Raw genomic sequence first — 55,600 nt, forward strand, 5'->3', positions numbered from 1 at the left:
GTCGAACGGGCGGGAGGCGCCGGCCGGGTCGTGGCGGCGGCGCGACAGCGCGCCGAGCCGGTCGAAGGCGGCGGCCGTCATCGCGGTGCGGGCGCTGTCGGTGCCGCCGGCGAGGACGAGGTCGCAGGTGCCGGAGCGGATGAGGTCGCAGGCGAGCGCGAGCGCGGTGGTGCCCGAGGCGCACGCGGTGCTGGTGACCAGGCTCGGGCCGAGCACGCCGAGGTCGAGGGCGACCTCCCCGGCGGCCATGTTGGGGATGCTGCGCGGCAGCATCAGCGGCGAGATCCGGTCGGCGCGGCCCTCGGCGAGGCGGGCGTACTCGACGGCGTACGTGTGCGAGCTGTTCGCGCTGACGCCGAGGACGGCGCCCACCCGCGTGCCGTCCCACTCCGCCGGGTCGAGTCCGGCGTCGGCCACCGCCTGCCGGGCGGCGACCACGGCCATCTGGCAGAAGCGGTCGAGCCGCCGGGCGAGCCGGCCGCCCAGCAGGGCCGGCGGGTCGAAGCCGTCCAGTCGGCAGGAGAAGTCGACGGCGAGGCCCGCGAGTTCGGGATCCGGCCGGGCGGTAGGTCCGGCGTCCAGGAAGCGCTCCCAGACCGCCGCCGCGCCGCTGCCGGCCGGGGTGACCAGCCCGAGCCCGGTGACGGCCACCGCACGGGTGCTCAACTGACGCCCTCCGCGGCGAGGGTGGCGTCCGCGTGGGCGGCGAGCTCGCCGAGGGTGCGGTCGGGGGTGATGTCGGCGACGGTGACGCCGATCCGCTCCTCGACGAGCAGCGAGAGCTCGACCAGGGCGAGGCTGTCGAGGTCGAGCGAGGCCAGGGTGGCGTCGGGGGCGACGCGGGCGGGCACGACGTCGAACTCGTCGACGAGGCAGGAGCGGAGGGTCTCGTAGGTCGAGGACATGGGTGGACTTCCCTTCAGGACATGGTTGTCGAAGAATCGAGGTCGCGGACGGCGGGCCGGTCGAGCCCCGGCAGGCGGCGCCAGGCGAGGACGGCGGCGAGCAGGGCGACGGCACCGCCGACCGCGGCCGCGGTGCCGAGGCCGTCGGTGAACGCCAGGGCGAAGGCGGCCGGATCCGCCGGGCGGGCCCGTTCGAGCGCGGTGGCCAGGACGGAGCCCAGCACGGCCACCCCGAGGGTCGAACCGACCTGCCGGGTGGCGTCGTTGAGGGCCGAGCCGACCCCGGCCGCGCCCTCCGGGACGGCGCTCATCACCAGCTCGGTCGCGACCGGCGCGAGCAACCCTGCGCCGACGCCGGCGAGGCCCTCGAACAGCAGCACCGGGGCGTCCCCGGAGCCGACGGTCAGCCCGCCCAGCTGGACGAACCCGGCCGCGATCAGCGCCAGGCCGCCGGCGCACGGCACCCGGGCACCCGACCGCCGTGCCAGCACGGGCCCGAGGAGCGCACCGGTGGCGAGTCCGAGGGAGAGCGGGACCATCCGCACCCCGGCCTGCCACGCGGACAGGCCGCGGACCTGCTGGAGGTGGAGCGTGAGCAGGAACATCGCGCCGAACATGGCGAAGGACATCAGCGCGAGCGACAGCGTGGCCGGCCAGACCGGCCCGCCGCGCAGCAGCCGGACCGGCACCATCGGTTCGGCGCACCGGAGTTGACGCCGGACGAAGGCGGCGATCAGCAGCACCGCGACGGCGAAGGCCGTCAGCACGCCGGCGCTGGTCCAGCCCCGGCCCGGGGCCTCGATCACGCCCCACACCAGCGCGAGCAGGCCGGCGCAGGACAGCAGCGCGCCGGGCCGGTCGAGCGGCCGCGCCTCGGGCGCGCGGGACTCGGGCAGGACGGCGAGCGCCGCCGCGCCGATCACGGCGATCACCGGGACGTTCAGCCAGAAGGCCGCCTGCCAGCCGTACCGCTGGACCAGCAGACCGCCCGCGACCGGGCCGAACACCGCGCCGACCCCGGCCACCGCCGCCCAGATGCCGATCGCCCGCCGCCGGGCGGCCGGTTCGGGCAGGACGTGCACGACGGTGGAGAGGGTGGCGGGCATGAACAGCGCCGCACCGAGCCCCATCCCGCACCGGGCGGCGACGAGTTGGGCCGCGCCGTGACCGGTGGCGCCGGCCACCGAGGCCAGCCCGCAGAGCGCGAGCCCGGCGAGGAAGGCCCGCCGCCTGCCGTACCGGTCGCCGAGCGCACCGGCGGCCAGGACGCAGCCGCCGAGCGCGAGCGCGTAGCCGTCGACGATCCACTGCGTCTCGGCGAGCGTGGGGCCGAGGTCGGCGCGCAGGCCGGGGATGGCGACGTTGAGCACGGTGAAGTCGAGGCCGAGCAGGAACAGCGCGGCGCAGACCACCGCGACCGCCGCCCAGGCCCTCCGTCCGGAAGTCACCCCGGCCTCAGACCGGGAGCCGCAGCGGCTCGTCACGCCGCCGGAGGCCGATCCGGTAGAGCGTGGCGGCGCCGCGCAGGAACGTCACTTCGCTGCCGCGCAGGTAGCGGCGGTAGCGGCGGTACCCGTCCGCCCCGACCAGCCGCTCGGCCGCCTCGCGCGCCTTCAGCAGCCGGGCCGACCAGGCGGCCAGCGTGCGCGCGTAGTCCTCGGCGGAGGCGGCGAGGACCACGACCGAGAAGTACGGGTCGCAGGCGGCGGCGATCTCGCTCAGCCGGGGCAGCGTGCAGTTCGGGAAGATGTCGCTGCCGACGAACTCGCCCAGCGGTCCGGTGCCGTCCGCCACGCCGTCGTAGCCGATCGACTGCAGCGACATCCGGCCGCCGGGGCGCAGCCAGCGGTGGCAGGACTCGAAGTAGCGGGCGTACACGCCGAGCCGCTCGGCGCGCGTCATGCCGGCGGTGGCGAAGTGCTCGAAAGCGCCCATCGAGACGATCGCGTCGTACGGGCGCTCCGGTGCGTGGTCCTCCCAGCTCTCCAGCCGGGCTTCGACGCCGGGCAGGGCGCGGGCGGCGAGGAACGCGTACTGGGCGGGCGAGATGGTGAGGCCGACGGCCTCGCCGACCCGGTCGCCGCGGCTCGCGTGCGCCAGCATCGCGCCCCAGCCGCAGCCGACGTCGAGGATCCGCAGGCCGTCACCCGGCCCGGCGCCGACCAGGTCGAGGTGGTGGTCGAGCTTGGCCCGCTGGGCGCGGGGCAGCGCGGTGGCGTAGGGCTCGTCGCGCGGGATGCCGTCCCACTTGGCGGCGGTGTAGGCGAGGGTCTCGTCGAGCCAGAGGGCGTAGAAGTCGTTGCCGAGGTCGTAGTGGAAGGCGATGTCCTCGGCGCTGGTGCCTGCGGTCGTGATGGCGGTGGTCATGCGGGTCCTGTCTGGTCGGCCGGGCTGGGCGGTCGGGCTCGTGGAGCGGTGGGGCTCGTGGAGCGGTGGGGTTCAGGCGCCCTCGGCCCGGCGGGCGCGGACGGCCAGGGCCTGGGCGCGGCGCTCGACGAAGCGGGCGGCCCGGGCGTCGAGGCCTTCGAGGTGCTCGGCGATGCGCTCGCGGGCCTGCTCGCCGGCGGGGCCGAGCCCGCCCCGGTCGAGGACCTTGAGCGCGCGCAGCAGCGGGACGAGCACCTCGTCGTGGTGCACCCGCGGGTCGTACACGCCGGCGACGGCGATCTCGGCGGCCATCCGGCCGAAGCCCGGCATGCCCTGGCCGGGCATCGCGAAGCCGCGGATCGTCTCGTCGAGCGTGACGAGCACCCGGTCGGCGTCGAGTTCGGCGGCGGCGCGCAGGAGCTCGCGGTAGAAGACCATGTGCAGGTTCTCGTCCTGGGCGATGCGGGCGAGCAGCCGGTCGCACACCGGGTCGCCGCTGAGCCGGCCGGTGTTGCGGTGGCTCACCCGGGTGGCGAGCTCCTGGACGGCGGCGTACGCGATCAGGCCGAGCGCGCCCTCGGGCTCCGGGAGGGTGCCGGTGCGCAGGTGCGCCATCCGGGCGCGCTCCAGGGCGACCGGGTCGACGGCGCGGGTGGCGTGCAGGTAGGCGCGGAGTGCGGCGGCGTGGCGGTCCTCCTCGGCCGTCCACTGGTGCAGCCACGCGCCCCAGGCGCCGTCCCTGGTGGTCCGGTCGCCGATGATCCAGTGGTAGCCGGGCAGGTTGTCCTCGGTGAGGAGGTTGACGACGAGGGCCGAGCGCACGGCGGGGCCGATCGCGGACTGCTCGGGGTGCCAGGGCTCCCCGCCGAGCGGGCCGTCGAAGTCCCGGCCGAGGCTCCACGGGACGTACTGGTGCGGGAACCACTCGCGCGCCGAGGAGAGATGGCGATTCATCAATTCCTCTGCGGTTGCTTCGAGTTCGACGAGCCAGCGAACGGGCCCCGCGGTAGCGATCTTCACGGGGCATGATCGTCGCGGACCCGCGCGGCGGGGTGCAAGCCGCGTTCACTCGGCCGAGTGACATGCCCACTCGGATTGACCAAGGCCTATGCCACGGGCAATGCGAAGGCCGTTCGGGGGAGGGTCCAACGGGAACGACAACGGTCACCAGTACAGCCTTTGGATCTTTGTCGATTCTGCGGTTCACTTCCGGTGCGGGGCGATCGCGCCGCGCCCCCTTCCCACCCGTGCGTCCAGAGAGGACTTCGATGGCCGGGCACGAGCACCCCCACGATGATCATGCGCATGACCACGACCACGGCGGCCGCGGACACGGCCACGGCGGGCACGCGCACGGCCACGGGCACGGCGGCCATTCGCACGGCGTCTCCGCCGACGCCGACCGCCGATGGCTGGTCAGCGCCCTCGCCCTGATCGTCGTCTTCATGGCCGGCGAGGTCGTGGTCGGCTTCGCCGCGCAGTCGCTGGCCCTGATCTCCGACGCCGCGCACATGCTCACCGACGCCGCCTCGATCGTCCTCGCGCTGATCGCGATGCGGCTCGCCGCCCGCCCGGCCCGCGGCGGCTACACCTACGGGCTCAAGCGCGCCGAGATCCTCTCCGCGCAGGCCAACGGCGTCACCCTGCTGGTCCTGTCCGCGTGGCTGGGCTACGAGGCGGTCACCCGGCTGATCGAACCCCCGGCCGTCACCGGCTCGCTGGTCCTGGTCACCGCGCTGATCGGCATCGTCGTCAACCTCGCGGCCGCCTGGTGCATGTCGAAGGCCAACCGCAGCTCGCTCAACGTCGAGGGCGCCTTCCAGCACGTCCTCACCGACCTGTACGCGTTCATCGCCACCGCCGTCGCCGGCCTCGTCGTCCTGACCACCGGCTTCGCCCGGGCCGACGCGATCGCCTCGCTGATCGTCGTCGTCCTGATGCTCAAGGCGGGCATCAGCCTGGTCCGGGACTCCGGACGGATCTTCCTGGAGGCCGCCCCGGCCGGCATCGACCCGGACGCCGTCGCCGACCGGCTGGTCACCGAGCCGCTGGTCGAGGAGATCCACGACCTGCACATCTGGGAGATCACCTCCGGCCAGCCCGCCCTGTCCGCGCACATCCTGGTCACCCCCGGCGGGGACTGCCACGCCGTGCGGCGCGAGCTCCAACGCCGGCTCGCCGGCGAGTACGGGATCACCCACAGCACGCTCCAGGTCGACCACGTCGGCGAGGACGAGGCGGGCGCGCTGCTGCAGATCGCCACCCCGGGCGACCGGTCCGCCGAGCACTGCGCCGACGCGCACGGCCCGGTGCACCGCGCCGGACCGCACGAGCACTGACGACCGGCGTACCGCCGGAACCGGCGGTCCGTCGGCCCCGTACGGCATGATCTGAGGCGTGACCGCACCGCGACTGATGCTGCTCGACTCCGCCAGCCTGTACTTCCGGGCCTACTTCGGCGTACCGGACACCCTGCGCTCGCCGCAGGGTGAGCCGGTCAACGCCGTCCGCGGCCTGCTGGACTTCATCGCCCGGCTGGTCCACGACCACCGCCCCGACCAGCTGGTCGCCTGCATGGACGCCGACTGGCGCCCGCAGTGGCGGGTGGACCTCGTGCCCTCGTACAAGACCCACCGCGTCGCCGAGGCCGCCGAGGACGGCGAGGAGGAGGTGCCCGACACCCTCGCCCCGCAGGTCCCGGTGATCGAGCAGGTGCTGGACGCGCTCGGCATCGCCCGCGTCGGCTCCCCCGGCTACGAGGCGGACGACGTCATCGGCACCCTCACCGCCCGGGCCACCGGCCCGGTGCAGATCGTCACCGGCGACCGCGACCTGTTCCAACTCGTCGACGACGCCCGCGAGATCACCGTCCTCTACCCCGTCAAGGGCATGGGCAACCTGCAGGTGACGGACGACGCGCTGCTCCTGGAGAAGTACGGCGTGCGCGGCGCCCAGTACGCCGACATGGCCGCCCTGCGCGGCGACCCGTCCGACGGCCTGCCGGGCGTCAAGGGCATCGGCGAGAAGACCGCCGCCCAGCTCATCAACGAGTACGGCGACCTCCCCGCCATCCGCGCCGCCGCCCTCGACGTCGCCTCCAGGCTCACCCCCGCCCGCCGCCGCAACATCGTCGAGGGCGCGGCCTACCTCGATGTCGCCCCGAAGGTCGTCCGCGTGGCCGACGACGCCCCCCTCCCCCTCTTCGACCCGGTCCGCCCCCACGAGCCCCTCGACCCCATGACCCTCGAAGAACTCTCCACCCGCTGGGGCCTCGGCACCTCCCTGGACCGCCTCCTGGAAGCCCTCGCCACGACCCGCTGAACCGCCGGGTCCCGGACATGGGAAAGCCGCACGGGCCGGAGCCCGTGCGGCTTTCCTGTTCGGCGCCTTGCGGGACCTCAGCCCACCGAGGAGTAGGCGATGATGCCGCGGCGGAGGCCGTCGACGGCCTTGCGGGCGGTCTTGCGCAGGTCGGCGTCCTCGCCGGCGGCGTCCTGGATCTGGCCGAGGACGTCGATCAGCTGCTTGGTCCAGCGGACGAAGTCGCCGGCCGGCATGTCGGCGTCGCGCAGCACCTGGTCGAGGTTGTGGCCGAGCGCCCAGCGGTAGGCGACCCAGGCGAAGCCCAGGTCGGGTTCGCGCTGGCCGACGCCCTCGGCGGTGTTGATCCGGTGCTGCTCCTCCAGGGCGTCGAGGTGGCCCCAGATGCGGACCATCTTGCCGAGCGCCTCCTTGGCCGCGCCCTCCGGCACCCGGGGGGCGCCGGCGTCGTCGGCCTGGCGCGACTCGTACACCAGCGCCGAGGCGCAGGCGGCGAGTTCGGCGGCGGCCAGGCCGCTCCAGACGCCCTCGCGGATGCACTCGGAGGCGAGCAGGTCGAGCTCGCCGTAGAGCCGGCCGAGCCGCTTGCCGTCGTCGGTGACGGTGTCGCCGCTCAGGTACCCGAGGTCGGTGAGCAGCGCGCAGACGCGGTCGAAGGTGCGGGCGATGGTGTGCGTGCGGGAGCGCATCTTGCGCTCCAGCAGCTCGGTGTCGCGGTGCAGCCGGTGGTAGCGCTCGGCCCAGCGCGCGTGGTCCTCGCGCTCGTCGCAGCCGTGGCAGGGGTGCTGGCGCAGGACGGTGCGCAGCCGGGTGATCTCGGGGTCGTCCGCGGCGGCGGCGCGCCCGCGCCGGAAGCGCTCGGGCTCCAGGTGGCCGGCCTTGGTGCGCAGCGCGGAGGCGAGGTCGCGCCGGGACTGCGGGCTGCGGGGGTTGAAGGACTTGGGGATGCGCACCCGCTCGATCGCGACGACCGGGTGCGGGAAGTCGATCATGGCGAGCCGCTTGACCTGCCGCTCGGCGGTGAGCACGACCGGGCGCGGCCCGTCCTGGAAGTCCGGGTGGCGCGACCCGCCGCGGCCGGAGCGGTCGACCGGCGGCAGGCCCGGGTCGAGGACCAGGGCGAGGCCGGCGAACTTGCCGGTGGGCACGTGGATGACGTCGCCCGGCTTGAGCTGCTCGATGGACTCGGCGGCGGCGGCGCGGCGCTGGCTGGTGCCCTCGCGGGCGAGCTCGTTCTCGCGGTCCTTGAGGCTGCGACGCAGCTCCATGTACTCGTCGAAGTCGCCGAGGTGGCAGGTCATCGACGCGCGGTAGCCGTCCAGCCCCTCCTCGTTGCGCTGCACCTGGCGGGCGATGCCGACGACCGAGCGGTCCGCCTGGAACTGCGCGAAGGACGTCTCCAGCAGCTCGCGCGAGCGGTGCCGGCCGAACTGGGAGACCAGGTTGACGGCCATGTTGTAGGACGGCCGGAACGAGGACTTGAGCGGGTAGGTGCGGGTGCCGGCCAGGCCGGCGAGCGCCTCCGGGTCGAGGCCGCGCTGCCAGAGCACGACGGCGTGGCCCTCGACGTCGATGCCGCGGCGCCCGGCGCGGCCGGTGAGCTGGGTGTACTCGCCGGGGGTGATGTCGGCGTGGGTCTCGCCGTTCCACTTGACGAGCTTCTCCATGACCACCGAGCGGGCGGGCATGTTGATGCCGAGCGCGAGGGTCTCGGTCGCGAAGACGGCCTTGACCAGGCCCTTCACGAACAGCTCCTCGACGACCTCCTTGAACCGGGGCAGCATCCCGGCGTGGTGGGCGGCGATGCCGCGCTCCAGCCCGTCCAGCCACTCGAAGTAGCCGAGGACGTGCAGGTCCTCGTCGGGGATGTCGGCGCAGCGCTCCTCGACGATGGATCGCACCAGGGCTCGGTCGGAGTCCTTGTTGAGCCGCAGCCCGGAGCTGAGGCACTGCTGGACGGCGGCCTCGCAGCCGGCCCGGCTGAAGATGAAGGTGATCGCGGGCAGCAGGCCCTCGGCGTCGAGCCGGTCGATGACGTCGACGCGGCCCGGCGTCCAGACCCGGCCGGGGCGGCCGTTGGGCATGGAGCGGCCCCGGCCGCGGCCGAAGCGGTCGCGCGGATTGCGGTCGAGCTCCGAGCGGGCGAGCCGGACGAGCTCGGGGTTGACCGCCTTGCCGGGGTTCTTGAGGCTGTGCTTGGGGCGCCCGTCGCGGTCCGGGCTGGCGAACAGGTCGTACATCCGGTTGCCGGCCATCACGTGCTGCCACAGCGGGACCGGCCGGTGCTCGGAGACGATCACCCGGGTGCCGCCGCGGACGGTGTCCAGCCAGTCGCCGAACTCCTCGGCGTTGGAGACGGTCGCGGAGAGCGAGACGAGGGTGACCGACTCGGGGAGGTGGATGATGACCTCCTCCCAGACGGCGCCGCGGAAGCGGTCGGCGAGGTAGTGGACCTCGTCCATGACGACGTAGCCGAGGCCGTCGAGGGTGCTGGAGCCCGCGTAGAGCATGTTGCGCAGCACCTCGGTGGTCATGACCACCACGGGGGCGTCGCCGTTGACGCTGTTGTCGCCGGTGAGCAGGCCGACCTTGGCGGCGCCGTAGCGCTTGACCAGGTCGCCGTACTTCTGGTTGGAGAGCGCCTTGATCGGCGTCGTGTAGAAGCACTTGCGGCCGCCGGCCAGGGCCAGGTGCACGGCGAACTCGCCGACGATCGTCTTCCCGGAGCCCGTGGGGGCGGCGACGAGGACGCCCTCGCCCGCCTCCAGGGCCCGGCAGGCCTCGACCTGGAAGTCGTCCAGCGGGAAGTCGTACAGCTGCTGGAAGCCGTGGAGGGCCGTCGCCTGCTCCACGGCCCGGCGACGGCTGGCCGCGTACGCCTCGGCGGGGCTGAGCTCCCGGTCGTCGTGGGGCTCGGGCTCAGGGGTGTTCATCGCCGTCCGGGTGGGGTTGGTGTGATCTCGCATCTCAGCGAGAGGTTACCCGGGTGGACTGACATCGATAGCACCGTTTTTTCCGGGACCGGATCAGTTCTCCCTCAGATCCATAGTTGCAAATGTCTTCAAGTGATCTGATCCGGGCCAGCTTCGGACGACTCCGGTCAATCCCGGTGGAGAGCGGCCCGTCCTCCCTACCTTCGACCGCACCGAACACACGCACCGGACGCACGGCCGGATCCGCGGCCGGGGAGACGGCCGGACACACGGGAGGACACCGAGATGGCGAACCTGGAGACGTCCCTCAAGGACGCGATGTCGATCGACGGGGCGATCGGCGTGGCCCTCGTCGACTACGGCAGCGGCATGGCGCTCGGCAGCCTCGGCGACGGCGGCGAGCTGGACCTCAACGTCGCCGCCGCCGGGAACACCGACGTCGTCCGCGCCAAGATGCGGGCGATGGAGATGCTCAACCTGCACGACAACGAGATCGAGGACATCCTGATCAGCCTCACGAACCAGTACCACATGGTCCGGCCGATCACGACGCCCACCGGCCGCGGGCTGTTCCTCTTCCTCGCGCTCAACCGCAACCGCTCCAACCTCGCGATGGCCCGCCACCAGCTCAAGCGGATCGAACTCGCCCTGGAGATCTGAGCGCACCGACACCAGGGAAGGGGGGATCTCGTGCCGGTAGCCCTCTACCAGGCCAAGGCCGAGTTCTTCCGGATGCTCGGCCACCCCGTGCGGATCCGGGTCCTCGAACTCCTCCAGGCCGGACCGACGCCCGTGCGCGACCTGCTCGCGGCGCTGGAGGTCGAACCCTCCAGCCTGTCGCAGCAGCTCGCCGTACTGCGCCGGTCCGGCATCGTCACCGCGACCCGGGAGGGCAGCACGGTGGTGTACGCGCTCGCCGGGGGCGACGTCGCCGACCTGCTCCGCTCGGCCCGGCGGATCCTCACCGGGCTGCTCGCCGACCAGAACCTGCTCCTCGCCGAGCTGCGCGCGAGCGCCGAATGACTCGGGCCCCGGACGGCTCCGCCCTTGAGCAGCGTCAGCCCTTGAGCAGCTCGGCCAGCCCGTCCGCCAGCCGCTCGTACTCGTGCGGCCGGTTGTACACCTGCGCGCTCACCCGCAGCACCCCGCCGCCGGCCCACGGGCGGACGGCGACCCGGGTCGCGAGGCGCTCCCGCACCGCCGCCATCACCGCCCGCGCGTCGGGTTCGGTCTCGGCCCACCCGGCGGGCAACCGGACGGTGCGCATCCACGCCCAGGGTGGCGCGGGCAGCGGCGTCAGCCCGGCCCGCTCGGCGAGCACCCGCAGGCCGTACGCGGCGAGCCCGGCGTTGTGCGCGGCGACGCGCCCGGTGCCGAGTTCCCGCAGCAGGTCGAACCCGGCCGGGGCGGCCAGCCAGGGCGTGTAGTCGCAGGTGCCGCGCCACTCGACGTTGGCCGGGAAGCCCCGGTCGTGCTCCCACGAGAGGGCGAGCGGGCGCACCCGGTCCGTCCACTCCGGGCGGACTGAGAGGACGGCGGTGGCGCGCGGGGCGAAGGCCCACTTGTGCAGGTTGCCGCACCAGAAGTCGGCGGCTCCGTCGACCGGCGCGGGCAGCATGCCGGGCGCGTGGGCGCCGTCCACGACGGTGGTCACGCCGCGCCGGCGCAGCTCGGCGAGCAGCTCGGGGCCGGCCACGACGCGGGCGGTGGGCGAGGTGACCAGGTCGAGGACGGCGAGGCGGGTGCGCCCGTCGACGGCCGCCAGCACCGCCTCCCGGACGGCGTGCTCGTCCGGGGCGTCGAGGGGCAGCTCGGCGGTGACGAGCTCGGCGCCGGCCTCGGCGGCCCGCCGGGCAGCCGCCCTGGTGACGGCGCCGTAGCCGTGGTCGGTGACGAGGACGCGGTCGCCGGGCGCGAGCGGGACGGTGTCCAGCGCGATCGCGACCGCCTCGGTGACGTTGGTGACCAGCGCGAGGCGGTCGGGGTCGGCGCCCAGCTCGGCGGCGATCCGGCGGCGGGCGGCGCCGATCCGGGCGGGCAGGTCGGCGAAGAAGTCGTCCGGGTCGAGCTCGTGCTCGGTGCGCAGCCGGTCCTGCACCCGCTGGACGGGCAGGGGCACCGCACCGTACGAGCCGTGGTTCAGGTGCGCGGCATCCGTCGAGAGGCCGAACAGCCCGTCGGTCCCGTCCAGGGGCTCGGGGGGTTCGACGGTCGGCAGGTCCTCGGTCACGGCACTCTCCTCCTGCTGGTGTTGTGTGACATTTCACATGACGTACCCCTGGTCCGGCAAGGCGCCGTCCGGCCACCATCGGGCGATGACCATCACGGACCCCTTCCTCACCCTCAGCGCCCGAACCGGCCGGTTCACCTTCGGTGCCCCGCGCGCGACCACGCTCAGCGAGGACGGCACCCGGCTGCTGCTGCTCCGCTCGACCGGTCCGGACGACCCGGTCGAGCGCCTCCACCTGCTCGACACCACACTCGACACCGGGTCCGGCGCCGCGGCCGGCACCGCGGCCGGCACCCCGCTCGGCACCGAGCGCCTCGTCGCCGATCCCGCCGCCCTCGCCCCCGGCCGCACCGGCCACCGCGACGACCTGCCCGCCGTCGAGCGCCGGCTGCGCGAACGGACCAGGCTGGCCGCCCCCGGCATCGGCACGTACGCGGCCACCGCCGACCTCGCCGTCGCCGTGTTCACCCTCGACGGCCGGCTCTTCCGCGTCGACACCGCCACCGGCGTGGGCACCGAACTCCCCACCGCATGGCCCGCGTTCGACCCCCGCCCGGACGCCACCGGCGAACGCGTCGCGTACGTCGCCGACGACGCCCTGTACGTCCACCCGGACCTCACTCCCCTCTCCCCCGCCGACGGCGCCCGCTGGGGCGTCGCCGAGTTCGCCGCCGCCGAGGAACTCGGCCGCCACCGCGGCCACTGGTGGCGCCCGGACGGCGGCGCCCTGCTCGCCGCCCGGGTGGACGAATCCGCCCTGCCCCGGCGGTACTTCGCCGACCCCGCCCAACCGGGCCTGCCCGCCGAGGACTTCGCCTACCCACAGGCAGGCGGCCCGAACGCCGACGTCCAGCTGTGGGTCCTCGGCACCCGGGAGGCCGACCGCAGTCGCGTCCGGCTCCGCTGGGACGCCGCCGCATTCCCGTACGTCTGCGACGCCTCCTGGGCCTCGGACGACGAGCTCCTGCTGACCGTCGCCGACCGGCTCCAGCAGAACGTCCTGCTGCTCACCGCCGACCCGGCCACCGGCGAGACCCGCGAACTCTCGCGCACCACCGACGAGTTCTGGGTCGACGACCTGCCCGGCACCCCGGCCCGGCTCCCCGGCGGCCGTCTCCTCACCGCCCACGACACCCCGGACGCCCGCGGCCTCGCCCTCGACGGCAAGCCGCTCGACACCACCGGCCTCCAGGTCCGCCGGGTGACCGGCACGCTGCACGGCCGGCTGCTCTGCGAGACCACCGACGGCGACCCGGCCGACCAGCACGTCCACCTCGTCGACCCCGACGGCGGCCCGCCCGAGCGGCTCAGCGACGGCCCCGGCGTCCACTCCGCCCTCGCCGCCGCCGGCACCCTGCTGCTCACCTCCGCCACCCCCGACGGCGTCCGCCGCACGCTGCGCCGGCCCGACGGCCGCGAGCTCCCGCTCGCCGACCTGAGCGCGGCCCTCCCGTTCCGCGTCCGCCCGCACTTCGCGCGCGTCACCGAACTCGCCCTGCCCACCGCCGTGGTGTACCCGCGCGACCACGTCCCCGGCCGCCGGCTGCCCGTCCTCCTCGACGTCTACGGCGGCCCCGGCTTCCAGGCCGTCGCGAGCGAGCCGCGCCGCTGGCAGCTCCGCCAGTGGTGGGCCGACCAGGGCTTCGCCGTCGTCACCACCGACAACCGGGGCACCCCGTTCGTCTCCCCCGCCTTCACCCGGGCGATCTTCCGCCGCTTCTCCCAGGTGGCGCTCGACGACCAGGTGGCCGCGCTGCACGCCCTCGCCGAGCGCCACCCCGACCTCGACCTCGGCCGGGTCGGCGTGCGCGGCTGGTCGTACGGCGGGTACTTCGCCGCACTCGCCGTCCTGCGCCGCCCCGACGTCTTCCACGCCGCCGCCGCGGGCGCCCCGCCCACCGACTTCCGGGAGTACGACACCGCGTACACCGAGCGCTACCTCGGCCTGCCGCAGGACAACCCGGAGGGCTACGCCGACGACTGCCTGATCGGCGACGCCCCCGCGCTGACCCGCCCGCTGCTGCTGGTCCACGGGCTGGCCGACGACAACGTCCACCCCTCGCACACCCTGCGGCTCTCCCGCGCGCTGACCAGGGCCGGCCGCCCGCACCGCGTCCTGCCGCTGCCCGGCGTCACGCACATGACGCCCGGCGGCGTGGGCGAGCAGGTCACCCAGGCCGAACTCGTCTTCCTCCGGGAGACCTTGGGGTGATCCGCGGCGTGATCCATTGAGCGTGATCCATTGAGCGTGATCCATTGAGTTGGCCCGGCCGTGCTGCCACACTCCGGCATGACCGGCACCCGGTTTGGGCGCCGGTCGTGCCGGACGGCGAAACGGGGAGAGTGGACGAGATGAAGATCCGGAGACCGGGCCCGGTCAACCAGCGCCAGTGGACGCCGCTGACCGCGGTCAACGGCGGAGTCGCCTTCGGGCTGGAGCTCGCGCTGCTCGCGGCGCTCTGCTACTGGGGCTTCAAGACCGGCGCCGCCCTGGGCACCAGGCTGCTCCTCGGGATCGGCGCGCCCGCCCTGGCGGCGACCGTCTGGGGCCTGTTCCTGGCCGCGGGCGGTCCGAAGTTCCGGCTGCCGCTCGCCGCCGAGATCGTCCTCAAGCTGGTGGTCCTCGGTGCCGGCGCGCTGGCCCTGTACGCCACCGGCCGGACCACGCTCGCGACGGTGTACGGCGTGCTCGCGGTGGTCACCACGGCCGTGGAGTACACCACCGGCTGACGGCTCGGGAAAGCCCGGGAAGCAGTTCACGCCGGCCCGCCGGGGGCCCGGACGGCAACCGTTCCGATGCGCAACCTCCCTGATCGGCACGGTCCGCGGCACGCTGCTCCGCGACCGGTTCGATCACGTCCGGTACGCTGGATCTTCAAGAGGACTTGAAGTCAACGAGCACCCGGAGGGCCGCCGTGGACACCGGACCGGTCGATCTGCTGAGCGTCGGGGAGGTGGCCCGGCGGGCCGGGATCGCCACCTCGGCGGTGCGCTTCTACGAGGAGCAGGGCCTGATCTCCTCCGAACGCACCACCGGCAACCAGCGCCGCTACCGCCGGCACGTGCTGCGCCGGCTCTCCCTCGTCCTGGTCGCCAAGCGGCTGGGCATCCCGCTGGCCGAGGTGGCCGAGGTCTTCGCCGCGCTGCCCGAGGACCGGATGCCCGGCAAGCGCGACTGGGAACGCATCTCGGCCAGGTGGGCCGAGCACCTGCGCGCCCGGCGCGCCGAGCTGGAACGGCTGGAGTCGGAGCTGACCGGCTGCATCGGCTGCGGCTGCGTGTCGCTGCGCCGCTGCCGGGTGCTCAACCCCGGCGACGAACTGGCCGCCGAGGGGCCGGGCCCGCGCCGGCTGCCGCCCCTGACCGAATGACCGGGTGAACGAACGGCTGGAACCCGGTCGGGCGCGGTCCTCGTGTGGTTCCCCACCGCGCCCGACCGGGGGTCTGGGGCCGGTCAGGCCTCCGGGAAGTGGCAGGCCGCCTCCCGGCCGCCCGGACCGGCGAGCTTCAGCAGCGGCCGCTCCGTGCGGCACACCTCCTGCGCCTTCGGGCAGCGCGGGTGGAACGTGCAGCCGGACGGCGGGTTCGCCGGGCTCGGCGGGTCGCCCGCCAGGACGATCCGCTCGCGCGCCCGCTCCGCCGCCGGATCGGGCAGCGGCACGGCCGACAGCAGCGCCTTCGTGTACGGGTGCGCCGGGTTGCCGTACACCTCGGCCTTGTCGCCGATCTCGACGATCCGGCCCAGGTACATCACCGCGACGCGGTCGCAGACCCGCTTGACCACCGAGAGGTCGTGCGCGATGAACACGTAGGCGAGGCCCAGCTCGCGCTGCAACTCCTCCATCAGGTTGACGACCTGCGCCTGGATCGACACGTCGAGCGCGGACACCGGCTCGTCGGCGATCACCAGCTTCGGTGAGGTGGCCAGCGACCGGGCGATGCCGATGCGCTGCGCCTGGCCGCCGGAGAACTCGTGCGGGTAGCGGTCGAGGTGCTCGGGGATCAGCCCGACCAGCTCCATCAGCTCGCCGGCCCGCTTCCGCGCCTCGGCTGCGCCCGACCCCTGGACCAGCAGCGGCTCGGAGATGATCCGGGCCACCGTCTGCCGGGGGTTGAGCGAGGAGTACGGGTCCTGGAAGACCATCTGCAAGTGCCGCCGGTGCGGGCGCAGTCGGGACTGGGACAGGCCGCCGATCTCGGTGCCGTCGAAGGTGACGGTGCCGGCGGTCGGGTCGAGCAGCCGGACGATCATCCGCCCGGTGGTGGACTTGCCGCAGCCGGACTCGCCGACCAGGCCCAGGGTCTCGCCCCGGCCGACGTCGAAGGACACCCCGTCGACGGCCCGGATCGGCGCGCCCGGACGCCCGGTGCGACTGCGGCGCCCCGGGAAGGTCTTCACCAGGTCCCGTACGGAGAGCAGGGTTTCACCCGTCGATCGAGCCATCACAGGACCCCTTCCGGCACCAGCGGCAGGTGGCAGGCGGCCTGGTGGCCGGGGCCGAGCGGGCCGAATTCGGGGCGCTCGGCCAGGCAGCGGGCGTGCTCCTCGACGGTCGCGGCGGTGGTGCGGGCGCAGCGCGGTGCGAAGGAGCAGCCGGGGGCGGGGGTGATCAGCGACGGCGGGCTGCCGGGGATGGCCCGCAGCGGGGCGTCGTCGGTGTCGTCGAGGCGGGGCAGCGAGTCGAGCAGGCCGCGGGTGTAGGGGTGCGCGGGGGCGCCGAACAGCCGGTCCACCGGGGCCTGTTCGGCGGCCCGTCCGCCGTACATGACGAGCACCTCGTGGGCGACCCGGGCGACGACGCCGAGGTCGTGGGTGATCATGACGACGCCGAGGCCGCGCTCCTGCTGGATCCGGGCGATCAGGTCGAGGATCTGCGCCTGCACGGTGACGTCGAGCGCGGTGGTGGGCTCGTCGGCGATCAGCAGGTCGGGTTCGCAGGCGAGCGCCATGGCGATCATGACGCGCTGGCGCATGCCGCCGGAGAACTGGTGCGGGTACTCGTCGACGCGGCGAGCCGGTTCGGGGATGCCGACCTCGGCGAGCATCTCGACGGCGCGCTGCCGGCCGGCCCGGCGGCCCGCCCGGAAGTGCACCCGGTAGTGCTCGGCGATCTGCTCGCCGACGGTGTAGAAGGGGTGCAGGCTGGACAGCGGGTCCTGGAAGATCATCGCGATCCGCCGGCCCCGGACGGTGCCCAGCTCCCGTTCGCCGAGCCCGTTCAGCTCCCTCCCCTCCAGCCGGATCGAGCCGGTGACGGCGGCGCCGCGGTGCAGGCCCATGACGGCGAGCGAGGTGACGGACTTGCCGCTGCCGGACTCGCCGACCAGGCCGAGCGTGCGCCCGGCGTCGACGGTGAAGGAGATGCCGTCGACGGCCCGGACGGTGCCGCGCGGGGTGTCGAACGAGACCCCGAGGTCGTCGACTTCCAGAAGAGCGGCCATCAGTACCTCACTCTCGGGTCGACGAACGCGTAGAGCAGGTCGACCAGCAGGTTCGCCGCGACGATGAAGGAGGCCGCGAGCAGGGTGACGCCGAGGATGACCGGCTGGTCGGAGCGGACCAGCGCGTCGTAGAAGAGCCGTCCGACGCCGGGCAGTCCGAAGATGGACTCGGTGATGACGGCGCCGGCCAGCAGCCCGCCGAGGTCCATGCCGAAGATGGTCAGGATCGGCGTCATCCCGGAGCGCAGCCCGTGCTTGACGGTGACGGTGCGTCCCGGTAGCCCCTTGGCGCGGGCGGTGCGGATGTACGGTTCCGCCATCGCCTCGATCATCGAGTTGCGGCTCTGCCGGGCGTACATGGCCGCGTACAGCAGGGCGAGCGCGATCCACGGCAGGAGCAGGTTGGAGGCCCACGACACCGGGCCGTCGGTGAACTTGTGGTACGCCGGGTAGGGCAGCAGCCCGGCCGTCCTGACGACACCCCAGATCAGCATGATCGAGGTGAAGTAGACCGGCAGCGACGCGGCGCCGACCGAGAACACCATCAGCGTGCGGTCGACGGCCGTGTCCTTGCGCAGCGCCGAGGTGACGCCCGTGCCGAGGCCGAGGGCCAGCCAGAGCACGGCCGCGCCGAGCGCCAGCGAGACGGAGACCGGCAGCCGGTCGGTGAGCAGGTCCCAGACCGGCAGCGAGTACTCGTAGGAGTAGCCGAGGCACGGGAAGCCGCAGTGCACGGCGCTGGGGCCGCTGCCGTAGTCGCGGCCGGCGAAGATGCCGGTCAGGTAGCCGGCGAACTGCTCCCAGACCGGCCGGTCCAGGCCCATCGCGGCCTTGACGTCGGCGAGCCGCTCGGGGCTGCAGGTCTTGCCGCAGGCCGCCGCGGCCGGGTCGCTGGGCAGCAGGTAGAAGATGGTGAAGGTGATGGCGGTGATGGCGAGCAGGATGCCGGCCGCGCCGAGCAGCCGGCGGCCGAGGTAGAGGATCACGACCGGCCTCCCCGGGGGTCCAGGATGTCGCGCAGCGCGTCGCCGAGCAGGGTGAAGGCGAGCACGGCGAGGAACAGGAAGGCCGTCGGGATCAGGAAGTACGTCGGGTCGGTCTCGTAGAAGTTGATGCTCTCGGCGATCATCTGGCCCCAGGAGGGGGTCGGCGGGCGCACGCCGACGCCGAGGTAGCTGAGCGCGGCCTCGGTCGCGATCATGCCGGGGACGAGCAGCGTCGTGTAGGCGATGACCGGGCCGGAGACGTTGGGCAGGATCTCGCGGGTGAGGATCCGCCAGGGGCGGGCGCCGCCGACCTTGGCCGCCTCGACGTACTCGCGGTGCTTGAGCGAGAGCGTCTGGCCGCGGACCACCCGGGCGATGCCGGGCCAGGTGAACAGGCCGATGACCAGGGTGATCAGCAGGATCCGGTTGACGTCCTTGGCCACCGACATCATCGCGATCATGAAGATCAGGGACGGGAAGGACATCGTGAGGTCCATCAGCCGGGAGAGCACCGAGTCCGTCCGGCCGCCGAAGTAGCCGGCGGCGATCCCGGCCAGGGTGCCGGTGGCCACGACCACGGCGGTGGCGGTGAAGGCGATCAGCAGCGAGACCTGGCCGCCGTGCAGGACCCGGGCGAGCAGGTCGCGCCCGGTCGACGGTTCGACTCCGAGCCAGTGCCGGGTGCCGATCCCGCCGAAGTCCCCGACCGGCTGGCCGCCGAGGTACGGGTCGATCGCGCGCTTGTCGAACTCGTCGGGGGACCAGCCGCCGAGCGCGCTCAGCGGGCCGGCCAGTGCGGCGAGCAGCACCAGGACGGCGACGGTGACCAGGCCGAACCGGGCCGAACCGCGGGCCCACAGCCGGTCCCGGACGAGCCGCCAGGGCCCGCGCCCGGCGGCCTTCGCGGGGCCCGCCGCCCCCGCCCGCGCGGTGGCGGGCTCGGTGGCGGCGGGCTCAGTGGTGGCAGTCATCGGACGATCCCTCAGCCCTGGCTCTTGGCGGGGTCCTTGAGGCCGATCGTGGCGAAGTCCCACTGACCGGTCCACACCGGGTGCCCGAAGGCGCCGGCCACGTTCGTCCCGGCCAGCAGCGGGCGGCGCTGCCAGAGCATCGGCACGGTCGGCGCCTTCTTCATCAGGTCGTCGCCCAGCTGGAGCCAGGCCTTGTTGGCCTCGGCGACGTCGGTCATCGCGCTGATCTGGTCGATCCGGTCCGAGGTGGCCTGGTCGCGGAACTGCTCGACGTTGCCCTGGTTGCCCTTCTCCTTGATGGTGCGGCCGTCGAAGACCATGGGCAGGAAGGTCGCGCCGGACGGGTAGTCCGGGCACCAGCCGAGGATGGCGAGGTCGGGCGCGTTCTTGGTGTCACCGATGGTGTCGTAGTAGACGGACGGGTCGGCGGTGGTGATGGTGACCTGGATCCCGGCCTTGGCCAGCGACTGCTGGAGCGCCTCGGCCCGGGTCTTGTCGCCGGAGGAGACGGTCAGCGAGACCTTGAGGTCGGTCTTGCCCGCGTCCTTGAGCAGCTGCTTGGCCTTCTCCGGGTCGCCGGTCGGGGCGATCTTCAGCGTGTCCACCTTGGTGCCGCCGGTCATCGCGGGCGGCAGGTAGGCGGTGGCCACGTCGCCCATCGCCGGGCCGCCGTTCGCGGTGACCTGGGCGTCCCGGTCCACCGCGTACATCAGCGCCTCGCGCACCTTCGGGTCGTCGAACGGCGCCTTGGAGGTGTTGGGGTAGAGCATGTCGGTGCAGCCCTGCTGCTCGGCGATCAGCCGGGACTTCACGTCCGGCTTGGGCAGCACCTTCGCGACCGACTCCGGGCGCAGGTTCATCCACTCGACCGCCGAGGCGTCGGCGCCCTCGCTCGCGATGATCCGGTCGTCGACCTGCCCGCCCTTGAGGCCCTGGACGACCACGATCTTGTCGGGGTAGGCCTTGCGGACCGGGTCGGTGGCCGGGTCCCAGCCGGTGTTGCGGACGAGTGTCAGCTGCTTGCCGCGGTCGTAGGTCTCGATCTTGTACGGGCCGGAGGAGAACGGGCGCAGGTCGTACTGCGTGCCCTTGTCCTGGGCCTGCGGCACGGGCGCGAACGTCGGCAGGGTCGCGGTGTAGGAGAACTCGGCCACCGGGCGCTTGAGGTGGAAGACGACGGTCCGGTCGTCCGGGGTCTCGATGCTCGCCAGGTGCTCGCCGTTCAGCGGGCCCTTGTAGTTCTCGCCGCCGGCCAGGTACTGCTGCGCGTAGTCGGGGCCGCCGGTGAGGTCCGGGGCGAAGGAGCGCTCGACGTTGTACTTGATGTCGGCGGACCTGATCGGCGTCCCGTCCTCGTACTTGACGCCCTCCTTGAGGGTGAAGCTCCAGGTCTTCCCGCCGTCCGAGGAGCGGCCGAGGTCGGTGGCGAGGTCGGGGACGATCTCGCTGCCGGCGGCGCCCGGCTCCGCCTTGAAGGTGACCAGGGTGCGGTAGAGCAGCCGGATGCCGAAGTCCATGTTCGGCATGGTCCAGTTGCGGGCCGGGTCGAGGTGGGCGAAGTCCTGGTTCGAGAGGACGGTCAGGGTGCCGCCCTTCACCGGGGTGCCGCCGACGATCGAGCCGGAGGCGGCGCCGGGGGCCCTGGTGCTCTCGGCCCGGCTGTCACCGCCGCTGTCGCTCTTGTCGTTCGTGCAGGCCCCGAGGCCGAGGGTGAGGGTCGCCGCGAGGGCTGCCGCGAGCGCGGCGTGGGTGCGCCTGGTCATGTTGCAACTCCGCTGTGGGGGCCGGGTCTGGCCGCTCCGCTGTGTGACCCGTAACATAGTAATGTGAAATTGCACTGCACAAGAGCCTGCGCCGCCCGTTACCGAGCTGTGTCCGGCTCCCTGCCGCCCGGCGCCCTACCGCCCGTGCCACGTCGAGGAGTTCACCGGTGACCCTCCGTCAAACCGACCTCAACACGGGGAGCCACGACCTCCCCGTCTCCCCCGCCCTCGACGCCTTCATGGCCACGCGGTGGGCCCCCAGCCCGCTGCCCGCCGACCGGCGCGCGCCCGGCCACGACCGCCTCCCCGGACGGCACGCCCGGCTCTCCGCCGCGTTCCCCGGCGAGCGGCTGGTCGTCCCCGCCGGCCGGCTCAAGGTCCGCTGCAACGACCTCGACCACCGCTTCCGCCCGCACAGCGCCTACGCCTGGCTCACCGGCCTCACCGGCGAGGACCAGGCCGACCACGTCCTCGTCCTCGAACCGGCCGGCCCCACCGGACACGAACCCGTGCTCCACCTGCGGCCCCGCTCCCCGCGCGACGGCGCCGAGTTCTACCGCGACCGCCGCTACGGCGAGTTCTGGGTCGGCCGCCGCCCCGACCTCGCCGAGGCCGCCGCGCTCACCGGCCTGCGCACCGAACACCTCGACGACCTCGCCAAGCTGTTCACCGGACCGCAGCCGCCGACCCGCGTCCTGGCCGGCACCGACCCGTTCGTCGACTCCCTGCGGACCGGCGCCGACGCCCTCCGCGACCGCGAACTGGCCGCCGTCCTCTCGGAGTTGCGCCTGGTCAAGGACACCTGGGAGGTCGACCAGCTCCAACTCGCCGTCGACCACACCGTCCTGGGGTTCGAGGACGTCGTCCGCGCCCTGCCCGCCGCCCTGCGCCACCCGCGCGGCGAACGCTGGATCGAGGGCGTCTTCGACCTCCGCGCCCGCGCCGAGGGAAACGGCACCGCCTACACCACCATCGCCGCCTCCGGCGCCCACGCCTGCGTCCTGCACTGGATCCGCAACGACGGCGCCCTCGACCCCGACGCCCTGCTCCTCCTCGACGCCGGCGTCGAGACCGACACCCTGTACTCCGCCGACATCACCCGCACCCTGCCCCTGAGCGGCACCTTCACCCCCGTCCAGCGCCAGGCCTACGACCTCGTCCTCGCCGCCCAGAGCGCCGGCATCGCCGCCCTGCGCCCCGGCGCCCGCTTCCGCGACTTCCACCGCGCCGCGATGCGGGTCATCGCCGAAGGCCTCGCCGACTGGGGCGTCCTGCGCATCCCCGCCGACCAGGCCCTCGCCGAGGACAACGGCCTGTACCGCCGCTACACCCTCTGCGGCAGCGGCCACATGCTCGGCCTCGACTACCACGACTGCGCCCAGGCCCGCGCCGACCGCTACCTCGACGGCACCCTGGAGGAGGGCATGGTCCTCACCGTCGAACCCGGCCTCTACCTCCAACCCGACGACGAGACCCTCCCCCTGGAACTCCGCGGCCTGGGCATCCGCATCGAAGACGACCTCGTCATCACCCCCGACGGCGCCCGCCTGATGTCCAGCGCCCTCCCGAGGACACCGGAGGCCATCGAGTCCTGGATGGCCGACCTGCTGAGTTGACCGCGAGGACAGGCGGACGATCAGGCCACCTTGATCGTCCGCTCCCCCTGTCGGACGGTGACCTCGACCTCGCCACCGATCGCGGCGGCGTACGCCCGGAGGTTGTCCAGGCTGTCGACCTGCCCGTGCTCAATCTGCGACACCCGCGCCTGGCTCACCCCGAGCAGCTCGGCCACGTGCTTCTGGGTGAGCCCGGCCTTGCGGCGCAGCTCGGCCAGCTCATGCCCCCGGATCTGGGCCAGCGATTCCTCGCGGATCCGGGCCCGCCTCGCTTCCGCCTCCGGCGTCGCGAGCTCGGGAAACCGCTTCATGACCTCGGCCCGCACCTCGGTCCAACTACGCCCCTTCATCGGCGCACTCCGTTCCGTTGCTCCTCGACGTAATCCGCGTAGCGCTTCTCCGCCAACGGGATCGACTCGTCGTACCACTCCGACCAACGACCTGACTTGTCGCCCGCCACCAGAACGATGGCCTCTCGCTCCTGGTCGAAGACGAACAGCATCCGCACCTCACTGACACCCGAGGACCCCGGCCTCAGCTCCTTGAGGTTGTGCAACCGGCTGCGGTGGATCCGGTCCACCACCGGCCGCCCCAGGGTCGGCCCCTCGTCAGCCAGTAGGTCCAGGGCCTCAAGGATGTTCTCGGCCGCTTTGGGGTCCTCCTCGCAGACCTGCAAGTACCACTCCTCGACCGGCGCCAATAGTGTGATCTCCCACATGTGGCCACAGTAAGTTGTCCCTTATACGTTACCGCGCACTTTCCCGCTCAATCCACCCCCGCGAGGGACGACACGCCCCGTCCGGCGCGCGCCGGACGCACTACCCCCGCGCGGCCCGCCAGAGGTCCGCGACGAGCTGCTCCGCCGGGCCCGGGTGTGCCAGCCGGTGGGCGGTGCCTGCCCAGAGGTGCATGAACCGGGTGTCGGCGCGGCGGGTGGCGGCGGCGCGGAGGGGGCTGGTGAGGTGGTGGACCTCCGGGTAGGCGGGCGGGGCGTAGGGGCCGTAACGGTCGATGAAGGCGTTGCGCAGGCCTCGGGCCGGGCGGCCGGTGAAGGCGCGGGTGACGACGGTCTCCGGCAGTTCGGTGAGCGCCGCCCGGTGGGCCCGGGACGCGCCGGACTCGTCCGCGCGCAGCAGCGCCGTCCCCAGCTGCACCGCCACCGCCCCCGCCCGCAGCGCCGCCGCGATGGACGGACCGTCGCCGAGTCCGCCGGCGGCGATCAGCGGCAGGTCGGTCACCGTCCCTACGCTGCCCAGGAGTTCGAGCAGCGGAACCTCTCCCGGATCGTCCGCGACACGGTGGGTGCCCCGGTGGCCGCCCGCCTCCGGGCCCTGCACGCAGAGCGCGTCCATGCCGACCGCCTCCGCCGCCCGCGCCTCCTCGGGCGTGGTGACGGTGCCCACCTGGAACGACCCCGCCGCGCGGACGGCCGCGGCCTCCGCCGCCGTGGGCAGCCCGAAGGTGTACGAGACGACGTCCACCGGATCGGCCAGCAGCACGTCGAGCTTGGCCTCCCAGTCGTCCCGGTCCGGCCCGGTCTCCTCGGGCAGCCGGACGTCCCACCGCTCGGCCTCCGGCCGCAGCCGCTCCCGGTAGGCCGCGACCGCCGCCGGACCGCCGGGCGCGGCCGGGACGAAGAGGTTCACGCCGAAGGCCCGGTCGGTCGACTTCCGTACGGCGGCGATCTGTTCGGCCGTCCCGGCGGCCGTCCGGTACCCCGCGGCCAGGAACCCCAGCCCGCCGGCCCGGTTCACCGCCGCCACCAGCTCGGGGGTGGACGCCCCGCCCGCCATCGGCGCGGCGATCACGGGAACGGCGAGTTCATCGAGAAGACGGGCCATCGGCGGGTTCCTCCACTCCGGAGAACGGTTCGAACCCGCCCCACCCTACGCCCGCCGGATCAGCCCCCGGCCGCGCGCCTCCCGCACCGCCGCCGTGCGCGAGTCGACCCCCAACTTCGTGTAGATGTGCACCAGATGCGACTTCACCGTGGCCTGGCTCAGGTGCAGCCGCTGGCTCACCTGCTGGTTGGTCAGCCCGTCCGCGACGAGCCCCAGCACCTCGATCTCCCGGTTGCTGAGCGACGCCGCGGGCGTCCGCATCCGCTCCAGCAGCCGGTCCGCGACGGTCGGCGCGAGCGCCGTCCGGCCCGCCGCCGCGGCCCGCACCGCCTGGGCGAGCTCCTCCGGCGGGGCGTCCTTCAGCAGGTACCCGGTGGCGCCGGCCTCCAGGGCGGGCAGGGTGTCCGCGTCCGTGTCGTACGTCGTGACGACGAGCACCCGCGGCGCCCCCGCGCGGGCGGTGATCTCGGCCGTCGCCTGGGCACCGTTCATCGCCGAGCCGGGCCCGAACTGGAGGTCCATGAGCACGACGTCGACCCCGCCCGCGGAGGCCAGCTCGACCGCCCGTTCGGCGGTCGCCGCCTCCCCGACGATCGTGAAGTCCGGTTCGCCCTCCAGGACGGCCCGCAGCCCGGCCCGCACCACCGGGTGGTCGTCCGCCAGCAGCAGCCTGATCACGCCCCCACCTCCGTCGCCGGGAACCCCGGCTGCACCGGCGGCACGGCCGGCACGGCCGGCACCGGCAGCAGCACGGCGAGTGCCGTGCCCTCGCCGGGCGCCGACTCCACCGTGAAGGTGCCGCCGAGCGCCCGGGCCCGGGCCCCCATCGACGGAAGCCCGAACCCGCCGTCGTCGCGCGCCGGGCGCCCCGGGAGCGCCGCCGGATCGAACCCGGCCCCGTCGTCGAACACGTCGAGTGCCACCTCGCCCTCCATGTAGCTGAGCGTCACCTCGGCGTGCGAGGCCCGCGCGTGCCGGACGGTGTTGCCGAGCGCCGACTGCGCGATCCGCAGCAGCGCGACCTCCTGCGGCACCGGCAGCCGCACCGCCTCCCCGGAGACGTGCAGGTGGACGGGCAGCCCGCTGTGCGCCGTCGTGGTGGCGCACAGCCGCTCCAGCGCGACGGGCAGCGGGTCGCCGTCGAGCGCGGGCGGGGTGAGCGCGCGGACGAAGCGCCGGGCCTCGTCGAGGTTGTCCTGGGCGGCCTGCCGGGCCTGCTCGACGTAGCCGGCCGCGGCGTCCGTGCGCTCCGGCAGGGCCCGCTGGGCGGCCCGGAGCAGTAGCTGGATGCTGCTGAGGCTCTGCGCGAGGGTGTCGTGGATCTCCCGGGCGAGGCGCTCGCGCTCGGCGAGCACCCCGGCGGCGTGGTGGGCGGTGGCGAGGTCGGCGCGGGCGGCGGTGAGCTCGTCGATCAGGCGGCGGCGCTCCTCGCTCTCCCGGTACAGCGCCTGGTAGCCGAGGACGGTGGCGGTGGCGACGGCGGCGCCGAGCGAAGGCCCGATGGACGCGGCCACGCTGAAGGAGCCCTGGTGCCAGGACCACGCGGCGATCGCGGCGGCGGTGGTCAGCCCGACGGCGGCGAGTCCGCCGCGGCGGCCGAGCAGGTGCAGTTCGAGGAAGTACAGCGGGAACGCCAGCCACACCCCGTCCTGCGTGGCCACGAGCACGCCCGCCCAGGTGACGCCGAGCAGCGCGAGCCACAGCGCGGCCGCCCGGCGCGAGCGGCGGATGACCGCGAGCCTCGGCCCGGCCGCGTAGGCGGCGCCCATCGCGGTGGCGGCGGCGGTCACGGACGCCGGGTCGCCGTCGCGGCCGGTGAAGGCGCGGGCGACGGCGAGGACGAGCAGGCCCGCCACGAGCAGGTGCAGGCAGACCTGGAGGACGCGGGCGACGGGGGTGGTGCGGAAACGTTCGGTCGCCATCCGTCCAGCCTAAGTTCCGCGTCGCGGGCCCGGCATCAATCAAAAGGTTGAACTCCGCTTCTGCCCTTCGATGCCGAGGATGCAATCCCCCGTGCGATGCCCGCCGGCCCCCTTCCCGGCGACGGTGTGGGCACACAGTCGTTTCGTGCAGAGAGGCTCGTCGTGTTCGTCGCCTGGAGGGACCTGGGGTTCGCCAAGGGGCGGTTCGCCCTGATGGGGACCGTCATCGTGCTGATCACCGTGCTGGTCGGCCTGTTGTCCGGGCTGACCGCCGGGCTCGGCCGGCAGAACATCTCGGCGATCACCGGCCTGCCCGCCGACCACCTGGTGTTCGGACGGCCCGCCGACGGGCAGCAGCTGTCCTTCACCGACTCCCAGGTCACCCCGGAGCAGTGGCAGGCCTGGTCGCACGAGCCGGGCGTGACCTCCGCCCAGCCGCTCGGCATCACCACCACCAAGGCCGCCGCCGGGCAGCGCACCGCGGCGCTCTCCGCGTTCGGCGTCCCGGACGGCTCCGGGCTGGCCCCGCAGGGCACGCTGATCGCCCCCGGCCGGGCCGTGCTGTCGAAGACCGCCGCCGAGAACCTCGGCGGGCTGACCGCCGGCGCCACGTTCACGATGGCCGGCCACCCGCTCACCGTCGCCGCCGTCGACGGCGACGCCGCCTACAGCCACACCCCCGTGATCTGGACCAGCCTCGCCGACTGGCAGGCGTTCGCCCCCGGCGGCACCGGCCACGCGACGGTCATCGCACTCACCACCGCGAAGGGCGCCGACCTCGGCGCGGCCGACGCCCGCCTCGGCACCGAGACCCGCACCCGCGACGACGCGCTCGCCGCGATCGGCTCCTACACCTCCGAGAACGGCTCGCTGCAGCTGATGCGCGGCTTCCTGTTCGCCATCTCCGCCCTGGTCATCGGCGCGTTCTTCACGGTCTGGACGATCCAGCGCAGCGGCGACGTCGCCGTCCTCAAGGCCCTCGGCGCCTCCACCCGCTACCTGCTGCGGGACGCGCTCGGCCAAGCCGTCCTGCTGCTGGTGCTCGGCACCGCGGCGGGCACCGCGATCGCCCTGGGAGCGGGCTCGCTGATCGGCTCCGCCGTCCCGTTCGTCCTGGACGCCCCGACCCTGCTGCTGCCCGCCGCCGTGATGATCGCCCTCGGCGCCGTCGGCGCGGCCCTGTCCATCCGCCGGATCACCTCCGTCGACCCGCTGACCGCCCTCGGGAGCGCCCGATGACCCTCCACCTCGACCACGTCACCCTGACCTACCCGGACGGCGACGGCCGGCTCACCGCCCTCGACGACGTCTCCCTGACCGTCCCCGCGGGCACCATCACCGCCGTGGTCGGCCCGTCCGGCTCCGGCAAGTCCAGCCTGCTCGCGGTCGCCGCGACCCTCATCGCCCCCGACTCCGGCCGGGTCGTCGTGGACGGCACCGACACCACCGGCCTCACCCGCGCCGAACTCACCGCGCTGCGCCGCACCCGCATCGGCATCGTCTTCCAACAGGCCAACCTGCTGCCGTCCCTCTCGGCGGTCGAGCAACTCCAGGTGATGGCCCACCTCGACGGCCGCTCCCCGCGCGCCGCCCTCCCCCGCGCCCTCGAACTCCTCGACGCCGTCGACCTCCGCGGCCAGGCCCACCGCCGCCCGCACCAGCTCTCCGGCGGCCAGCGCCAACGCGTCAACATCGCACGGGCGTTGATGAACGACCCGAAGGTCCTCCTGATCGACGAACCCACCAGCGCCCTCGACCACGAGCGCGGAGCAGCCGTCCTCGACCTGATCACCACCCTCACGCACCAGCGCGCGACGGCGACGGTCCTGGTCACCCACGACCGCACCCACCTGACCGCCGTCGACGAGACCGCCGAGGTCCACGACGGCCGGCTGGCTACTTCTTCGCAGCCAGCACGTCGTCCACCGCTAGTGTCACCGATGCCCCGATCGACTCCGGCAATGTGAACGACTGCCCGGGGTGGTGGACGGCGTGTACCCGGTACTCGCCGTCCTTGGGGTCGGTGAGCACCATGACGCGCTGGTTCTTCCGGTCCACGATGACGTAGACGGGCACTTCAGCCTCGGCGTACGCAAAGGGCTTCTTCTTCAGGTCGTCACTGACGTTCGACGACGTGACCTCCAGCACGAGACGGAACGCCGCTGGGTCGTAACAGTTGTACTCGATCAGGTGATCATCAATGTCGGCATCGACGATCGACAGATCGGGCACCGCATAATCCGAGGGCCCGTCCGGCAACCAGATGCCCACGTTCTGCAGAACGTCGACCTCGTCCCCATCGAGGCCGGCCGCAAAAAGTACCCGCATGAGGCGACTCAGCGACTTACCGTGCGAAACATCCGGCGGCGGCGTCACGGTGATCTGGCTCCCGACGACCTCGACCCGATGCCCGGCGAACTGGTTCGAGATCAGCTCGGCGGCTTCGAGCAGCGTCAGCTGCCCCATCGGTTCTTCCACTGCTGCGGCGGACATGGAGTTCCTCCTGACTGCCGATGTCGAGAACATCATCGTAGGACGCAGACGCCTTCCGACGCCCGATCTTCACCCCTCACCCGAACGAGTGGTTTAGCCTCTACCGCGCCCGCAGCCGCAGCGCCGTGCGGGGCTCCTCCTGGGCCTCCTGGCCGTTCGCCCACAGGGACCGCACGTGGCTCAGGTGCCGCGTCATGCAGGCCTCCGCCGCCTCCGCGTCGCCCGACAGCATCAGGTCCAGCAGCTCCAGGTGCTCCTCCGCCGAGGACACCAGCTCGCCGCGCTCGTCGAGGCGGTTCAGCCCGTACAGCCGCGAGCGCTTGCGCAGGTCCCCCACCACGTCCACCAGCCGCGCGTTGCCCGCGAGGCCCAGCAGGTCGAGGTGGAACTGGCGGTCCGCCTCCAGGTACCCGATGAGATCGTGCTTGCGAGCGGCGGCGACGATCGCCTCGGCCTGCGGGCGCAGCCGCTCCAGCTGCTCGGCGGTGGCCGTGCGGGTGACCCGGCCGACGGTCGGGACCTCGATGAGGGCGCGGATCTCGGTGTAGTCGTCGAGGTCCCGCTCGGTGAGTTCGGTGACCCGGAAGCCCTTGTTGCGGACGGCCTCCACCAGGCCCTCGCGGGCGAGGTCGAGCATGGCCTCGCGCACCGGCGTGGCGGAGACGCCGAAGTCGGCGGCGAGCGCGGGCGCGGAGTAGACGACGCCGGGGCGCAGCTCCCCGGAGATCAGGGCGGCGCGCAGTGCGTGGGCGACCTGGTCGCGGAGCCGCTCCTGCACGGAGATCAGGGTGCGGGACTTGAGCTCGGCCATGGTGTTCCTCCGGGTCGGTGCAGAACACCAGCGTACAATGTCACGTTACGGTGCGTGCGCAACGGTCCGCGATTCGAGCCGCAGCTCATCGTGGCAGCGGCCGCCGGCCGTGACAACGGCCGGCGGCCCACGAAACCCGCCGTCCTCAGCCGCCCGCGTGCACCTCCGCCGCCACGGCCAGGTCCTCCCAGGCCATGCCGACACTCTTGAAGAACCGCGGCCGGTCCGCCGGTACGTGGACGTCGCCGCGCACCAGCTCGGCCAGGTTCCACACCTGGCGTCCGGAGACCCCCGCCATGATCAGGTCCCCGGCCTCACGGGCCGCCACCGCCCGCGCCTCGACGTAGAGTTCGGCCCGCCCGACCAGCGCGGCGTCCACCTCCCGCGCGTCGGGCTCGTGCGAGCCGACCGCCGCGACGGCCGCGTGCGCGGGCACCAGCGCGCCGTCGAACAGCGGCGTGCGCGCGGTGGTGCAGCACACCACCACGTCCGCCGCCGCGACGGCCTCCGGCCCGCCGACCGAGGCCGCCAGCCCGAGCCCCCGCCCGTACGCGGCCAGCGCCTCGGCGGGCCCGGCACTGCGCGCGACCACGGTGAGCCGGGTCAGCGGCCGGATCGCGAGCAGCGCGTCGAGGTGCCCGTACGCCTGCGGCCCGGCGCCGAACAGCACGAGGTGCGCGGCCTCCGGCGGGGCGAGCCGGCGCAGGGCGACGGCGGTGACGGCGGGCGTGCGCAGCGCGGTGAGCGCGGCGCCGTCGAGCAGCGCGACGGGCTGGAGGGTGGGCCCGTCGAGCAGGAGGTAGCTGCCGGTGATCCGGGGCAGGCCGCGCCCGGGGTTGGCGGGCGCGACACCGGCGATCTTGACGCCCGCGTACCGCCCGGCGGCGGCGGGCATCATCAGCAGTTCGCCGGCCGGGACGGGCACCCCGGTGCGGACGGGCGCGGCCTCGGGGTCGAACCCGTCGAGCAGCATCCGCTCGACCGCGCCGGCGGCCCGGGCGGGCGTGACGGACCCGGTGCCCGACACGGCGTACCGGAGCGGCTCGGTCGCCGTGCCGGGCGGTACGGAGTAATTCGCGTCAGAAGAAGTCACAGCAGGAATCCTGCCCCGAGCCCGTCCCCTTCTTCCAGCACGAATCCGTGTTCCCCGGTGCGGTGCGCCGTCCCCGTCACCTCCGTGACGACGCCGGAGCCCAGCGGGTCGCCGCCCGGCAGCACCCGCCCGTGGAACACCGTCCCGATGACCGACTCGTGCCGCAGCTCCTCGCCCGGCGCGAGCCGCCCCTCGGCCGCGAGCACCGCGAGCCGGGCGGAGGTGCCGGAGCCGCAGGGCGAGCGGTCGATCTGCCCGTCCGCGAAGACGGTGACGTTCCGCTGGCTCAACCCTTCGCCGTCCCAGGGGAGTTCGTCGTACAGCACGACCCCGTACACGCCCGAGAGCCGCGGGTCCGACGGATGCGCCACCGCCTCCGAACCCTCCAGCGCCCGCCTGATCTCCCGCCCTGCGGCGGTGAGTTCCGGCAGCCGGGCGGTGTCGACGGTCAGGCCCAGCGCCGCCGCCGGCACCGAGGCGTAGCAGGCCCCGGCGTGCGCCACCGCCACCTCCACCGTGCCGCGCGAGGTCGCCACCGCCAGCTTCGGCGCGCTCACCCGCGACGGCACGTTGCGGAAGGTCACCCCGGTGGTGCGCCCGCCGGCCCGGTGGACGAGGGCCGTGACGCGCCCCGACGGCACGTCGATCCGCACCCGCGCCACGCCGTCCGCGGGGGCCGCGACCAGCCCGGAGTCGACCGCCCACGCGCCGAGCGCGATGGTGCCGTGCCCGCAGGCCGTCGAGTAGCCGTCCTTGTGCCAGAACAGGACGCCCAGGTGCGCCTCGTCGTCGTCCGGCGGCACCAGGAACCCGCCGTACATCCCGGCGTGCCCGCGCGGTTCGCGGCCGAGCAGCCGGCGGACGTCGTCCAGCGCACCCGGCCGGGGCGCGGTGGCACTGCCGCCCGCGCCGATCGCGATGGCCCGCCGCTCGGCGACGCTGTCCCCGGGGATCACCGGGGCGCCGTCCAGCACGATCCGGAACGGCTCGCCGGCCGTGTGGTAGTCGACGGTCCGGACGTACATCACACACCCCCGGCGGGCAGCACGCTGACCGTCCGCCCGACGGTGTAGAAGTCGAGCGCCGCCTGCCCCTGCTCGCGCTCCCCGTGGCTCGCGCCCTTGGCGCCGCCGAACGGCAGGTGGAAGTCGACGCCGCTGGACGGCGCGTTGATCCGGATCATGCCCGCGTCCAGCCGGTCGGCGGCCGCCAGGGCGACGTCCAGGCTGCGGCTGTGCACCGAGGTGGCGAGGCTGTGCGGGGTGTCGTTGGCGAGCGCGATCGCCGCGTCGAGGTCGGGCGCGGCGTGCAGCACGGCGACCGGGCCGAAGAACTCCTCGCGCGCCAGCGGGTGTTCGGCGGGCACCCCGGTGAGCAACGCCGGTTCGACGTACCAGCCGGCCCGTGCGGGCACCCGTCCGCCGGTGAGCAGTTCGGCCCCGGCGGCCACGGCCGACTCGACGGCCCCCGTCAGCCGGTCCCGGGCCGCGGCGTTGATGACGGGCCCGCAGACCGCGTCGTCCGCCGCCTCCAGCGCCTTGACCAGCGCGTCCCGCAGCGGCTCGTACGCCTCGCCGACCGCGATCACCCGGCTGGTGGCGGTGCACTTCTGCCCCGCGTACCCGGCGACGGCGGCGGCGATGTGCCCGGCGGCCTGCGCGATGTCGGCGTCCGGCAGCACCAGCGCCGCGTTCAGCCCGCCGAGTTCGGCCTGCACGGGCACGCCGCGCTCGGTGGCCGCCCGCACGACGGCCCGGCCGACCCCGGTGGAGCCCGTGAACGACACCACGTCCGCCGCGTCGACCAGCGCCGCGCCCTCCTCCGCACCGCCCGGCAGCACCGTGAGCACGTCCGCCGGCAGCCCGGCGAGCGCCACCAGTTCGGCCAGCCGCAGCGCGCACGCGGTCGCCTCCGGGGCCGGCTTGAGCACCGCGGCGTTGCCGACCGCCAGCGCCGGCGCGGCCTTCCAGCTCGGGATCGCCAGCGGGAAGTTCCACGGCGCGATCAGCCCGGCCACCCCGTGCGGCCTCCGCCGGGTGAGCAGCAGCCCGGGCCCGCCGGCGGTCTCGTGCACGGCCCCGGAGGGCGCGTACGGCGCCTGCGCGTAGTACCGCCAGATCGCCGCCGTCCTGGCGACCTCGCCACGCGCCTCGGCGAGCGGCTTGCCGACCTCGCGCACGACCAGCGCGGCCAGCTCCTCCGCGTGCGCCTCGACCGCGTCGGCGATCCGGCCGAGCGCCGCCGACCGGGCGCCGGCGCCCGCGGCGAGCCACCGCGCCTGGGCGCCGCGGGCCCGCGCGACGGCGGCCCGGACGGCGTCGGCGCCGGGTTCGTCGACGGCGACGACGAGGTCCGCGGGGTCGGCGGGGTTGTACGAGGTGATGGTCACAGCCAGAAGCCCTTCGGGTGGAGCGTCACAGCAGGCTCCGTCACAGCAGGAAGCCGGCGGGGAACGGGTCGGTGGGGTCGAGGAAGTACTGGGCGGTGCCGGTCACCCAGGCCCGCCCGGTGACGGTCGGCACCACCGCGGGCCGCCCGGCCACCTCGGTCTCCTCGACCAGCCGCCCGGTGAAGGTGGTCCCGATGAACGAGTCGTTGCGGAAGTCCCGCCCGAGCGGCAGTTCGCCGCGCGCGTGCAACTGCGCCATCCGCGCCGAGGTGCCGGTGCCGCACGGCGAGCGGTCGAACCAGCCGGGGTGGATGGCCATCGCGTGCCGCGAGTGCTCGGCGGTCGAGCCGGGGGCGAGCAGCTGCACGTGGTGGCAGCTGTGGAAGGACGGGTTCTCCGGGTGCACCGGCCGCTCGGGGCCGGCGTTGATGGCGTCCATCAGGGCCAGCCCGGCGGTGAGGATGTCCTGCTTGCGCTCGCGCTCGAACGGCAGTCCGAACTCGGCGAGCGGCAGGATGGCGTAGAAGTTGCCGCCGTAGGCGAGGTCGTAGCCGACCGTCCCGTACCCGGGCACGTCGATCTTGCGGTCGAGCGCGACGGCGTACGAGGCCACGTTGCGGATGGTCACGGCCTTGGCCGCGCCGTCCTCGACCCGCACCTCGGCGACCACGAGCCCGGCGGGCGTGTCCAGCCGCACGGTCGTCACCGGCTCGACGACCGGCACCATCCCGGTCTCCACCAGCACGGTGGCGACGCCGATCGTGCCGTGCCCGCACATCGGCAGCAGTCCGGAGACCTCGATGAACAGCACCCCGTAGTCGGCGTCCGGGCGGGTCGGCGGCTGCAGGATCGCGCCGCTCATCGCGGCGTGCCCGCGCGGCTCGTACATCAGCAGGGTGCGGAAGTGGTCCAGGTGCTGCTGGAAGTGCACCCGGCGCTCGGCCATGGTGGCACCCGGGACCACACCGAACCCGCCGGTGACGACCCGGGTCGGCATGCCCTCGGTGTGCGAGTCGACGGCGTGGAACACGTGACGGCTGCGCATGTGTCGGAACTCCCTCGGAGGATGGGCCGGCTGCCCCGTCAGCCGGCTCGTCGGCTACGGATTCAGGACAGGCCCTCGGCCAGCGCCTTCTCGGTGGCGGCCCGGACGGCCGCGTCGGCCTCGGCCCCCAGCGGTCGCCGCGGCGGCCGGACGGGCCCGCCGGGGCGCCCGGCGATGTCCATCGAGAGCTTGATGGCCTGGACGAACTCGGTCTTGGAGTCCCAGCGCAGCAGCGGGTGCAGCGCCCGGTAGAGCGGCAGCGCGGTCTCCAGGTCGTGCGCGACCGCGGCCTTGTAGAGCGCCGCCGAGGCCTCCGGCAGCGCGTTCGGGTAGCCGGCGATCCAGCCGACCGCGCCGGCCAGCGCGAGCTCCAGCAGCACGTCGTCCGCGCCGATCAGCAGGTCGAGCCCGGGCGCGAGTTCGGCGATCTCGTAGGCCCGGCGGACGTCGCCGCTGAACTCCTTGACCGCGACGATCGAGCCCTCGGCGTGCAGTTCGGCGAGCAGCGCGGGCACGAGGTCGACCTTGGTGTCGATCGGGTTGTTGTACGCGACGACCGGCACGCCCGCCCGGGCCACCTCGGCGTAGTGCGCGCGGACGGCGTCGTGGTCGGCCCGGTACGCGTTCGGCGGCAGCAGCAGAACGGAGCCGGCGCCCGCCTCCGCGGCCTGCTCGGCCCAGCGGCGGGACTCGGCGCTCCCGTACGCGGCGACGCCGGGCATGACGCGGGCGCCGTCGCCGGCCGCCTCGACGGCCACCCGGACGATGCGGGCGCGCTCGTCGTCGGTGAGCGTCTGGTACTCGCCGAGCGAGCCGTTGGGGACGACGCCGTCGCAGCCGTTGTCGATCAGCCAGCGGACGTGCTCGGCGTAGGCGTCGTAGTCGACGGAGAGGTCCTGGCGCAGCGGGATCGCGGTGGCGACCATGATGCCGCGCCAGGGCCGGGTGGTGTCGTGCGGGGTGTGGGACACGATGATGACTCCTTGGTGAGGTGTGACATTTTATTAGTGGGGACGGGCCGGAGACAAGAGTCCCCGGCCCCCGTGTTCGGTCGGGCCCGGCTCAGTCGCCGGCCGCCAGCTGCGAGAGCGGCACCGGGCAGGCGAACGGCCGCCGGTCGGGCCCCGCTCCCCCGTGACCGCCGGCGCCGGACAGGCAGGCCACCGCCGGACCGCACATCCGGCCCTGGCACCACCCCATCCCCGCGCGGGTCAGCAGCTTGACGGTCCGCGGGTCCCCCGCGCCCAGCTCGTCCACCGCCTCCCGGATCGCCGCCACCGGCACCTCCTCGCACCGGCACACGTCGGTGTCCGGGCGCAGCCAGTCCGTCCAGCCGGGGCCGGGCCGGTGGGCGGCGGCCATCAGGGCGGCGAAGGCCCGCCGCCGGGCCCGGCGGCGCAGCAGCCCCGGCTCCGGGGTGCGGCCGGCGACCGCGTGCGCGGCCAGCGCGCCCTCCGCGACCGCGAGGTCCGCGCCGCCCACGCCGTTGGTCTCCCCCGCCGACCACAGGCCGGGGACGCTGGTGCGCAGCCGGGCGTCCACCCGCAGCGCGACCGCGCCGTCCGGGCCGGTCACGGTGTCCGCGCCGAGCTCGGTCGCGAGCTCGATCTGCGGCAGCAGGCCGTGGCCGAGGGCGAGCGCGTCGCAGGCGATCCGGCGGCCGGTGCCGGGCACCGGCCGCCAGTCGGCGTCCAGCCGGGCCACCGTGACGGCGGTGACCCGGTCGGTGCCGTGCGCCTCGACGACGGCGCTGCGCGGGCGCAGCCGCACCCGGTGGCGCAGCAGCGCGCCGCCGTGCCCGGCGCCCTCGACGAGCTTGGCGGGAACGGCCGCCAGCACGCCGGGGCGCCGCGCGTAGCCGAGGTAGTCGCCGGCCTCGACCACCGCGGGCACCTCGGCCCCGGCGGTGACCAGCGAGGACGCCGCCGCGAGCAGCAGCGGCCCGCTGCCGGCCACGACGATCCGCCGGCCGGGCAGCACCAGCCCGGCCTTGAGCATGGCCTGGGCGCCGCCCGCGGTGACGACCCCGGGCAGGGTCCAGCCGGGGAAGGGCAGCTGCCGCTCGTACGCGCCGGTGGCGAGCAGCACGGCGGCGGCCCGCACGGTGGTCCGGTCACCGGCCTCCGGCCCGAGGGTGACGTGCGCGGCGAGTCCGTCGCCGGTGCGCTCCAGCGCCCACACCTGGTGGCCGCCGAGGAAGCGCACCTGCCCGGTCCGCTCGTGCGCGGCGAGCCGGCCGGCCAGGTCGGCGTAGACGGACCAGCCGTGGTGCAGCCGGTCGGGCCGGGCGGCCCGGAGGCCGGGCGCGGGGTGGCGGTAGTACTGGCCGCCGGTCTGCCGGCCCCCGTCGAGCAGCGCGCAGCGCAGCCCGAGGTCGGCGGCGGTGACGGCGGCGGCGAGCCCGGCCGGGCCGGCCCCGATCACCGCGAGGTCGTACGGGAAGGGCTGCGCCGCTTCCGGCGGCTCGACCGGCCCTGACGGCGCTGACGGACCTGACGGACCTGACGGACCTGACGGACCTGACGGACCTGACGGCTCGAACGGTTCAGACGGCGAGGTCGGCACGGCCGTGGCCCTCCTGGGTGGTGACGGTGGTGCCGGGCTCGGCGGGGAGCAGGCAGGTGCGCTGGTTGGGGCGGCCGTCGACGGTGGCGAGGCAGTCGAAGCAGGCGCCGATCCCGCAGAACGCCCCGCGGGGCCGCCCGCCGGCCCGGGTGGTGCGCCAGGCGAGGACGCCGTCGGCCCAGAGCGCGGCGGCGATCGACTGGCCGGGCAGCGCGGGCACGGGCCGTCCGTCGAAGTCGATGTGGTGGGCGGGCCCGGGCTCGGCCCCGACCAGCTCGGCGGGTGTGCGGCGGCGCATCGAGGGCCTCTCCAATCCGGTCGGGGGAAGTGCGGGTCAGGCGGCCGGGAATCGGTCGGCCCGGAACGGCGTGAGGTCGAACTCCGGCTGCTTGCCGGTCAGTTGTTCGGCGATCAGCAGCCCGGTCGCCGGGGCGAGCCCGATCCCGGCGCCCTCGTGCCCGCACGCGTGGTAGAGCCCGGGCACGCGCGGGTCGGCGCCGACCGCCGGCAGGTGGTCCGGCAGGTAGGGGCGGAATCCCCGGTAGGCGCGCATCACGGCGACGTCCGCGAGCACCGGGAACAGTTCGGCCGCCTGCGCGGCGAGCCGCCGCAGCACCTCCCGGGAGAGCGTCCGGTCGAAGCCGACCCGCTCCCGGCTGGCGCCGATCAGCACCGGCCCGCCGGGCGTGCCCTCGACCACGGCCGAGGTCTCCAGCCCGGCCGATCCGCTGGCCACGTTGGCGACGTAGTCGGCGGCGTAGACCTTGTGCCGCACGATCCGCGGCAGCGGCTCGGTGACGAGGACGAACCCGCGCCTGGGCAGGACGGGCAGGTGCACCCCGGCCAGCGCGGCGAACTCCCCGCCCCACGTCCCGGCGGCGTTGACGACGGCGGGCGCGTCCAGCCGCCGCCGGTCGGTCCCGACGCCGAGGACGGCGCCGTCCGCCCCCCGGCGGACGGTCCGGACGATCTCGCCGGTGATCAGTTCCGCGCCCATCCGCCGGGCCGCGCGCAGCAGGTGGGCGGCGGCGAGGGCGGGCTGCACCTGGGCGTCCTGCGGGTAGTGGAAGCCGCCGGCCATGCCCGGCGAGAGGTGCGGTTCCAGCTCCCGAAGCCGCTCGGCGGGCACCTCCTCGGCGACCACCCCGGCGGCCGCCTGGCGCGCGGCGAAGGCTCGCAGGGCTTCCTGCCCGGCCGCGGCCTGGGCGACGACCAGGCCTCCCTTGGCCTCGTACTCCACGGCGGCGCCGAGTTCCCCGGCGAGCTCGCGCCACAGCCGGGTGCTGAGCAGCGCGAGGTCGAGCTCGGGCCCGGGCTCCTTGTCGGAGACCAGCAGGTTGCCCTCGCCGGCGCCGGTGGTGCCGCCGGCCACCGGCCCGCGGTCGACGACGGCGACGGCGAGCCCGGCGCGGGCCGCGTAGTAGGCGCAGGCGGCGCCGACGACTCCGGCGCCGACCACGACGACGTCCAGGGGAGGTCTCCAGGTCTTGGGCACGGCAGTAATATGTCACATGCCATCAGCCCTGCCAAGAGTGCCGCGACGAAACGCGAACCGGACCCAAGCGACGCAAAAGCCCCGGCCCGCCGCACACGGGGTGCGACGGGCCGGGGCCGGCGATCAGCGGATCAACGGATCAGGTGATGTCGTCCATCTGCTCCCGGCGCGCGGCCGGCACCGGAGCACTCGCCGCCGGCGCCGTCGAGGCCTCGATGGCCTCCGCCCCCGCGACCGTCTCGACCGAGAGGTCCACGTGCGAGGCCTCCTCGTCGTCCAGGTCGGCGTCCGGGTTGTTGCGGCGCTTGCGCCGGTCGTTGAACAGCGCGATGCCCACCGCGGCGAAGTACAGCGCCCAGATCGGCGCGGCCAGCACCAGCATGCTGACCGGGTCGGCGCTCGGGGTGGCGAACGCGGCGAACACCGTGATGCCCATGACCATCCCGCGCCACCAGCCGAGCAGCCGCTTGCCGGTGACCATGCCGACCATGTTCATCATGACCAGCAGCAGCGGGAACTCGAAGGCCGCGCCGAAGACCAGCACCATGCGGGTGGCGATGTCGAAGTAGTCGTTGGGCGGCAGGATCGGCGTGGTCTTGTCCGGGGTGAACGAGATCAGCACCTGGACCGTGGTCGGCAGCGTCAGGATGGCGCAGCCCACACCGGCCAGGAACAGCGGCGCCCCGGCCGCCATGAAGATGACCGTGTACTTCTTCTCGTGCCGGTGCAGGCCCGGCGCCACGAAGGCCCACACCTGCCACAGCCAGACCGGCACGGCGCCCACCACACCGGCCGTCAGTGCCACCTGGAGCATCCAGGTGAAACCGGAGGTCAGACCGATCGTCGAGACCTGAGCGCACTTCCCGTCGAACTGGTCGGCCGTGTCCGGGGTGCACTGCGGCAGCGGCTCCAGCAGGAAGTGTTCGATCGGCTTGTGGTAGATCGCCGCGACGATGGTGATCAGCACGATCGCGATGACCGACTTGACCACGCGATTGCGCAGTTCCCGCAGGTGATCGGCGAGGGCCATCCGCCCCTCAGGATCCTTGGACGCCTTCGGCGCCTTGGAGAGCTTGCTCAACCCCGGTCCTCAACTCGTGCGTCGAGGCCCGCCGGTCGACGGGCCTCCGTGGTCGCGTGCGTCACGTGCGCCGCGCTCAGTGCGGCCGGTCGCCGTCCGCGGCGGGCCGCTCGGCGGGCTCGGCCACCGGCCGGGCCGTGCCGGTGGCACCGGGCGCGGTCTGGATGGTCTTGGCCGCACCGCCGCTCACCGGCGGCGCCGGCGCGGGCTCCGCGGCCTCGCCGTCCGTGCGCATCGCCTTGGCCTCGCTCTTGAGGATCCGCATCGACTGGCCGAGCGAGCGCGCCAGATCGGGCAGCCGCTTGGCACCGAAAAGCACGATGGCGATTACCACGACCACGACGATCGCGGTCATCGAGATGCGCATGCTCGACCACCTTCAGTCAACGCGGCACCGGCGGACCGCCCGCGGCGGATGGTAACCGCTGCGGATGACACCCCGACGACGTCCGCCCGAACAAGGACAGCGGCCCCCGGTTCGCAGTTCAGGAGCCACCTCAGAGCGTAACCCGCCCCTACACCCGGGATGCAGTCCCCGTACGACCTGGTGACGCAGTCCTCAGCGGGAGGGCACCGCCGCCGCCAGCTCCTCGGCCGCGTCGGCCAGCGCCCGCGAGGCCGTGCCGACGCCCTTGGCCAGCGCCCGGACGTCCAGCCACAGCCGGATCCCGAGGACGCCGAGGACCAGCAGGCCCGCGGTGGCGAGCAGGACGGCGGCGACGAGCATCCAGGACATGCCGCCCACCCTATACGGGCCGAGGTCCCGGGCCCGGACTGCTACCCCTCGGCCGGGACGAGCCGCATGGTGCGCACTCCCGCCCCGGTGAGCGCCGCCACGATCTTCTCCCCCGCGGCCTTGCGCACCGCCGCCCCGCACAGTGGGCAGCCGAAGCTGTAGTGCGCCTGCTCCGGGGTGCGGCCGAGGGTCAGGCGGAACTCCTCGGCCGGCAGCTCCACCTTCTCCCGGCACTGCGAGCAGTAGACCTTGAATCTGGTACCGGGCTCCACGGCTCAGTCCCGCCCCTCCCCGTAGACGGCCAGCGCCTCCCGGGCCGCCGCGCGCGCCTGCTCGGCGAGCTGCGGCGGCGACACGATCCGCCCGTCCCGGCCCAGCCGCAGCGCCAGCGGGCGCAGCTGGGAGGGGTCGGCGCTGCGCAGGGTGATCCGCAGGCCGCCGTCCGGCAGTTCCTCGGCCCGGTCGTGGGTGTAGTACTCGGCCACCCAGCGCCCGCCGGAGGACACCTCGACGACCACCTCCGGGTCGTCCGCCGCCGGGTTGACCAGCCCGCCGGACAGGTCCCGCGGCTCGCGCCGGGGCGGGTCGGCGGGCACGTCCAGGACCCGGATCTCGGCCACCCGGTCCAGCCGGAACATCCGGTGGTCCTCCGAGGTGCGGCACCAGGCTTCCAGGTAGGTGTGGCCCTCGGTGAGCAGGCGGATCGGGTCGACCTCGCGCTCGGTCATCCCGCCGCGCCCGTGCGAGTAATAGCGCAGCCACAGCCGGCGGCCCTCGCTCAGCGCGCGGTCGATGTCGGCGAAGACGTGACTCTCGGCCTCGAACGTCACGCCGACCCGGGCGCTGCCCTCGGCGCTCTCCCCCGCCGCGTTCTCGATCTTGGCGACGGCCCGGGTGAGCGCCTCCCGGTCCCCGGCCCGCAGACCGGGCAGCCCGGCCACCGCGCGGGCGGCGACCAGCAGCGCGGTGGCCTCGTCGGCGGCCAGCCGCAGCGGCTGCGCCACGTCGTCGACGTTGTGCCACCAGATCCGCTCGCCGTCGGTGTCGATGTCGAGCAGGTCGCCGCCGCGGAAGCTGGTGCCGCACATCGGCAGCACGTTGAGGTCCCCGATCAGCTCGCGCTCGGTGATCCCGAACGCGCGGGCCACCTCGGCGACCTCGGCCCCGGGCCGCTCCCGCAGGTAGGTGACCAGCGACAGCATCCGTCGCGTCTGGTCGATCGCATTACTCATGCGTCCACCTCGCTGCGCTCGGCGGGCGCTTCGCACAATACGCACCTGCTCATCGTTCGCTCGCTTCGCTCGTTCACGCCCGCACACCCTCCACCACGTCCGGCCCGGCGACCGCCCGCAGCCGCTCGATCACGTCGGCCCGCAGCTCCTCCGGCCCGAGCACCACGACGTCCGGCCCGAACTCGGCCAGGTCGGCGCCCAGCCCGTTGCCGTACGGGATCTCCAGTTCGTCCCAGGCCTCGTCGACCCGGCCGGTGCTCAGCGCCTTGGTGCGCAGCGGGAAGCCCGCGCCCCGCCGGACCCGCACGGTCGCGGTGGCCGTGGCGCCCTCGCCGGCGAACTTGGCGACGGTCGCCCGCACGTCCACGTGCTCCGGCACGGTGCCGAGGAACGCGCCGGTCTTCGCCCGCACCTTGCCGGTGATCCGGCTGAGCCGGAACACCCGGGCGTCGCCCCGGTCGCGGTCCCAGCCGGCCAGGTACCAGTGCCCGCGCCAGCACTCCAGCGCCCACGGCTCGACGCTGCGCTGCTCGACGGCGGCGGCACCGGCCTTGCGGTACTCGAAGGTGACCGGACGACGGTCCCGGGCGGCGGTGAGCAGCGGCTCGAACGCGGCCTCCCGGGCGGGGATGCGCGGTTCCAGGGCGGAGCGCGCCTCGGCCTCGGCGAACGGCACCCCGGCGGCCCGCAGCTTCTGCAGCGCGCCGCTGGCGGCGCCGGACATCTTGGCCTGCTGCCAGACCCGCGCGGCCAGCGTGAGGGCGGCCGCCTCCTCGGCGTCCAGCGCGATCTCGGGCAGCCGGTTGCGGTCGGCGCGGGCGAGGTAGCCGAGCTCGCCGTCCAGGGCGTTCTCGTCGACGTCGATCACCAGGCCGAGCTCGCGCAGGTCGTCCTTGTCCCGCTCGAACATCCGGTTGAAGGCGTCCTCGCTGCTGTTCTGCCAGGCCTCGCGGTACGCCTCGATGGATTCCCGCAGCTCCTTCTTGGAGAGCGGACGTCTGGTGTTCATCAGGCACAGGGCGAGATTCATCAGCCGCTCTGCCTTGGCGATCGCCATCGCTGACCCTTCCGGTGTGCCGCGCCGTGCGCGGGGTGCGCCGCCGGACGATCGTCACCCGGCGGGACCGACCGTACCGGTAGCGGTACGCACCGCAAAAGCCGCATCCGCAAACGCCCGTGGGCCGGGCCCCCGGAGGGGTCCGGCCCACGGCCGCGACGGGCTCAGACGCCCAGCAGGTCGACCACGAAGATCAGGGTCGAGTGCGCCGGGATGAGCGGCGACGGCGACTGCGCGCCGTACGCCAGGTGCGACGGGATGACCAGCTCGCGGCGGCCGCCGACCTTCATGCCCTCGACACCCTGGTCCCAGCCCTTGATGACGCGGCCGGCGCCCAGCGGGAAGCGGAACTCGTTGGGGCTCCGGTTCCAGCTCGCGTCGAACTCCTCACCGGTCTCGAAGGTCACGCCGACGTAGCGGACGCTGACGACCTGGCCCTTCTTGGCCTCCGCGCCGTCACCGACGACGATGTCGCGGATCTGCAGCTCGGTCGGAGCGTCGCCGCCGGGGAAATCGATCTCAGGCTTCTCGTTGAGGCTCACAGTCCCTCTTCTCACGGTTTTCTCTGCTTCCATGACCAAGCGGCGGGCGCCTGCACCCGGTCCGTCCGGACCACGGTACGGGCGCCCGCCGCCCGTACGGGACCGGCCACGCGGCCGGTCCCGAAGGTCACACGCACACCATTGTCACCCGAAAGTGGATCAGCCCTGACCCGCGTCCAGGATGTCGACCACGAACACCAGCGGCGCGTTGGCCGGGATCTCGCCCTGGCCCTTGTCGCCGTAGGCCAGCGCCGCCGGGATCACCAGCTCGACCCGGCTGCCGACGGTCTGGCCCGCCAGGCCCTGGTCCCAGCCCTGGATGACCTGGCCGCCGCCGACGGCGAAGCTGAACGCCTGGCCCTTGCCGAGCGAGGAGTCGAAGACCTTGCCGTCCTTGAACAGCGCGCCGGTGTACTGGACGACGACCTTCTCGCCCTTCTCCACCACCGGGCCGGTGCCCTTGATCAGGACGTGCGTCTTCAGCTCGGTCGGGTCGGCCGCGCCGGCCACCGGGGTGATCTCGGCCGGCTTCTTGCCGTTGTCCTTGACCTGCGGGAAGCCCGCCGGCGGCGGGGTGACCGTGCCGCTGACCGTCGCGTCCGGCGCGGTGGTGTTGCGGATGTCGATCACGAAGATCAGGTTGTCCTTGGCCCCGATCGACATGTCCGGCTTGCCCTGCGCGCCGAAGGCCGCGGCCGGCGGCGCCACCACGAGGACCCGGCTGCCGGCCTTCTTGCCGAGCACCGCCTGGTCCAGCGCCGGGATCAGCGCGTCCGTGCCGGCCTGGAAGATCTGCTGCTTCTGGCCCTGGTCGAAGGAGCTCGGGATGTCCTTGCCGGTGTTCCAGTTCTTCGCCGTGTAGTCGACGGTGGTCCAGGAGTTCTTGTCCACCTTCGCGCCGGTGCCCTCGGACAGCACCTTCACCACGAACGAGCCGTCGGGCTGGTCGGACGGCACCTGGATGTCGGCCTTCTTGCCGAAGTCGCCGGTGATCGTCGGCAGGACCTTGGCGTCGTCCTTGACCGGCGGCACCGGGTCGGCGGTCGGCGTGGCGGGCGCGCTCTTGGCGGCGTCCGGCTTGGCCTCCGACGAGCCGTTGTCCTTGTTGACCATGTAGAGCGTCACGCCGCTGCCGACCAGCAGCACCGCGAGCACCGTGCCCAGGATCACGCCGAGGCGGCCCACCGACGGCGGGTTCTCGTCGTACCCGGCCTCGGAGCTGTCGACCTTGCGCACGTTGGAGGCGAAGATCTGCGGTTCCTCGGTCTTCGTCCCGCCGGCCGGCCGCGGCCGGTCCTCCGGGCTCGCCCAGCCGGCCTGCTGCTTCAGGATCGACGGCGGCACGACGATCGACTCACCGTCGCCCGGCATCGGCCCGCCGGGACGCGACGCCGCCGGGTCACCCGAGGATCCGTCGTTCGCCGCGGTACCCGACCCGCCGGGGTTCGGCGCTTTCTCAGTCATGACTCCCCATCCATCTCGCCACCGGTCATTCGAGCTCTGCCACCGGCACACTCAGTGCCGGTTTGCCGTCGCACCGTCCGCCCGGGCCCCGGGCGCCGGAGGCGCCTGCCACAGTGCGAGGGCAGTATGACAGTTCAGGATGAGGGCGGGCGCTTCCGTGTGCGAGCGCCCGCCCAAGCGTACGGAATCCTGCGGGAGTCTTCCTAGACCGCTTCCAGAATGTCGATCACGAACACCAGCGTGGAGTTCGCCGGCACCGAACCCTGCGCCTGGTCCTTGTACCCGAGCGCGGGCGGCACCACCAGCAGCACCCGACTGCCGACGTTCTGGCCCACCAGGCCCTTGTCCCAGCCCTCGATCACGCTCCCGGTGCCGATCTGCACCGCCTGCGCGCCGCCGTGCGTCCAGGACGCGTCGAACTGCTGGCCGTTGCTCCAGAGCACCCCGGTGTACTGCACCACCAGCGTCTGCCCGCTCTTGACCTGCTTGCCCTCACCCTTGACCAGCACCGCCTGCTGGAGGTCCGTGGGCGCGGCCTGCCCGGCCGGAACGGTGATCGTCGCCGCGGCCTTGCCGTTGTCCTTGACCTGCGGCAGGTTCGCCGCCGCCTGGGTCATCGCGCCGGTCAGGGTCGAGTCCTGCGGCAGGCTCTCCATGACGTCGAACACGAACACCACCGTGTCGCCCTTGGCCACGCCCAGCTGGCTGCTGCCCTGGTCGCCGAAGGCCGCCGCCGGCGGGGCCACCACGAGCAGCCGGCTGCCGACCTTCTTGCCGATCACGCTCTGGTCGAAGGCCGGCACCAGCTGGCCGCTGCCCGCCTGGTACAGCTGCGGCTTGCCGCCCGCGTCGTACGAACTCGGCAGGTCCTTGCCGGTGGTCCAGTCCTTCGCCGAGTAGTTGACCGTGACCCAGTCGCCCTTGTTCACCGCGGGCCGGTCGCCCTCGCTGACGGTGTTCACCACGAACTGGCCGCTGGGCTGCTGCCCCTCGGGCAGGGTGATCGTCGCCTTGCTGCCGAAGCCGCCGCCCGAGAGGGTGGGCATCGGCGAGGCCTCGCCGACCGGAGTGGGCACGGTCGGGGCCGCGCTGGCCGTGGTCGGCGTCGCCGGGCCGGCCGCCTTGGTCGAACTGCTGCAGGCGACCGCCAGCAGCAGCGGAAGGGTGATCAGCAACCCGGCGGTGCGGCGCACGGTGGTCCTAACTGTCGTTCGAAGTCGGCTCTCCGGACTCGACGAACAGCGTATGCCCCGCACGGGTCCGGCCCCGGTAGACACCACCGGGGCCGGCTCCACGGACTCGATCATGGCGCGTGGGCCACGACCGCTCGGTCACATCCCCGCGATCAGCTTCTCCACCCGCTCGTCCACCGAACGGAACGGGTCCTTGCACAGCACCGTGCGCTGCGCCTGGTCGTTCAGCTTCAGGTGCACCCAGTCCACCGTGAAGTCCCGGCGCTGCTCCTGCGCCCGGCGGATGAAGTCCCCGCGCAGCCGCGCCCGGGTGGTCTGCGGCGGGATCGACTTGGCCTCGAAGGTCTTGAGGTCCGTCGTCACCCGCTTCGCCTGTCCCTTGCCCTGGAGCAGGTAGAACAGGCCCCGGCGGCGGTGGATGTCGTGGTACGCGAGGTCGATCTGCGCCACCCGCGGGTTGGACATGCTCATCTGGTGCTTCTCGCGGTAGCGCTCGATGAGCTTGTACTTCATGATCCAGTCGATCTCGGTGGCCACCCCGTCCAGCCGCTCGGAGCGGACGGCCTCCAGGGTGCGGCCCCACAGGTCGAGGACCTGCGCGATGGTGCCGGTGTTGATGCCCTTGCGGTCGGCGAACTCCAGCGCCTTGGTGTAGTACTCCTCCTGGATGTCCAGCGCGCTGGCCTCCCGCCCGTTGGCGAGCCGCACCTGGTGGGTGCCGGTGAGGTCGTGGCTGACCTCGCGGATCGCCCGGATCGGGTTCTCCAGGGTGAGGTCGCGCATCACCACGCCGGCCTCGATCAGCCGCAGCACCAGGTCGGTGGCGCCGACCTTGAGCAGCGTCGTGGTCTCCGACATGTTGGAGTCGCCGACGATCACGTGCAGCCGGCGGTAGCGCTCGGCGTCCGCGTGCGGTTCGTCGCGGGTGTTGATGATCGGGCGGGAGCGGGTGGTGGCGGAGCTGACGCCCTCCCAGATGTGCTCGGCCCGCTGGCTCACGCAGTACACCGCGCCGCGCGGCGTCTGCAGCACCTTGCCCGCGCCGCAGATCAGTTGGCGGGTGACGAGGAACGGGATGAGCACGTCGGCCAGCCGGGAGAACTCGCCGTGCCGGGCCACCAGGTAGTTCTCGTGGCAGCCGTAGGAGTTGCCGGCCGAGTCGGTGTTGTTCTTGAAGAGGTAGACGTCCCCCGCGATGCCCTCCTCGTGCAGCCGCCGTTCGGCGTCCACCAGGAGCCCTTCGAGGATGCGCTCGCCCGCCTTGTCGTGCGTCACCAGCTCGACCACGTCGTCGCATTCGGGGGTGGCGTACTCGGGGTGGGAGCCGACGTCGAGGTACAGCCGGGCGCCGTTGCGCAGGAACACGTTGCTGCTGCGGCCCCAGGAGACGACGCGGCGGAACAGGTACCGCGCCACCTCGTCCGGCGACAGCCGCCGCTGGCCGCGGAACGTGCAGGTGACCCCGTACTCGTTCTCCAGCCCGAAGATCCGGCGGTCCATGAGCACTCCTTCTTCTTGTCGGAGCTGTCCGAAACCGCCTCCACGACGGGCGAACCGCCGCAGGGGCACCGGAGTCCCGTGCGGCGATCGCTCGCCGCACGGGACTCCGAAGGCACTACTCGTCCGACGGCGGGGTGGCCGCCGGACCGTCCTCGTCGTCCGCCGCGGACTGGTCCCCGTCGAGCAGCCGGCCGAGCTGGCCGCCCAGGATCCGCTTGAACTTCCGCTGCTGGAACCGCTGGCGGTCGAGGACGGCCACCTCCAGCTGTTCCGGCGTCAGGCTGCGGGCGCTGCCGCCGTTGGGGTCCCGGGCCAGGGAGTCGACGGCGACCCGCACCGCCTCGCCCAGCGCCATGCCGGCGCGGTGGCGCTGGCCCAGGTAGTTGCCGATGGAGTCGGCGTTGCCGCCGACCACCACGTAGTTCTTCTCGTCGACGATCGAACCGTCCGGGGTGAGGCGGTAGATCTGGTCCTCCTCCGTCGTCCGGCCGACCTCGGCGACGATCAGCTCGACCTCGTACGGCTTCTCGCCGACCGAGGAGAAGATCGTGCCGAGCGTCTGGGCGTAGACGTTGGCGAGGCCCCGGGCCGTGACGTCGGCCCGGTCGTAGGAGTAGCCGCGCAGGTCGGCGTAGCGCACGCCGCCGATCCGCAGGTTCTCGAACTCGTTGTAGCGGCCGACCGCCGCGAAGGCGATCTTGTCGTAGATCTCGGAGACCTTGTGCAGCGCCCGCGAGGTGTTCTCCGCGACGAAGACGATGCCGTCGGCGTAGGTGAGCACGACCACGCTGCGACCGCGCGCGATGCCCTTGCGGGCGTACTCCGCGCGGTCCGCCATGGCCTGCTGGGGCGAGACGTAGAACGGTGTCGACACCGGCGGTCGTCCCTTTCCTGTGAGGTGGGCGGCTAGAGCAGCGGGGCCTGCGGGCCGTCGGGGTGGGTGAGGCGCTGGTCGGTGATGGAGACGGCGATCCGCGCGACCTCCGGCTCGGTGAGCCGGTGGAAGCCGTCCGCGGTGATCAGCGAGACGATGGGGTAGATCTTGCGGGCGAGGTCGGGGCCGCCGGTGGCGGAGTCGTCGTCGGCCGCGTCGTAGAGCGCCTGGACGACCAGGGTGGCGGCCTGGTCGGCGGTCAGGCCCTCCCGGTAGAGCTTCTTCATCGAGCCGCGGGCGAACACCGAGCCGGAGCCGGTGGCCGCGAAGCCGCGCTCCTCGGAGCGCCCGCCGGTGACGTCGTAGCCGAAGATCCGGCCGCGTCCGAGGTCGAGGTCGTAGCCGGCGAACATCGGCACCACCGCGAGGCCCTGCATCGCCATGCCGAGGTTGCCGCGGATCATGCTGGTGAGCCGGTTGGCCTTGCCCTCCAGGGAGAGCGTGGCGCCCTCGATCTTCTCGTAGTGCTCCAGCTCCAGCTGGAACAGCCGGACCATCTCGACCGCGAGGCCGGCGGTGCCGGCGATGCCGACCGCGCTGTACTCGTCGGCCGGGAACACCTTCTCGATGTCCCGCTGGGCGATCACGTTGCCCATGGTGGCGCGACGGTCACCGGCGATGACCACACCGCCGTCGAACACCGCGGCCACGATCGTGGTCCCGTGCGGGGCCTCGACCACCGTGCCCTCGGGCAGCCCGCGCCGGCCGGGGATCAACTCCGGCTTGTGCTCGGCGAGGAAGTCGAGGAACGAGGAGGACCCCGGGGTCAGGAAGGCAGCCGGTAGACGCCCGGTGCCACGAGTGTTGGCTTCCACACGATTCCTTCCAGGTAGCTTGAAGCGCGCGATCCCCGCACCCTACCCGCCGACGATCAACGTCCACGTGTGGAGGGCCGGAGCCGGGACGGGCGGACGGCCGTGGCCGCCCGGCCGTCCCCGACGGTCACGACCGTGAATTCCGCAATGCCCCGCGGCGGACTATTGCCCACCCTTTTGGACAAATCCCCGCACGAAATCCTCGGCGTTCGACTCGAGCACTTCGTCGATTTCGTCCAGGACCGCGTCGACGTCGTCGCTGAGCTTTTCCTGGCGCTCCTTGAGGTCGTCGGAATTCTGGGTTTCCGCGGCCTGCTCCTCGACCTCCTCGGAGGAGCGGTTCGCCCGCTGCTGGCCGCCGCCGGTGTCCTTGCTCGCCATTTCCCTCACCCCGCTCGAATCGTCTGGCACGGTTGGGTCGCTGCTTGCTGCACCGACCCTATACACAAGGTGCGACTGCCGCTCCCGGTTTGCCGGTGGCGCTTCCTGTCCAACACCCGCTGCCACCCCGGATGATTCCCATTCGGCGGACGTTCACCCGTGGTGATCGAAAAGTTACCCGCCGGAGAGGACCCGGAGCAGGTCCTCGGCCGTCCGGCAGCGGTCCAGCAGTTCCTTGACGTGGTTGCGGGTGCCGCGCAGGGGCTCCAGGGTGGGCACCCGCTGCAGCGAGTCGCGGCCGGGCAGGTCGAAGATGACCGAGTCCCAGGACGCCGCCGCCACGTGCTCCGCGTACTGGTCCAGGCAGCGCCCGCGGAAGTACGCCCTGGTGTCCTCCGGCGGCTTGGAGACGGCCCGCTCGACCTCCTCCTCGGTGACCAGCCGCTCGAACCTGCCACGGGCCACCAGGCGGTTGTAGAGGCCCTTCTCGGGCCGCACGTCGCTGTACTGGAGGTCCACCAGGTGCAGCCGCGGGTTGTCCCACTCCAGGGCGTCGCGGCTGCGGTAGCCCTCCAGGATCTCCCGCTTGGCGATCCAGTCCAGCTGGCGGGAGAGCGACATCGGGTCGCGCTCCAGCCGGCCGAGGACGTCCTCCCAGCGCGCCAGGACGTCCACGGTCTGCTCGTCCGCGTCGGTGCCGAAGCGGTCCTCGACGTACTTGCGCGCGAGCTCGAAGTACTCCAGCTGCAGCTGGACGGCGGTGAGCTTGCGCCCGTTGCGCAGGGTGATCAGGTGCTTGAGCGTGGGGTCGTGGGAGACCCGGTGCAGGGTGCGCACCGGCTGGTCGACGGCGAGGTCGGAGGCGATGAAGGAGTCCTCGATCATCGACAGGACCAGCGCGGTGGTGCCCAGCTTGAGGTAGGTGGAGATCTCGGAGAGGTTGGCGTCCCCGATGATCACGTGCAGCCGACGGTACTTCTCGGCGTCGGCGTGCGGTTCGTCGCGGGTGTTGATGATCGGCCGCTTGAGGGTGGTCTCCAGGCCGACCTCGACCTCGAAGTAGTCGGCCCGCTGGCTGATCTGGAAGCCGTGGGCGGAGCCGTCCTGGCCGATGCCGACCCGGCCGGCGCCGGTGACCACCTGGCGGGAGACGAAGAACGGGGTGAGGTGGCGGACGATGTCGGCGAACGGCGTCGCCCGCTTCATCAGGTAGTTCTCGTGGGTGCCGTAGGAGGCGCCCTTGTTGTCGGTGTTGTTCTTGTACAGGTGGATGGTCTGCCCGTTGGGCAGTTCCAGCGCGCGCTGCGCGGCGGCCGCCATGATCCGTTCGCCGGCCTTGTCCCAGAGCACGGCGTCGCGCGGGTTGGTGACCTCGGGCGAGCTGTACTCGGGGTGCGCGTGGTCCACGTAGAACCGGGCCCCGTTGGTGAGGATGACGTTGGCGAGGCCGATGTCCTCGTCGGTGAGCTGGCTGGCGTCCGCCACCTCGCGCGCGAGGTCGAAGCCCCGGGCGTCGCGCAGCGGGTTCTCCTCCTCGAAGTCCCAGCGGGCCCGCCTGGCCCGGTGCATCGCCGCCGCGTACGCGTTGACGATCTGGGACGAGGTGAGCATGGCGTTGGCGTTGGGGTGGCCGGGCACGGAGATCCCGTACTCGGTCTCGATGCCCATCACGCGCCGTACGGTCATGCGGCCCTCCTTGCCCCGGTGCGCCGCCCCCCTGGGCGGAACACGCTGACGTACCGCTGAACGACACCGGTGCCGGCGGTCTGCCCGCGAACGGTGCGTCGAGCCTAGAACGCGGGGCCGACGGCCGGGCCCCGAGACGCGCCGTCCGGCTGCGGGGCCGCGAGGCGCCACAGCCGGACGGGGTGCGTGCTGTTCCGGGGCCGGTGCCGGCCTCGTCCTGCGGATCGAAAGAGTGGTGCGGTTACAGGTACTGCCCCGTGTTGGCGACGGTGTCGATGGAGCGGCCGGACTCGGCGCCCTGCTTGCCGGTGACCAGCGTGCGGATGAAGACGATCCGCTCGCCCTTCTTGCCGGAGATGCGGGCCCAGTCGTCCGGGTTGGTGGTGTTGGGCAGGTCCTCGTTCTCCTTGAACTCGTCCACGCAGGCGGCGAGCAGGTGGGAGACGCGCAGTCCGCGCTGACCGTGGTCGAGGAAGTCCTTGATGGCCATCTTCTTCGCGCGGTCGACGATGTTCTGGATCATCGCGCCGGAGTTGAAGTCCTTGAAGTACAGGACCTCCTTGTCCCCGTTGGCGTAGGTGACCTCCAGGAAGCGGTTGTCCTCGGTCTCCGAGTACATCCGCTCCACGACCGACTGGATCATCGCGGCCACGGTGGCCTCGATCGAGCCGTCGTGCTCCTTGAGGTCGTCGGGGTGGAAGGGCAGCGAGCCCTTCAGGTACTTGGAGAAGATGTCCTTCGCGGCCTCGGCGTCCGGGCGCTCGATCTTGATCTTGACGTCCAGGCGGCCGGGCCGCAGGATCGCCGGGTCGATCATGTCCTCGCGGTTGGAGGCGCCGATGACGATGACGTTCTCCAGGCCCTCCACGCCGTCGATCTCGGCCAGCAGCTGCGGGACGATGGTGTTCTCCACGTCCGAGCTGACACCCGAGCCGCGGGTGCGGAACAGCGACTCCATCTCGTCGAAGAAGACGATGACGGGGGTGCCCTCGCCCGCCTTCTCCCGGGCCCGCTGGAAGACCAGGCGGATCTGCCGCTCGGTCTCGCCCACGTACTTGTTGAGCAGCTCGGGGCCCTTGATGTTGAGGAAGTAGCTCTTGCCCTGGGGGCGGCCGGTGACCTCGGCGACCTTCTTGGCCAGCGAGTTGGCGACCGCCTTGGCGATCAGCGTCTTGCCGCAGCCGGGCGGGCCGTAGAGCAGGACGCCCTTGGGCGGGCGCAGCTCGTACTCCTTGAAGAGGTCGGCGTGCAGGTACGGCAGCTCGACCGCGTCGCGGATCAGCTCGATCTGGTTGCTGAGGCCGCCGATCTGGCGGTAGTCGATGTCCGGGACCTCTTCGAGGACGAGCTCCTCGACCTCGGACTTCGGCACGACCTCGTACACGTAGCCGGAGCGGGGCTCCAGCAGCAGGGCGTCCCCCGCCCGGATGGTGACCTCGCGCAGCGGTTCGGCGAGGCGCACCACGCGCTCCTCGTCGGTGTGGCCGATGACCAGGGCGCGCTCGCCGTCCTCGAGGATCTCCTTGAGGGTGACGATCTCGCCGATGCGCTCGAAGGCCATCGCGTCCACGATGTTGAGGGCCTCGTTGAGCATCACCTCCTGGCCGCGCCGCAGCACGTCGAGTTCGACGTTGGGGCTGACGTTGACGCGGAGCTTGCGACCGCCGGTGAAGATGTCGGCGGTGCCGTCCTCGTTCGCCTGCAGGAAGGTGCCGAAGCCGGCGGGCGGCTGGGCCAGCCGGTCCACCTCTTCCTTGAGGGCCACGATCTGGTCGCGGGCCTCGCGCAGCGTGGAGGCGAGTCGTTCGTTCTGGGCGGTCACGCCGGCCAGGTTGGTCTGGAGCTCGACGATCCGCTCTTCGAGGATTCTCGAATTGCGCGGCGAGTCGGCGAGCTTGCGGCGCAGCACGGCGATTTCCTGCTCAAGGTACGAGACCTGAGCGGCCTCGTCGGAACCACGAGCGGGCCTGCCGGTGCTGCGGTTGTAGTCGTCATCGTGGGCTGCCACGGTCCTCACCTCCTCCGGGGAGCTGGACGCTTCCAGACCCTACCTGGGACCAGGGGTCCGTAAACCCCTAGATCAAGAAAGATGGAACGGGCGTGTCCGATCTTCGCCCTGCGTGCTTCCCCTCTGCTAAGGGGATACCCACCGCGCACCGCCCAAAGCGGACCAGATGTATCGTCGAGCGAGTCGATATCCGATCGCGACCGGGAGGCCCGGTCCGATCGTTGTACGAATGGCGGGATTGCCCTCAGACGGGGGCGACCCGGGACAGAAACGGCGGAGAACAACGATGTCGGTGACCGAGCGGACGGCGGCGAACGAGGCCCTGGAGGTGTGGATCGACCAGGACCTGTGCACCGGCGACGGCATCTGCGCGCAGTACGCGCCCGAGGTCTTCGAACTCGACATCGACGGCCTGGCCTACGTGAAGGGGCCGGACGACGAACTGCGCCAGCAGCCCGGGGAGACGGCCCCCGTGCCGCTGACGCTGCTTCAGGACGTGGTGGACTCGGCGAAGGAGTGCCCCGGCGACTGCATCCACGTGCGCCGGGTCGCCGACCGGGTCGAGGTGTACGGGCCGGACGCCGACGAATAGGCGTCTCAGGTCTCGGTGTTCGGGGCGGCGGTCCGGGTGCGCACCCAGCCGCCGCCCTTGTGCGTCCAGGTGAGGTCGAGTGAGACGTCCGGGCTGAAGCGCGGGACGTCGTCGCTCGAATACCCCTGCGCGTGGCCGGTGATGGTGCCGTCGGAGCGCAGGGCGAGCCTGGTGACGGTGAGGTTCTCGCGCTCGGAGACGAGGGTCGCGAGGACGACGGGCCGCTCGGCGGTGCCGCCGAGGAGGTAGACGGCGTCCGGCGGGGTGCCGGTCTCGGCGGCGCAGTGCGCGGCGACGACGGTGCTGGGCCGGCCGTCGCCGAGGTCGGCGGCCAGGCTGACCGTCGGCTTGACCGGGAACGGGCCGCAGTCGAGCGGGAGTTGGGCCTTGGCCGGGTCGGGGGCGAGGGCCGCCGGGGCGGCCTTGGGACCGCTGCCGTGGAGGGGCACCGGCGTGCCGGTGGCGGGCGAGGCCGCGAGGGCGCTCGCCACGACGGCTCCGCAGCCGGCCAGGGCGAGGGCCCAGTGCCACGGGGCGGTTCGAACGTGGCCGGGCCGGGTGCGGCCCGCCGGGGTCTGCTGTCCAGCCGTCGTCCCGACCGCGGTCTCCACCAGGCGTCCCCTCCAGTGGTCTGTGTGAGCTGGCATCGTCCCACATCACGGTGGCACTCCGGTGACCGGGGCGGGAACGCCGGAGGGGTGGCACGGCCCGGCCGTGCCACCCCTCCTCGACGGTCGTGCGTCAGCCGAGGTCGGTGTCCTCGGCCACGGCGGCGCGGGCGGCCGCGCGCTCCTGCAGGGTCGGCTCGGGCGACCCGTTGTCGTAGTCCTCGCCGTACGCGCCCTTGGCCGGGCGGCGGCGGCGCAGCGGCGGCTCGACGCCGTCGGCGAGGCGGCGGGCGGTGAGCAGGAAGCCGGTGTGGCCGATCATCCGGTGGTCCGGGCGGACCGCCAGGCCCTCCAGGTGCCAGGTGCGGACCATGGTCTCCCAGGCCTGCGGCTCGGTGAAGGTGCCGTGGTCGCGCAGCGCCTCGACGGTCTTGGACATCTGCGTGGTGGTGGCCACGTAGCAGCAGATGAGGCCGCCGGGGACGAGCGCCTTGGAGGCGACGTCCAGGCACTCCCAGGGGGCGAGCATGTCGAGGATGATGCGGTCGACGTCGCTCTCGACCAGGTTGTCCTGGAGGTCGCCGACGGTGAGCTTCCACGCCGGGTGGGAGCCGCCGAAGTAGCGCTCGACGTTGCTCTTGGCGATGTCGGCGAAGTCCTGCCGACGCTCGTAGGAGGCCAGCATGCCCTGCTCGCCGACGGCGCGCAGCAGGTAGGTGCTGAGCGCGCCGGACCCCACGCCGGCCTCCACCACGCGGGCGCCCGCGAAGATGTCGGCCATCGCGAGGATCTGGCCCGCGTCCTTGGGGTAGATCACGGCGGCGCCGCGTGGCATGGAGAGGACGTAGTCGGGGAGCAGGGGGCGCAGCGCGAGGTACGGGACGTTCCCCGTGGTGCGCACGACCGTGCCTTCAGGAGCGCCGATCAGCTCGTCGTGCGGGAACGCACCCTTGTGGGTGTGGAACTGGTTCCCGGCCTGGAGCGTGAACGTGTAGTGGCGACCCTTGGGGTCGGTCAGCTGGACCTGGTCCCCGACCTGGAAGGGCCCGCGTCGGCGGGCGGCACCGGTCGGTTCGGACATGCGGCCAATCCTAAGGGAAGCGCGACCTCCCGCCCGCCGCGCCCCCGGCCGGTGCCGTCCCGGGGCCGTCCTAGTGCCCCGCGACGGCGGCGGTGAGGCGCTGCTCGATGTCGGTGAGCGCGACGACGCCGTACACCCGGCCGTCGGACTCGACCACCAGGTACTCCCCGGCCGGGGTGGCGCGCACGGCGTGCAGGAGGTCCTCGCCGGTGAGGTCGGCGCTGAGCCGCAGGCCGGGTTCGAGGTCGCGGGCGAGCGGTCCGACGGCGACCCACGGGCGGCGGTGCTCGGGCACCGCGCGCACGGCGGACTCGCGGACGATCGCGATCGGCTCGCCCCGGCCGTCCACCACGACCACGGCCCCGGCCTGCGCCTCGCGGGCGCGCCGCAGCGCCTCGCCGAGCGGGGTGTCGGCGGTGACCTCGACGGTGCGGCGGGCGAGGTCGCGCAGCCGCAGGCCGGGCAGGGCCTCCTTGAGCCGGGCGTTGCGCACGCTGGCGCC

The 55,600-nt window shown here is 73.3% G+C and carries 56 protein-coding genes (2 of these 56 running past the window's edge); 11 read left to right on the plus strand and 45 right to left on the minus strand.

The genetic code is table 11. The features are described 5' to 3' along the window. The 5 genes from ACFXDE_RS15145 to ACFXDE_RS15165 all read right to left on the minus strand — a co-directional run. Positions 1-666, minus strand: the 5' portion of a protein-coding gene (locus ACFXDE_RS15145) for a beta-ketoacyl-[acyl-carrier-protein] synthase family protein (protein ID WP_380444325.1). The gene continues 558 nt to the left of window position 1, outside the view; 666 of the gene's 1,224 nt are visible here — the first part of the coding sequence; it begins with the start codon at positions 664-666; the stop codon falls past the left edge of the window. Continuing rightward, positions 663-905, minus strand: coding sequence for an acyl carrier protein (locus tag ACFXDE_RS15150; RefSeq protein WP_380494336.1), 243 nt, complete (start codon positions 903-905; stop codon positions 663-665). Before ACFXDE_RS15150 ends, ACFXDE_RS15145 begins: the two co-directional genes overlap by 4 nt. A 14-nt stretch (positions 906-919) precedes the next feature. Continuing rightward, positions 920-2,353: an MFS transporter gene (locus ACFXDE_RS15155; RefSeq protein ID WP_380494338.1), complete on the minus strand. Its 1,434-nt coding sequence runs from the start codon at positions 2,351-2,353 to the stop codon at positions 920-922. 7 nt (positions 2,354-2,360) lie between these two features. After that, positions 2,361-3,272, minus strand: a complete 912-nt coding sequence (locus ACFXDE_RS15160) for a class I SAM-dependent methyltransferase (RefSeq protein WP_380494340.1) — start codon at positions 3,270-3,272, stop codon at positions 2,361-2,363. Positions 3,273-3,344: 72 nt separating this feature from the next. Beyond that, positions 3,345-4,292: an acyl-ACP desaturase gene (locus tag ACFXDE_RS15165; RefSeq protein ID WP_380494342.1), complete on the minus strand. Its 948-nt coding sequence runs from the start codon at positions 4,290-4,292 to the stop codon at positions 3,345-3,347. A gap of 248 nt (positions 4,293-4,540) precedes the next feature. Here ACFXDE_RS15165 and ACFXDE_RS15170 point away from each other — a divergent pair, with 248 nt between their 5' ends. Continuing rightward, positions 4,541-5,611, plus strand: coding sequence for a cation diffusion facilitator family transporter (locus ACFXDE_RS15170; protein ID WP_380494344.1), 1,071 nt, complete (start codon positions 4,541-4,543; stop codon positions 5,609-5,611). A gap of 76 nt (positions 5,612-5,687) precedes the next feature. Continuing rightward, positions 5,688-6,593 carry a 5'-3' exonuclease H3TH domain-containing protein gene (locus tag ACFXDE_RS15175; protein ID WP_380494444.1) on the plus strand — a complete coding sequence of 302 codons (906 nt, stop codon included), beginning with the start codon at positions 5,688-5,690 and terminating at the stop codon, positions 6,591-6,593. Between the two features lie 77 nt (positions 6,594-6,670). Here ACFXDE_RS15175 and ACFXDE_RS15180 read toward each other — a convergent pair whose 3' ends face one another. Continuing rightward, positions 6,671-9,526 carry a DEAD/DEAH box helicase gene (locus ACFXDE_RS15180; RefSeq protein ID WP_380444400.1) on the minus strand — a complete coding sequence of 952 codons (2,856 nt, stop codon included), beginning with the start codon at positions 9,524-9,526 and terminating at the stop codon, positions 6,671-6,673. Positions 9,527-9,811: 285 nt separating this feature from the next. On the opposite strand from ACFXDE_RS15180, the gene ACFXDE_RS15185 reads away from it, so the two are divergent. Together ACFXDE_RS15185 and ACFXDE_RS15190 are read left to right on the plus strand one after the other, a co-directional pair. Further along, on the plus strand, positions 9,812-10,186 hold the full coding sequence (locus ACFXDE_RS15185) for a hypothetical protein (protein WP_380444337.1): 375 nt from the start codon (positions 9,812-9,814) through the stop codon (positions 10,184-10,186). Between the two features lie 30 nt (positions 10,187-10,216). Next, positions 10,217-10,549: an ArsR/SmtB family transcription factor gene (locus ACFXDE_RS15190; RefSeq protein WP_380444338.1), complete on the plus strand. Its 333-nt coding sequence runs from the start codon at positions 10,217-10,219 to the stop codon at positions 10,547-10,549. Between the two features lie 34 nt (positions 10,550-10,583). Here the strand turns inward: ACFXDE_RS15190 and ACFXDE_RS15195 are convergent, their stop codons facing one another. Continuing rightward, positions 10,584-11,756 (minus strand): aminotransferase class V-fold PLP-dependent enzyme, encoded by a 1,173-nt coding sequence (locus tag ACFXDE_RS15195; protein ID WP_380494347.1) that lies wholly within the window; start codon positions 11,754-11,756, stop codon positions 10,584-10,586. Positions 11,757-11,841: 85 nt separating this feature from the next. Here ACFXDE_RS15195 and ACFXDE_RS15200 point away from each other — a divergent pair, with 85 nt between their 5' ends. The 3 genes from ACFXDE_RS15200 to soxR all read left to right on the plus strand — a co-directional run bounded on the left by ACFXDE_RS15200 (position 11,842) and on the right by soxR (position 15,127). After that, on the plus strand, positions 11,842-13,968 hold the full coding sequence (locus tag ACFXDE_RS15200) for a prolyl oligopeptidase family serine peptidase (RefSeq protein ID WP_380494349.1): 2,127 nt from the start codon (positions 11,842-11,844) through the stop codon (positions 13,966-13,968). Positions 13,969-14,108: 140 nt separating this feature from the next. Beyond that, on the plus strand, positions 14,109-14,486 hold the full coding sequence (locus tag ACFXDE_RS15205) for a YrdB family protein (RefSeq protein WP_380494351.1): 378 nt from the start codon (positions 14,109-14,111) through the stop codon (positions 14,484-14,486). A gap of 185 nt (positions 14,487-14,671) precedes the next feature. Next, positions 14,672-15,127 carry a redox-sensitive transcriptional activator SoxR gene (gene soxR, locus ACFXDE_RS15210; protein ID WP_380444345.1) on the plus strand — a complete coding sequence of 152 codons (456 nt, stop codon included), beginning with the start codon at positions 14,672-14,674 and terminating at the stop codon, positions 15,125-15,127. Positions 15,128-15,210: 83 nt separating this feature from the next. Here soxR and ACFXDE_RS15215 read toward each other — a convergent pair whose 3' ends face one another. From ACFXDE_RS15215 to ACFXDE_RS15235, 5 genes are read right to left on the minus strand one after another with little or no spacing between them, the layout of a single operon-like run. Further along, positions 15,211-16,200 (minus strand): ABC transporter ATP-binding protein, encoded by a 990-nt coding sequence (locus ACFXDE_RS15215; protein ID WP_380494352.1) that lies wholly within the window; start codon positions 16,198-16,200, stop codon positions 15,211-15,213. Next, positions 16,200-17,198 (minus strand): ABC transporter ATP-binding protein, encoded by a 999-nt coding sequence (locus ACFXDE_RS15220; RefSeq protein WP_380494354.1) that lies wholly within the window; start codon positions 17,196-17,198, stop codon positions 16,200-16,202. Before ACFXDE_RS15220 ends, ACFXDE_RS15215 begins: the two co-directional genes overlap by 1 nt. Continuing rightward, positions 17,198-18,184, minus strand: a complete 987-nt coding sequence (locus tag ACFXDE_RS15225) for an ABC transporter permease (RefSeq protein ID WP_380494356.1) — start codon at positions 18,182-18,184, stop codon at positions 17,198-17,200. Before ACFXDE_RS15225 ends, ACFXDE_RS15220 begins: the two co-directional genes overlap by 1 nt. Next, positions 18,181-19,155: an ABC transporter permease gene (locus tag ACFXDE_RS15230; protein ID WP_380494358.1), complete on the minus strand. Its 975-nt coding sequence runs from the start codon at positions 19,153-19,155 to the stop codon at positions 18,181-18,183. Before ACFXDE_RS15230 ends, ACFXDE_RS15225 begins: the two co-directional genes overlap by 4 nt. Positions 19,156-19,166: 11 nt before the next feature. Beyond that, on the minus strand, positions 19,167-20,918 hold the full coding sequence (locus ACFXDE_RS15235; RefSeq protein ID WP_380494360.1) for an ABC transporter substrate-binding protein: 1,752 nt from the start codon (positions 20,916-20,918) through the stop codon (positions 19,167-19,169). A 167-nt stretch (positions 20,919-21,085) separates the two neighbouring features. On the opposite strand from ACFXDE_RS15235, the gene ACFXDE_RS15240 reads away from it, so the two are divergent. Then, complete coding sequence (locus ACFXDE_RS15240) at positions 21,086-22,534, plus strand: aminopeptidase P family protein (protein WP_380494362.1); 1,449 nt, start codon at positions 21,086-21,088, stop codon at positions 22,532-22,534. A gap of 20 nt (positions 22,535-22,554) precedes the next feature. On the opposite strand, the gene ACFXDE_RS15245 is transcribed toward ACFXDE_RS15240, so the two are convergent. The 5 genes from ACFXDE_RS15245 to ACFXDE_RS15265 all read right to left on the minus strand — a co-directional run bounded on the left by ACFXDE_RS15245 (position 22,555) and on the right by ACFXDE_RS15265 (position 26,297). Further along, entirely contained in the window at positions 22,555-22,884 is a 330-nt protein-coding gene (locus tag ACFXDE_RS15245; RefSeq protein WP_380494364.1) for a helix-turn-helix domain-containing protein, read from the minus strand. After that, positions 22,881-23,252, minus strand: a complete 372-nt coding sequence (locus ACFXDE_RS15250) for a type II toxin-antitoxin system RelE/ParE family toxin (RefSeq protein WP_380494366.1) — start codon at positions 23,250-23,252, stop codon at positions 22,881-22,883. Before ACFXDE_RS15250 ends, ACFXDE_RS15245 begins: the two co-directional genes overlap by 4 nt. A 100-nt stretch (positions 23,253-23,352) precedes the next feature. Continuing rightward, entirely contained in the window at positions 23,353-24,375 is a 1,023-nt protein-coding gene (locus ACFXDE_RS15255) for a nitronate monooxygenase (RefSeq protein WP_380494368.1), read from the minus strand. Positions 24,376-24,420: 45 nt separating this feature from the next. Then, positions 24,421-25,053, minus strand: coding sequence for a response regulator (locus ACFXDE_RS15260; RefSeq protein ID WP_380444361.1), 633 nt, complete (start codon positions 25,051-25,053; stop codon positions 24,421-24,423). Beyond that, positions 25,050-26,297: a sensor histidine kinase gene (locus ACFXDE_RS15265; RefSeq protein ID WP_380494370.1), complete on the minus strand. Its 1,248-nt coding sequence runs from the start codon at positions 26,295-26,297 to the stop codon at positions 25,050-25,052. The genes ACFXDE_RS15260 and ACFXDE_RS15265 overlap by 4 nt, the downstream gene beginning before the upstream one ends. A gap of 162 nt (positions 26,298-26,459) precedes the next feature. On the opposite strand from ACFXDE_RS15265, the gene ACFXDE_RS15270 reads away from it, so the two are divergent. Next, a complete protein-coding gene (locus ACFXDE_RS15270; RefSeq protein WP_380494372.1) occupies positions 26,460-27,536 on the plus strand; it encodes an ABC transporter permease in 1,077 nt (358 codons plus the stop codon). Further along, positions 27,533-28,264: an ABC transporter ATP-binding protein gene (locus ACFXDE_RS15275; protein ID WP_380494374.1), complete on the plus strand. Its 732-nt coding sequence runs from the start codon at positions 27,533-27,535 to the stop codon at positions 28,262-28,264. Before ACFXDE_RS15270 ends, ACFXDE_RS15275 begins: the two co-directional genes overlap by 4 nt. On the opposite strand, the gene ACFXDE_RS15280 is transcribed toward ACFXDE_RS15275, so the two are convergent. The 25 genes from ACFXDE_RS15280 to arc all read right to left on the minus strand — a co-directional run bounded on the left by ACFXDE_RS15280 (position 28,194) and on the right by arc (position 52,817). Then, positions 28,194-28,790, minus strand: a complete 597-nt coding sequence (locus ACFXDE_RS15280) for a Uma2 family endonuclease (protein WP_380494376.1) — start codon at positions 28,788-28,790, stop codon at positions 28,194-28,196. The two genes, ACFXDE_RS15275 and ACFXDE_RS15280, sit on opposite strands and share 71 nt — an antisense overlap. Before the next feature lie 100 nt (positions 28,791-28,890). Continuing rightward, entirely contained in the window at positions 28,891-29,601 is a 711-nt protein-coding gene (locus tag ACFXDE_RS15285) for a GntR family transcriptional regulator (RefSeq protein WP_380444370.1), read from the minus strand. Between the two features lie 145 nt (positions 29,602-29,746). Beyond that, positions 29,747-30,694 (minus strand): ornithine cyclodeaminase family protein, encoded by a 948-nt coding sequence (locus tag ACFXDE_RS15290; RefSeq protein WP_380494379.1) that lies wholly within the window; start codon positions 30,692-30,694, stop codon positions 29,747-29,749. Beyond that, complete coding sequence (locus ACFXDE_RS15295) at positions 30,691-31,719, minus strand: proline racemase family protein (protein WP_380494381.1); 1,029 nt, start codon at positions 31,717-31,719, stop codon at positions 30,691-30,693. The genes ACFXDE_RS15290 and ACFXDE_RS15295 overlap by 4 nt, the downstream gene beginning before the upstream one ends. After that, complete coding sequence (locus tag ACFXDE_RS15300) at positions 31,719-33,083, minus strand: aldehyde dehydrogenase family protein (RefSeq protein ID WP_380494384.1); 1,365 nt, start codon at positions 33,081-33,083, stop codon at positions 31,719-31,721. The genes ACFXDE_RS15295 and ACFXDE_RS15300 overlap by 1 nt, the downstream gene beginning before the upstream one ends. A 40-nt stretch (positions 33,084-33,123) precedes the next feature. Further along, entirely contained in the window at positions 33,124-34,128 is a 1,005-nt protein-coding gene (locus ACFXDE_RS15305; RefSeq protein ID WP_380494387.1) for a proline racemase family protein, read from the minus strand. Between the two features lie 62 nt (positions 34,129-34,190). Beyond that, on the minus strand, positions 34,191-35,054 hold the full coding sequence (locus tag ACFXDE_RS15310; protein WP_380444402.1) for a dihydrodipicolinate synthase family protein: 864 nt from the start codon (positions 35,052-35,054) through the stop codon (positions 34,191-34,193). Positions 35,055-35,190: 136 nt separating this feature from the next. Then, positions 35,191-36,552 carry an NAD(P)/FAD-dependent oxidoreductase gene (locus ACFXDE_RS15315; protein ID WP_380494389.1) on the minus strand — a complete coding sequence of 454 codons (1,362 nt, stop codon included), beginning with the start codon at positions 36,550-36,552 and terminating at the stop codon, positions 35,191-35,193. Between the two features lie 121 nt (positions 36,553-36,673). Continuing rightward, a complete protein-coding gene (locus tag ACFXDE_RS15320; RefSeq protein ID WP_380444381.1) occupies positions 36,674-36,991 on the minus strand; it encodes a (2Fe-2S)-binding protein in 318 nt (105 codons plus the stop codon). A 36-nt stretch (positions 36,992-37,027) separates the two neighbouring features. After that, positions 37,028-38,188, minus strand: coding sequence for an NAD(P)/FAD-dependent oxidoreductase (locus ACFXDE_RS15325; protein WP_380494391.1), 1,161 nt, complete (start codon positions 38,186-38,188; stop codon positions 37,028-37,030). A 139-nt stretch (positions 38,189-38,327) separates the two neighbouring features. Further along, a complete protein-coding gene (gene tatC, locus ACFXDE_RS15330) occupies positions 38,328-39,218 on the minus strand; it encodes a twin-arginine translocase subunit TatC (RefSeq protein ID WP_380494447.1) in 891 nt (296 codons plus the stop codon). A gap of 127 nt (positions 39,219-39,345) precedes the next feature. Then, positions 39,346-39,636 (minus strand): Sec-independent protein translocase subunit TatA, encoded by a 291-nt coding sequence (gene tatA / locus ACFXDE_RS15335; RefSeq protein WP_380444385.1) that lies wholly within the window; start codon positions 39,634-39,636, stop codon positions 39,346-39,348. 192 nt (positions 39,637-39,828) lie between these two features. Then, positions 39,829-40,005 carry a hypothetical protein gene (locus ACFXDE_RS15340; protein WP_359972417.1) on the minus strand — a complete coding sequence of 59 codons (177 nt, stop codon included), beginning with the start codon at positions 40,003-40,005 and terminating at the stop codon, positions 39,829-39,831. Between the two features lie 41 nt (positions 40,006-40,046). After that, complete coding sequence (locus ACFXDE_RS15345) at positions 40,047-40,277, minus strand: hypothetical protein (protein ID WP_380444387.1); 231 nt, start codon at positions 40,275-40,277, stop codon at positions 40,047-40,049. A 3-nt stretch (positions 40,278-40,280) separates the two neighbouring features. Further along, on the minus strand, positions 40,281-41,237 hold the full coding sequence (locus ACFXDE_RS15350; protein ID WP_380494395.1) for a helix-turn-helix transcriptional regulator: 957 nt from the start codon (positions 41,235-41,237) through the stop codon (positions 40,281-40,283). A 73-nt stretch (positions 41,238-41,310) separates the two neighbouring features. Continuing rightward, the gene (locus tag ACFXDE_RS15355) at positions 41,311-42,294 is read right to left on the minus strand and encodes a helix-turn-helix transcriptional regulator (protein WP_380444391.1); all 984 of its coding nucleotides are present in this window, start codon (positions 42,292-42,294) and stop codon (positions 41,311-41,313) included. A 164-nt stretch (positions 42,295-42,458) separates the two neighbouring features. Next, the gene (locus ACFXDE_RS15360; protein ID WP_380444392.1) at positions 42,459-42,869 is read right to left on the minus strand and encodes an FKBP-type peptidyl-prolyl cis-trans isomerase; all 411 of its coding nucleotides are present in this window, start codon (positions 42,867-42,869) and stop codon (positions 42,459-42,461) included. Positions 42,870-42,995: 126 nt separating this feature from the next. Then, positions 42,996-44,300, minus strand: coding sequence for an FKBP-type peptidyl-prolyl cis-trans isomerase (locus ACFXDE_RS15365; RefSeq protein ID WP_380494398.1), 1,305 nt, complete (start codon positions 44,298-44,300; stop codon positions 42,996-42,998). A gap of 203 nt (positions 44,301-44,503) precedes the next feature. Then, positions 44,504-45,493 (minus strand): FKBP-type peptidyl-prolyl cis-trans isomerase, encoded by a 990-nt coding sequence (locus tag ACFXDE_RS15370; RefSeq protein WP_380494400.1) that lies wholly within the window; start codon positions 45,491-45,493, stop codon positions 44,504-44,506. Positions 45,494-45,631: 138 nt separating this feature from the next. Then, entirely contained in the window at positions 45,632-46,993 is a 1,362-nt protein-coding gene (gene pafA / locus ACFXDE_RS15375; RefSeq protein WP_359972401.1) for a Pup--protein ligase, read from the minus strand. A gap of 115 nt (positions 46,994-47,108) precedes the next feature. Continuing rightward, on the minus strand, positions 47,109-47,867 hold the full coding sequence (gene prcA, locus ACFXDE_RS15380; RefSeq protein WP_380448378.1) for a proteasome subunit alpha: 759 nt from the start codon (positions 47,865-47,867) through the stop codon (positions 47,109-47,111). A 32-nt stretch (positions 47,868-47,899) separates the two neighbouring features. Then, complete coding sequence (prcB, locus tag ACFXDE_RS15385) at positions 47,900-48,742, minus strand: proteasome subunit beta (RefSeq protein WP_380494403.1); 843 nt, start codon at positions 48,740-48,742, stop codon at positions 47,900-47,902. Positions 48,743-48,904: 162 nt separating this feature from the next. Beyond that, positions 48,905-49,123 (minus strand): ubiquitin-like protein Pup, encoded by a 219-nt coding sequence (locus ACFXDE_RS15390; protein ID WP_031069167.1) that lies wholly within the window; start codon positions 49,121-49,123, stop codon positions 48,905-48,907. A 174-nt stretch (positions 49,124-49,297) separates the two neighbouring features. Continuing rightward, on the minus strand, positions 49,298-50,809 hold the full coding sequence (gene dop / locus ACFXDE_RS15395; protein ID WP_380448374.1) for a depupylase/deamidase Dop: 1,512 nt from the start codon (positions 50,807-50,809) through the stop codon (positions 49,298-49,300). A gap of 241 nt (positions 50,810-51,050) precedes the next feature. After that, the gene (gene arc, locus ACFXDE_RS15400) at positions 51,051-52,817 is read right to left on the minus strand and encodes a proteasome ATPase (RefSeq protein ID WP_380448373.1); all 1,767 of its coding nucleotides are present in this window, start codon (positions 52,815-52,817) and stop codon (positions 51,051-51,053) included. 286 nt (positions 52,818-53,103) lie between these two features. Here arc and ACFXDE_RS15405 point away from each other — a divergent pair, with 286 nt between their 5' ends. Beyond that, entirely contained in the window at positions 53,104-53,409 is a 306-nt protein-coding gene (locus ACFXDE_RS15405; protein WP_380448371.1) for a ferredoxin, read from the plus strand. Positions 53,410-53,414: 5 nt separating this feature from the next. Here ACFXDE_RS15405 and ACFXDE_RS15410 read toward each other — a convergent pair whose 3' ends face one another. The 3 genes from ACFXDE_RS15410 to ACFXDE_RS15420 form a co-directional block, all read right to left on the minus strand. After that, complete coding sequence (locus tag ACFXDE_RS15410; protein ID WP_380494406.1) at positions 53,415-54,020, minus strand: hypothetical protein; 606 nt, start codon at positions 54,018-54,020, stop codon at positions 53,415-53,417. Between the two features lie 130 nt (positions 54,021-54,150). Beyond that, entirely contained in the window at positions 54,151-55,098 is a 948-nt protein-coding gene (locus ACFXDE_RS15415; RefSeq protein ID WP_380494409.1) for a tRNA (adenine-N1)-methyltransferase, read from the minus strand. Positions 55,099-55,168: 70 nt separating this feature from the next. Beyond that, on the minus strand, positions 55,169-55,600 hold the 3' end of the coding sequence (locus tag ACFXDE_RS15420) for a site-2 protease family protein (protein WP_380494411.1). Its footprint extends 789 nt past the window's final position; 432 of the gene's 1,221 nt are visible here — the last part of the coding sequence; its start codon lies beyond the right edge, outside the window; its stop codon occupies positions 55,169-55,171.

The sequence above is a fragment of the Kitasatospora sp. NPDC059408 genome (genome assembly GCF_042751525.1).
Taxonomy (GTDB): domain Bacteria; phylum Actinomycetota; class Actinomycetes; order Streptomycetales; family Streptomycetaceae; genus Kitasatospora.

What these genes read in the sequence shown, in the direction of transcription:
- ACFXDE_RS15280 (WP_380494376.1), bottom strand. Translation starts at nt 28,790, where the DNA reads ATGTCCGCCGCAGCAGTGGAAGAACCGATGGGGCAGCTGACGCTGCTC.
- ACFXDE_RS15230 (WP_380494358.1), bottom strand. Translation starts at nt 19,155, where the DNA reads ATGACTGCCACCACTGAGCCCGCCGCCACCGAGCCCGCCACCGCGCGG.
- ACFXDE_RS15320 (WP_380444381.1), bottom strand. Translation starts at nt 36,991, where the DNA reads ATGCGCCGCCGCACACCCGCCGAGCTGGTCGGGGCCGAGCCCGGGCCC.
- ACFXDE_RS15295 (WP_380494381.1), bottom strand. Translation starts at nt 31,719, where the DNA reads ATGTACGTCCGGACCGTCGACTACCACACGGCCGGCGAGCCGTTCCGG.
- ACFXDE_RS15255 (WP_380494368.1), bottom strand. Translation starts at nt 24,375, where the DNA reads ATGGCCCGTCTTCTCGATGAACTCGCCGTTCCCGTGATCGCCGCGCCG.
- ACFXDE_RS15360 (WP_380444392.1), bottom strand. Translation starts at nt 42,869, where the DNA reads ATGGAAGCAGAGAAAACCGTGAGAAGAGGGACTGTGAGCCTCAACGAG.
- ACFXDE_RS15405 (WP_380448371.1), top strand. Translation starts at nt 53,104, where the DNA reads ATGTCGGTGACCGAGCGGACGGCGGCGAACGAGGCCCTGGAGGTGTGG.
- tatA (WP_380444385.1), bottom strand. Translation starts at nt 39,636, where the DNA reads ATGCGCATCTCGATGACCGCGATCGTCGTGGTCGTGGTAATCGCCATC.
- ACFXDE_RS15275 (WP_380494374.1), top strand. Translation starts at nt 27,533, where the DNA reads ATGACCCTCCACCTCGACCACGTCACCCTGACCTACCCGGACGGCGAC.
- ACFXDE_RS15390 (WP_031069167.1), bottom strand. Translation starts at nt 49,123, where the DNA reads ATGGCGAGCAAGGACACCGGCGGCGGCCAGCAGCGGGCGAACCGCTCC.
- ACFXDE_RS15180 (WP_380444400.1), bottom strand. Translation starts at nt 9,526, where the DNA reads ATGAACACCCCTGAGCCCGAGCCCCACGACGACCGGGAGCTCAGCCCC.
- ACFXDE_RS15305 (WP_380494387.1), bottom strand. Translation starts at nt 34,128, where the DNA reads ATGCGCAGCCGTCACGTGTTCCACGCCGTCGACTCGCACACCGAGGGC.
- ACFXDE_RS15185 (WP_380444337.1), top strand. Translation starts at nt 9,812, where the DNA reads ATGGCGAACCTGGAGACGTCCCTCAAGGACGCGATGTCGATCGACGGG.
- ACFXDE_RS15215 (WP_380494352.1), bottom strand. Translation starts at nt 16,200, where the DNA reads ATGGCTCGATCGACGGGTGAAACCCTGCTCTCCGTACGGGACCTGGTG.
- ACFXDE_RS15205 (WP_380494351.1), top strand. Translation starts at nt 14,109, where the DNA reads ATGAAGATCCGGAGACCGGGCCCGGTCAACCAGCGCCAGTGGACGCCG.
- ACFXDE_RS15150 (WP_380494336.1), bottom strand. Translation starts at nt 905, where the DNA reads ATGTCCTCGACCTACGAGACCCTCCGCTCCTGCCTCGTCGACGAGTTC.
- ACFXDE_RS15350 (WP_380494395.1), bottom strand. Translation starts at nt 41,237, where the DNA reads ATGAGTAATGCGATCGACCAGACGCGACGGATGCTGTCGCTGGTCACC.
- ACFXDE_RS15355 (WP_380444391.1), bottom strand. Translation starts at nt 42,294, where the DNA reads ATGGCGATCGCCAAGGCAGAGCGGCTGATGAATCTCGCCCTGTGCCTG.
- ACFXDE_RS15245 (WP_380494364.1), bottom strand. Translation starts at nt 22,884, where the DNA reads ATGAAGGGGCGTAGTTGGACCGAGGTGCGGGCCGAGGTCATGAAGCGG.
- ACFXDE_RS15160 (WP_380494340.1), bottom strand. Translation starts at nt 3,272, where the DNA reads ATGACCACCGCCATCACGACCGCAGGCACCAGCGCCGAGGACATCGCC.
- ACFXDE_RS15200 (WP_380494349.1), top strand. Translation starts at nt 11,842, where the DNA reads ATGACCATCACGGACCCCTTCCTCACCCTCAGCGCCCGAACCGGCCGG.
- ACFXDE_RS15365 (WP_380494398.1), bottom strand. Translation starts at nt 44,300, where the DNA reads ATGACTGAGAAAGCGCCGAACCCCGGCGGGTCGGGTACCGCGGCGAAC.
- ACFXDE_RS15285 (WP_380444370.1), bottom strand. Translation starts at nt 29,601, where the DNA reads ATGGCCGAGCTCAAGTCCCGCACCCTGATCTCCGTGCAGGAGCGGCTC.
- ACFXDE_RS15235 (WP_380494360.1), bottom strand. Translation starts at nt 20,918, where the DNA reads ATGACCAGGCGCACCCACGCCGCGCTCGCGGCAGCCCTCGCGGCGACC.
- dop (WP_380448374.1), bottom strand. Translation starts at nt 50,809, where the DNA reads ATGACCGTACGGCGCGTGATGGGCATCGAGACCGAGTACGGGATCTCC.
- ACFXDE_RS15175 (WP_380494444.1), top strand. Translation starts at nt 5,688, where the DNA reads ATGCTGCTCGACTCCGCCAGCCTGTACTTCCGGGCCTACTTCGGCGTA.
- ACFXDE_RS15170 (WP_380494344.1), top strand. Translation starts at nt 4,541, where the DNA reads ATGGCCGGGCACGAGCACCCCCACGATGATCATGCGCATGACCACGAC.
- ACFXDE_RS15340 (WP_359972417.1), bottom strand. Translation starts at nt 40,005, where the DNA reads ATGTCCTGGATGCTCGTCGCCGCCGTCCTGCTCGCCACCGCGGGCCTG.
- ACFXDE_RS15310 (WP_380444402.1), bottom strand. Translation starts at nt 35,054, where the DNA reads ATGGTCGCCACCGCGATCCCGCTGCGCCAGGACCTCTCCGTCGACTAC.
- ACFXDE_RS15250 (WP_380494366.1), bottom strand. Translation starts at nt 23,252, where the DNA reads ATGTGGGAGATCACACTATTGGCGCCGGTCGAGGAGTGGTACTTGCAG.
- ACFXDE_RS15415 (WP_380494409.1), bottom strand. Translation starts at nt 55,098, where the DNA reads ATGTCCGAACCGACCGGTGCCGCCCGCCGACGCGGGCCCTTCCAGGTC.
- ACFXDE_RS15220 (WP_380494354.1), bottom strand. Translation starts at nt 17,198, where the DNA reads ATGGCCGCTCTTCTGGAAGTCGACGACCTCGGGGTCTCGTTCGACACC.
- pafA (WP_359972401.1), bottom strand. Translation starts at nt 46,993, where the DNA reads ATGGACCGCCGGATCTTCGGGCTGGAGAACGAGTACGGGGTCACCTGC.
- tatC (WP_380494447.1), bottom strand. Translation starts at nt 39,218, where the DNA reads ATGGCCCTCGCCGATCACCTGCGGGAACTGCGCAATCGCGTGGTCAAG.
- ACFXDE_RS15265 (WP_380494370.1), bottom strand. Translation starts at nt 26,297, where the DNA reads ATGGCGACCGAACGTTTCCGCACCACCCCCGTCGCCCGCGTCCTCCAG.